The organism is Janthinobacterium sp. HH104, assembly GCF_001758715.1.
Classification (GTDB): Bacteria; Pseudomonadota; Gammaproteobacteria; order Burkholderiales; family Burkholderiaceae_D; genus Janthinobacterium; species Janthinobacterium aestuarii.
The window spans coordinates 169430-226878 of the sequence record NZ_LRIB01000047.1 but is presented as its reverse complement, the minus strand read 5'-3'; the positions used below and the strand labels follow the sequence as shown (position 1 = coordinate 226878).

General features: G+C 63.7%; 51 protein-coding genes and 1 riboswitch (2 of these 52 running past the window's edge). Of the genes, 14 read left to right on the top strand and 37 right to left on the bottom strand.

Annotated features, from left to right (window positions below; translation table 11 throughout):
- The 11 genes from kefC to hppD form a co-directional block, all read right to left on the bottom strand.
- Nucleotides 1-1476, bottom strand: the 5' portion of a protein-coding gene (kefC, locus tag JAB6_RS22305; RefSeq protein WP_070304546.1) for a glutathione-regulated potassium-efflux system protein KefC. 339 nt of this gene lie to the left of the window's left edge; the window shows 1476 of its 1815 coding nt (coding positions 1-1476); its start codon is at nt 1474-1476; the stop codon falls past the left edge of the window.
- An 84-nt stretch (nt 1477-1560) separates the two neighbouring features.
- A complete protein-coding gene (locus JAB6_RS22300; protein ID WP_070304545.1) occupies nt 1561-2145 on the bottom strand; it encodes an SRPBCC family protein in 585 nt (194 codons plus the stop codon).
- On the bottom strand, nt 2142-2717 hold the full coding sequence (locus tag JAB6_RS22295) for a dual specificity protein phosphatase family protein (protein ID WP_070304544.1): 576 nt from the start codon (nt 2715-2717) through the stop codon (nt 2142-2144). The genes JAB6_RS22300 and JAB6_RS22295 overlap by 4 nt, the downstream gene beginning before the upstream one ends.
- Nucleotides 2714-3184 carry a hypothetical protein gene (locus JAB6_RS22290; protein WP_139143478.1) on the bottom strand — a complete coding sequence of 157 codons (471 nt, stop codon included), beginning with the start codon at nt 3182-3184 and terminating at the stop codon, nt 2714-2716. The genes JAB6_RS22295 and JAB6_RS22290 overlap by 4 nt, the downstream gene beginning before the upstream one ends.
- Before the next feature lie 8 nt (nt 3185-3192).
- Nucleotides 3193-4320, bottom strand: a complete 1128-nt coding sequence (locus JAB6_RS22285) for a glycosyltransferase (protein ID WP_070304542.1) — start codon at nt 4318-4320, stop codon at nt 3193-3195.
- Between the two features lie 111 nt (nt 4321-4431).
- A complete protein-coding gene (locus tag JAB6_RS22280) occupies nt 4432-5577 on the bottom strand; it encodes an ankyrin repeat domain-containing protein (RefSeq protein ID WP_070304541.1) in 1146 nt (381 codons plus the stop codon).
- 60 nt (nt 5578-5637) lie between these two features.
- The gene (locus JAB6_RS22275; protein WP_070304540.1) at nt 5638-7458 is read right to left on the bottom strand and encodes a M14 family metallopeptidase; all 1821 of its coding nucleotides are present in this window, start codon (nt 7456-7458) and stop codon (nt 5638-5640) included.
- A 127-nt stretch (nt 7459-7585) separates the two neighbouring features.
- The gene (locus JAB6_RS22270; RefSeq protein WP_070304539.1) at nt 7586-10309 is read right to left on the bottom strand and encodes a TonB-dependent siderophore receptor; all 2724 of its coding nucleotides are present in this window, start codon (nt 10307-10309) and stop codon (nt 7586-7588) included.
- A gap of 162 nt (nt 10310-10471) precedes the next feature.
- Complete coding sequence (locus tag JAB6_RS22265) at nt 10472-11986, bottom strand: S41 family peptidase (protein ID WP_070304538.1); 1515 nt, start codon at nt 11984-11986, stop codon at nt 10472-10474.
- 124 nt (nt 11987-12110) lie between these two features.
- Nucleotides 12111-15707, bottom strand: a complete 3597-nt coding sequence (locus JAB6_RS22260; protein WP_070304537.1) for an indolepyruvate ferredoxin oxidoreductase family protein — start codon at nt 15705-15707, stop codon at nt 12111-12113.
- 300 nt (nt 15708-16007) lie between these two features.
- On the bottom strand, nt 16008-17135 hold the full coding sequence (gene hppD, locus JAB6_RS22255; protein ID WP_070304536.1) for a 4-hydroxyphenylpyruvate dioxygenase: 1128 nt from the start codon (nt 17133-17135) through the stop codon (nt 16008-16010).
- 125 nt (nt 17136-17260) lie between these two features.
- Here hppD and JAB6_RS22250 point away from each other — a divergent pair, with 125 nt between their 5' ends.
- The gene (locus JAB6_RS22250) at nt 17261-17791 is read left to right on the top strand and encodes an Lrp/AsnC family transcriptional regulator (RefSeq protein WP_070304535.1); all 531 of its coding nucleotides are present in this window, start codon (nt 17261-17263) and stop codon (nt 17789-17791) included.
- Here the strand turns inward: JAB6_RS22250 and JAB6_RS22245 are convergent.
- From JAB6_RS22245 to JAB6_RS22230, 4 genes are read right to left on the bottom strand one after another with little or no spacing between them, the layout of a single operon-like run.
- Complete coding sequence (locus tag JAB6_RS22245) at nt 17783-18505, bottom strand: GNAT family N-acetyltransferase (RefSeq protein WP_070304534.1); 723 nt, start codon at nt 18503-18505, stop codon at nt 17783-17785. The genes JAB6_RS22250 and JAB6_RS22245 overlap by 9 nt on opposite strands.
- Nucleotides 18502-19614, bottom strand: a complete 1113-nt coding sequence (locus JAB6_RS22240) for a hypothetical protein (protein ID WP_070304533.1) — start codon at nt 19612-19614, stop codon at nt 18502-18504. The genes JAB6_RS22245 and JAB6_RS22240 overlap by 4 nt, the downstream gene beginning before the upstream one ends.
- A gap of 12 nt (nt 19615-19626) precedes the next feature.
- Entirely contained in the window at nt 19627-20343 is a 717-nt protein-coding gene (locus tag JAB6_RS22235) for a glutathione S-transferase family protein (protein ID WP_070304532.1), read from the bottom strand.
- A gap of 12 nt (nt 20344-20355) precedes the next feature.
- Nucleotides 20356-22311, bottom strand: coding sequence for a lytic transglycosylase domain-containing protein (locus JAB6_RS22230; RefSeq protein WP_254671744.1), 1956 nt, complete (start codon nt 22309-22311; stop codon nt 20356-20358).
- Between the two features lie 137 nt (nt 22312-22448).
- On the opposite strand from JAB6_RS22230, the gene JAB6_RS22225 reads away from it, so the two are divergent.
- Entirely contained in the window at nt 22449-22976 is a 528-nt protein-coding gene (locus JAB6_RS22225) for a 5-formyltetrahydrofolate cyclo-ligase (RefSeq protein WP_070304530.1), read from the top strand.
- 14 nt (nt 22977-22990) lie between these two features.
- Here JAB6_RS22225 and metF read toward each other — a convergent pair whose 3' ends face one another.
- The 4 genes from metF to metK form a co-directional block, all read right to left on the bottom strand.
- Nucleotides 22991-23821 carry a methylenetetrahydrofolate reductase [NAD(P)H] gene (gene metF / locus JAB6_RS22220; RefSeq protein WP_034753084.1) on the bottom strand — a complete coding sequence of 277 codons (831 nt, stop codon included), beginning with the start codon at nt 23819-23821 and terminating at the stop codon, nt 22991-22993.
- Nucleotides 23808-24164: a phage holin family protein gene (locus tag JAB6_RS22215; protein ID WP_034753082.1), complete on the bottom strand. Its 357-nt coding sequence runs from the start codon at nt 24162-24164 to the stop codon at nt 23808-23810. The genes metF and JAB6_RS22215 overlap by 14 nt, the downstream gene beginning before the upstream one ends.
- A gap of 188 nt (nt 24165-24352) precedes the next feature.
- Complete coding sequence (gene ahcY / locus JAB6_RS22210) at nt 24353-25777, bottom strand: adenosylhomocysteinase (protein ID WP_070304529.1); 1425 nt, start codon at nt 25775-25777, stop codon at nt 24353-24355.
- A 24-nt stretch (nt 25778-25801) separates the two neighbouring features.
- Nucleotides 25802-25870: riboswitch (S-adenosyl-L-homocysteine riboswitch) on the bottom strand.
- 123 nt (nt 25871-25993) lie between these two features.
- On the bottom strand, nt 25994-27160 hold the full coding sequence (gene metK / locus JAB6_RS22205; protein WP_034783537.1) for a methionine adenosyltransferase: 1167 nt from the start codon (nt 27158-27160) through the stop codon (nt 25994-25996).
- A gap of 188 nt (nt 27161-27348) precedes the next feature.
- Here metK and JAB6_RS22200 point away from each other — a divergent pair, with 188 nt between their 5' ends.
- From JAB6_RS22200 to dapF, 3 genes are read left to right on the top strand one after another with little or no spacing between them, the layout of a single operon-like run.
- Nucleotides 27349-28218 (top strand): lysophospholipid acyltransferase family protein, encoded by an 870-nt coding sequence (locus JAB6_RS22200; protein ID WP_070304528.1) that lies wholly within the window; start codon nt 27349-27351, stop codon nt 28216-28218.
- Complete coding sequence (locus JAB6_RS22195) at nt 28215-29090, top strand: lipid A biosynthesis acyltransferase (RefSeq protein ID WP_034753075.1); 876 nt, start codon at nt 28215-28217, stop codon at nt 29088-29090. The genes JAB6_RS22200 and JAB6_RS22195 overlap by 4 nt, the downstream gene beginning before the upstream one ends.
- Nucleotides 29091-29101: 11 nt before the next feature.
- The gene (gene dapF, locus JAB6_RS22190) at nt 29102-29965 is read left to right on the top strand and encodes a diaminopimelate epimerase (protein ID WP_070304527.1); all 864 of its coding nucleotides are present in this window, start codon (nt 29102-29104) and stop codon (nt 29963-29965) included.
- A gap of 11 nt (nt 29966-29976) precedes the next feature.
- On the opposite strand, the gene JAB6_RS22185 is transcribed toward dapF, so the two are convergent.
- A complete protein-coding gene (locus JAB6_RS22185; RefSeq protein WP_070304526.1) occupies nt 29977-31479 on the bottom strand; it encodes an SEL1-like repeat protein in 1503 nt (500 codons plus the stop codon).
- 415 nt (nt 31480-31894) lie between these two features.
- Here JAB6_RS22185 and JAB6_RS22180 point away from each other — a divergent pair, with 415 nt between their 5' ends.
- The 8 genes from JAB6_RS22180 (at nt 31895) to JAB6_RS22145 (ending at nt 39321) form a co-directional block, all read left to right on the top strand.
- On the top strand, nt 31895-32965 hold the full coding sequence (locus JAB6_RS22180; RefSeq protein WP_034753069.1) for a porin: 1071 nt from the start codon (nt 31895-31897) through the stop codon (nt 32963-32965).
- Nucleotides 32966-33143: 178 nt separating this feature from the next.
- Complete coding sequence (locus tag JAB6_RS22175; RefSeq protein ID WP_035823876.1) at nt 33144-33821, top strand: DUF484 family protein; 678 nt, start codon at nt 33144-33146, stop codon at nt 33819-33821.
- Between the two features lie 7 nt (nt 33822-33828).
- Complete coding sequence (locus JAB6_RS22170) at nt 33829-34776, top strand: tyrosine recombinase XerC (RefSeq protein ID WP_070304525.1); 948 nt, start codon at nt 33829-33831, stop codon at nt 34774-34776.
- Between the two features lie 138 nt (nt 34777-34914).
- Complete coding sequence (locus JAB6_RS22165) at nt 34915-36021, top strand: GTP-binding protein (RefSeq protein ID WP_070304593.1); 1107 nt, start codon at nt 34915-34917, stop codon at nt 36019-36021.
- Nucleotides 36022-36502: 481 nt separating this feature from the next.
- Nucleotides 36503-36955 carry an RNA polymerase-binding protein DksA gene (dksA, locus tag JAB6_RS22160; protein ID WP_034753066.1) on the top strand — a complete coding sequence of 151 codons (453 nt, stop codon included), beginning with the start codon at nt 36503-36505 and terminating at the stop codon, nt 36953-36955.
- Between the two features lie 223 nt (nt 36956-37178).
- Nucleotides 37179-37715, top strand: a complete 537-nt coding sequence (gene hslV / locus JAB6_RS22155) for an ATP-dependent protease subunit HslV (RefSeq protein WP_034753065.1) — start codon at nt 37179-37181, stop codon at nt 37713-37715.
- 37 nt (nt 37716-37752) lie between these two features.
- On the top strand, nt 37753-39108 hold the full coding sequence (gene hslU, locus JAB6_RS22150) for an ATP-dependent protease ATPase subunit HslU (protein ID WP_070304591.1): 1356 nt from the start codon (nt 37753-37755) through the stop codon (nt 39106-39108).
- A gap of 18 nt (nt 39109-39126) precedes the next feature.
- Nucleotides 39127-39321 carry a hypothetical protein gene (locus tag JAB6_RS22145; protein ID WP_034753063.1) on the top strand — a complete coding sequence of 65 codons (195 nt, stop codon included), beginning with the start codon at nt 39127-39129 and terminating at the stop codon, nt 39319-39321.
- A gap of 69 nt (nt 39322-39390) precedes the next feature.
- Here the strand turns inward: JAB6_RS22145 and JAB6_RS22140 are convergent, their stop codons facing one another.
- On the bottom strand, nt 39391-40005 hold the full coding sequence (locus JAB6_RS22140) for an outer membrane protein (protein ID WP_070304524.1): 615 nt from the start codon (nt 40003-40005) through the stop codon (nt 39391-39393).
- 168 nt (nt 40006-40173) lie between these two features.
- Here JAB6_RS22140 and JAB6_RS22135 point away from each other — a divergent pair, with 168 nt between their 5' ends.
- Nucleotides 40174-40959 (top strand): helix-turn-helix transcriptional regulator, encoded by a 786-nt coding sequence (locus JAB6_RS22135; RefSeq protein ID WP_070304523.1) that lies wholly within the window; start codon nt 40174-40176, stop codon nt 40957-40959.
- Here the strand turns inward: JAB6_RS22135 and JAB6_RS22130 are convergent.
- From JAB6_RS22130 to JAB6_RS22055, 16 genes are all read right to left on the bottom strand, one after another.
- Nucleotides 40932-43190 carry a patatin-like phospholipase family protein gene (locus tag JAB6_RS22130; protein ID WP_070304522.1) on the bottom strand — a complete coding sequence of 753 codons (2259 nt, stop codon included), beginning with the start codon at nt 43188-43190 and terminating at the stop codon, nt 40932-40934. The two genes, JAB6_RS22135 and JAB6_RS22130, sit on opposite strands and share 28 nt — an antisense overlap.
- Nucleotides 43191-43248: 58 nt before the next feature.
- Nucleotides 43249-43815, bottom strand: coding sequence for a type II secretion system protein N (locus JAB6_RS22125; RefSeq protein WP_070304521.1), 567 nt, complete (start codon nt 43813-43815; stop codon nt 43249-43251).
- A gap of 16 nt (nt 43816-43831) precedes the next feature.
- Nucleotides 43832-45052 carry a type II secretion system inner membrane protein GspF gene (gene gspF / locus JAB6_RS22120; protein ID WP_070304520.1) on the bottom strand — a complete coding sequence of 407 codons (1221 nt, stop codon included), beginning with the start codon at nt 45050-45052 and terminating at the stop codon, nt 43832-43834.
- Nucleotides 45053-45062: 10 nt separating this feature from the next.
- The gene (gene gspE, locus JAB6_RS22115; RefSeq protein WP_034753054.1) at nt 45063-46484 is read right to left on the bottom strand and encodes a type II secretion system ATPase GspE; all 1422 of its coding nucleotides are present in this window, start codon (nt 46482-46484) and stop codon (nt 45063-45065) included.
- A 10-nt stretch (nt 46485-46494) separates the two neighbouring features.
- Nucleotides 46495-48741 (bottom strand): type II secretion system secretin GspD, encoded by a 2247-nt coding sequence (gspD, locus tag JAB6_RS22110; protein WP_034753053.1) that lies wholly within the window; start codon nt 48739-48741, stop codon nt 46495-46497.
- Nucleotides 48738-49514 carry a type II secretion system protein N gene (locus JAB6_RS22105; protein WP_034753051.1) on the bottom strand — a complete coding sequence of 259 codons (777 nt, stop codon included), beginning with the start codon at nt 49512-49514 and terminating at the stop codon, nt 48738-48740. Before JAB6_RS22105 ends, gspD begins: the two co-directional genes overlap by 4 nt.
- A complete protein-coding gene (gene gspM / locus JAB6_RS22100) occupies nt 49511-50044 on the bottom strand; it encodes a type II secretion system protein GspM (protein ID WP_070304519.1) in 534 nt (177 codons plus the stop codon). Before gspM ends, JAB6_RS22105 begins: the two co-directional genes overlap by 4 nt.
- Nucleotides 50041-51270, bottom strand: coding sequence for a type II secretion system protein GspL (gene gspL / locus JAB6_RS22095; RefSeq protein WP_070304518.1), 1230 nt, complete (start codon nt 51268-51270; stop codon nt 50041-50043). Before gspL ends, gspM begins: the two co-directional genes overlap by 4 nt.
- Before the next feature lie 19 nt (nt 51271-51289).
- Nucleotides 51290-52267, bottom strand: coding sequence for a type II secretion system minor pseudopilin GspK (gene gspK / locus JAB6_RS22090; protein WP_070304517.1), 978 nt, complete (start codon nt 52265-52267; stop codon nt 51290-51292).
- Nucleotides 52264-52887, bottom strand: a complete 624-nt coding sequence (locus JAB6_RS22085; RefSeq protein WP_070304516.1) for a type II secretion system protein J — start codon at nt 52885-52887, stop codon at nt 52264-52266. Before JAB6_RS22085 ends, gspK begins: the two co-directional genes overlap by 4 nt.
- Nucleotides 52887-53270 carry a type II secretion system minor pseudopilin GspI gene (gene gspI / locus JAB6_RS22080; RefSeq protein WP_070304515.1) on the bottom strand — a complete coding sequence of 128 codons (384 nt, stop codon included), beginning with the start codon at nt 53268-53270 and terminating at the stop codon, nt 52887-52889. The genes JAB6_RS22085 and gspI overlap by 1 nt, the downstream gene beginning before the upstream one ends.
- On the bottom strand, nt 53267-53761 hold the full coding sequence (locus JAB6_RS22075; protein WP_070304514.1) for a GspH/FimT family pseudopilin: 495 nt from the start codon (nt 53759-53761) through the stop codon (nt 53267-53269). The genes gspI and JAB6_RS22075 overlap by 4 nt, the downstream gene beginning before the upstream one ends.
- 12 nt (nt 53762-53773) lie before the next feature.
- Nucleotides 53774-54226 (bottom strand): type II secretion system major pseudopilin GspG, encoded by a 453-nt coding sequence (gspG, locus tag JAB6_RS22070; protein ID WP_058051125.1) that lies wholly within the window; start codon nt 54224-54226, stop codon nt 53774-53776.
- Between the two features lie 93 nt (nt 54227-54319).
- Nucleotides 54320-55081: a molybdopterin-synthase adenylyltransferase MoeB gene (locus tag JAB6_RS22065; protein WP_070304513.1), complete on the bottom strand. Its 762-nt coding sequence runs from the start codon at nt 55079-55081 to the stop codon at nt 54320-54322.
- A gap of 64 nt (nt 55082-55145) precedes the next feature.
- Entirely contained in the window at nt 55146-56639 is a 1494-nt protein-coding gene (locus tag JAB6_RS22060; protein ID WP_070304512.1) for a S41 family peptidase, read from the bottom strand.
- 47 nt (nt 56640-56686) lie between these two features.
- Nucleotides 56687-57449, bottom strand: the 3' portion of a protein-coding gene (locus JAB6_RS22055; RefSeq protein ID WP_034753032.1) for a murein hydrolase activator EnvC. It continues 701 nt past the right edge of the window; only the last 763 of its 1464 coding nucleotides appear in the window; its start codon lies off the right edge, out of view; the stop codon is at nt 56687-56689.

Genomic DNA, 57449 nt, shown 5'->3' with positions numbered 1-57449 from the left:
GGGCAGGCGCAGGCGCACGGCGTCGACCAGGGCCAGACTGTCGTCCACATTGTCGATGGCGATCACCAGCGCCCTGGCCTTCTCGATGCCGGCCGCCACCAATAAATCCACACGCGTTGCGTCGCCATAAAACACCTTGAAGCCGAATTTGCGCAGCAGCTCGATCTGGTCCGGGTCGTGATCGAGCACCGTCACGCCGATCTTGTTCGCCGCCAGCAGACGGCCGATGATCTGGCCGAAGCGGCCGAAGCCGGCGATGACGATGGGATTATCCTGCGCCTCGATATGGTCGTCGGGACGGCGCTTCTTGTCGCCCTGCAGGCGCGGCGCGACGAATTTGTCGTGCGCCAGCAGCAGCAAGGGCGTGGCCACCATCGACAGGGTCACCACCACGACCAGCAGCGCGGCCGTCTCCGGCGCAAACACGTGCGCGGCCTCGGCGGCGGCAAACACGACGAAGGCGAATTCGCCGCCCTGCGACAGCAGCAGCGCAAAGAACAGCTGCTGGCCGCGGGGAATATCGACAAACTTCGACAGCAGGTACAGCAAGGCGATCTTCACCACCAGCAGCCCCGCCACGAGGGCCAGGATCAGCAAGGGCTGGGCGCGCAGCACGCCGAAATCGACGGACATGCCCACGGCGATGAAGAACAGGCCCAGCAGCAGTCCCTTGAACGGTTCCAGGTCGCTGATCAGCTCATGCCGGTATTCGGAATCGGCCAGCAGCACGCCCGCCATGAAGGTGCCCAGTGCCATCGACAGGCCCACCGATTCCATCAGCACGCAGATGGCGATCACCAGCAGCAGGGCGAAGGCCGTGAAGATTTCGCGCAAATCCGTCCGGGCGATGAAGCGCAGGATGGGGTTCACGAGGAAGCGCCCGCCGATCACCAGCGCCGCCAGCACGGCGGCCAGCTTGGCCACGCGCAGCCAGCCCGGTTCGCCGCTATGCGTGACGAGGCCGCCCAGCAGCGGCACCAGCGCGATCATGGGAATGGCGGCGATATCCTGGAACAGCAGAATCGAAAAGCCGGCGGAACCGGCCGGCGTGCTCATTAATTTACGCTCACCCAGGGTGGCCAGCACGATGGCCGTCGACGACAGCGACAGCCCCAGCGCGCCGACCAGCGCCGTGCGCCAGTCCACGCCAAACGCCATGGCCGCGGCGCACAGCCCCGCGCTGACGACGCCCACCTGCGCCCCGCCCCAGCCGAAAATCGGCCGGCGCAGCAGCCACAATCGCTTCGGCTCGAGCTCCAGGCCGATCAGGAACAGCAGCAGCACCACGCCGAATTCGGAAAAGCTGAGGATCACCTCGACATTCTTGATCAGGCCCAGTCCCCACGGTCCGATGACGACGCCAGCCACCAGGTAGCCCAGCACGGCGCCCATGCCCAGGCGCTTGGCCAGCGGCACCATGATGATGGCCGCGACCAGGTAAAACAGTATGTTGATGAGAAAGCTGTGGTGTTCCATGCGGATTCCGGGCTGATGTGTGGATGAAACAACATCATGCCTGAAGTGGCGCGCCAGCGTGAAGTGGCTGCCACGCCACGCCGGCTATTTGCGCGCAGCCACCCGTGCCCGCAGGGCATCGAACATTTTCGGGATGCTGTCACGGCTCATGCTGTCGACGATCCAGCCCAGGCCCATCGGTACCGGGCCGGGGTCCGTGTACACCTGGTACTTGACGGCGGCGCCGCCCGCGTCAAACGGATCCGGCGACAGCTGCCAGTAGCCGCTGGTGTCGGCGATGGTGTCTTCCACCTTCACGCCTTCCATGGGCACCAGCTTCCAGGCCAGGCTGCAGCTGGCGTCGAGCACCTTGGGCGTCATTTTCAGGCGGTACTGCTTGATTTTCCCCATCGGCAGCTTGAGCGTGACGTCGACCAGCGAGGCGCCGCCGTCGGCGGCCGTCACCTTGATCTTGTCCACGTTGGGCATGAACTGCGGATAGGCGGCGAAATCCTGGATGGCCGCGCAGACGGTGGCCACGCTGGCCGGCATGCTGGTCGCGGCGGCAAAGGTCTTGCCGGGCATGCCAGCCTTGCTGACGTCGCGCACCTCGAACGCCGGCGCGGCCGCCAGGGTGGCCAGCGGATAACAGGCGCAGCAGGCGGCCAGGGCGAACAGCAAGGTCTTCATGGTTTTTCCTGCTCGATCTGCGCGCGCAGTGCCGCTACGTCGACGCGTTTGAGGTAGCTTTCGATATTTTTCCACACGGCGTGGTAGCCGTAACCGCCGTTTTTCAGCTCGTCGATCGCCTTCTCGCGCGGCCAGCCCTGGTACAGCATGCGGTACATGGCGGCCATCATGCCCGTGCGGTCGGCGCCGTGCAGGCAATGCAGCAGCACGGGTCCCTGCTGCTCTGCGGCGCGGATACTGCGCATGGTCTCGACCACGTGCTTGTCGCGGATGGCCCAGGTATTGATGGGGATGCGCACGGCGCGGATGCCGCTGCCTTCGAGCACCTGCGTATCGGAGTGGAAGGAGCGCAGGCTGATCACCGTCTTCACGCCCAGCGCCTGCAGCTGGACCACGTCGCTGCTATCGAGCTTGGCGCTGCGGTACAGGACGGGCGTGACCTGGTGCAGGTTCGACACCTGCGGCAGCGGCGTTGCCCACTCGGTATTGCGCTCGGGCGGCAGGGGCGCCTGCGCGCCGGCGGAACCGGCCGCCAGGGCCAGGGACAACAGCAGGAGATACGGCAAGGTCATGACTTCCTCTTGTATGAAAACCACAGCAGTACGCCAGCCAGCAGCAGCGATACCCAGTAGTCGGTCGGTGCCCACCACAGCCAGTGCTTGTGCCAGGCGATATGGGCCGGATTGAAGTGCGCCACGCCATAGGCGGGATTGAGCACGAACCACAGATAATCCTCGATGATCCAGAACAGCATGATGCAGCCGATGGCGCGGCATTCGAGCCGCAGCGACCATTGCGCCAGGAAGATCATGGGGAAATGGAAGAACAAGGCGATGAAGGGAAAGACCCAGGCATGGTAGCCGGTCATCGGCCGCCCGCCCCAGAAGATATCGAGCAGCCAATGGCTTTCGATACGCCAGGTGGGCAAGTTCGCGGCCCAGCCGGCCGCCCCTTCGATCTGGATTTCCACCTGCGCGAAAAATAATCCCAGCAAGGCCACCCAGGCCAGGGTCAGGCCGATCTGCCAGGGTTTTGCCACGGCGCCCGTCAAGCCAGCACCTGCGCCAGTACCTCCAGGGCGGCGCGCGGACGGCCCAGGGCCAGCGCTTTCGCGCGCATGGCTTGCAACTGCTCGGGATGGTCGAGCAACAGGCGCACGCGGTATTCCAGGGTGACGGCGTCGAATGCCTTCAGGGCCACGCCCTGCTCCAGCAGATAGTCGGCATTGCGCTCTTCCTGGCCGGGAATCGGCGAGTTGACGATCATGGGCAAGCCCAGCGCCAGGCATTCGGACGTGGTCAGGCCGCCCGGCTTGGTGATCACCAGGTCGGCGCACGCCATCAGGCGCTCGACTTCACTGGTAAAGCCTTGCGCCAGCAGGCGCCCCGGATACTGGCCGGCCAGCGCCTGCAGCGCCGCCAGCGCGGCGGCGTTTTTCCCCGCCAGTACGATCAGCTGGAAGTCGCCTGGCAGCGCCAGCAGGCGCGCGGCGACCGTTTCCAGGCTGCCCAGGCCCGCTCCGCCGCCCATCAGCAAAATCGTCGTGCGCCTAGGGTCCAGGCCAAACGCCTGCGCGCACTGCACGCGCTCGGGCAGCTGCGCGAACGCGGGCATGATGGGAATGCCCGTCACGTGGATGCGCTCGGCGGGAATGCCTTCGTGGCGCATGCGGAACGCCACTTCGTCGGTGGCGGCGAAATAACCTTCCATCTGCTCGTGCACCCACATGCGGTGCAAGTCGAAATCCGTGACCTGCACCCACACGGGGCAGGACAGCTGGTGCTGGCGCAGGGCGCGCGACAGCAGTTCGGCCGGCAGGAAATGCGTGCAGATGATGGCGTCGGGCTGGAAGGCGGCGATCTGCGTCATCAGCGCGCGCGTGTTGAGGCGCTCGACGGCGCGGCGCAAGCGCTGCATCGAGCTGTCGCGCGGCGCGTCGTGGGTGGCGTGATACAGATAGCCCCACAGTGCGGGCGCCTTGTTGACCAGCTTGATATAGAAATCCGTGTACAGCTTGCGGAAGGCGGGCGTGACGAAATCCATCACGTCCAGATGCAGGGCCAGCGCCGCAGGGCCGCCACCGCCATCGCGCGCCGCATACGCCTCGATGGCTTGCGCCGCGCGCATGTGGCCGGCGCCGGCCGAGACGCTCAGGAGAAGAATTTTTTTTGTCATGGAAAACCGATGCGTGAAACGGGTTGGCGCGGACGCGGAAAATTTATTGGCAGGATAACATTGCTGCAAGCGGTGCGGCTTGATCTGGTCATGCGCGCGTGCAGGCCGGCGCTAGCCAATCACGGGGATGGGCAAGGCCGACACTTTCCAGCTGCCTTTGAGCTTGCGCTCGATCAAGGCCGGCAAGGCGCTAGCGCCGGGCGCGCCTTTTTTGGTGAACGCCACCGGCACCAGCAGATAAATGGTGACCTTGTCATCGTCGGCAATGTCGTCTTCTTCCGGCTCGGGGTTCCAGCGCTTGTCGATGGCCAGCAGCGCATCGACGCCGTCCGGCCAGGCCAGGTCCGCCAGGTACGGATCGTCGCGCCGCAGCAGCTCGCCCGCGGCCAGGCTGGCCTGGTCGAGCGTGCGCCGTCCCAGGCGCGCCAGCAGCGCCACGGGAAAGCGCCATGGGCTGTGCTCGGCGAAGCCGTTGACGGTCAGCGGCCAGCGGGCCGGCAGGCAGATGGCCAGTTCGGTCATCGGCGATTGCCGGAACAGGCCGGTGGTAAACAGCAGCTTGAAATCGCGCTTGCCGCCGATGCAGCTGATGCCCAGCGAAAAGCGCGCGTCGCCGCTGTCCGGGCTGAACACGGCCGGCAGCACCCAGCCGGCGCTGTTGTGCATGAAGGTGCGGATAGCTTCCTGCGGCGACGCGGCCGCCTGCTGCGGCACGTCGAGTATGCTGACGCCGCCGGCGGCGGCCAGCAATTGGGCGATCGCGGGAAAGCCCCAGCCGGTGGCGATATCGACCGGCGCCTGGTTCCAGCGCGTATGCAAACGGTTCGGATTGGCGCCCCGCTGCAGCAGCAATGCGACCACGTCCTCGTGGCCGCCAACGCAGGCGCTGTCCAGCGGCGACAGTATATTGTCGGGCAAGCCATCGACGGCAGCGCCCTGCTCGAGCAGCCAGCGGCAGGTATCGAGGTGGCCATGGCTTGCCGCCGCGTCCAGCGGAGTCAGGTTGCGGTAACCGGGCAGGGGCAGGTCGACGTCCATGCCCAGCGACACGAGCAGCGCGCAGACCTCGCGGCTGCCGCCGGCCGCGGCCAGGTGCAGCAGCGACTCGCCGTCATCCATGTTATAGCGGCGCAAGGTCAACAGCAGCGGCGTGGCCTCGAGCAGGCTGCGCACCTGTTCCACCTGATTCTCGCCGACGGCGTCACAGAGGCGAAAAAACGCCTCGCGGTGCTGGTTAAAGAGTGTCTTGTTGACCATGCATGTTCCCTGCTCGTGGTGGCGGCGCCATCATCGAGCGGAGAATAGCATTTCTTTCGATTAATCTGCGCGATTTGACAACTTCGGTGTGCGCGTCGGCGGCACTGCCAGGCCGGCAGGCGCGGCATCCGTGCGCAGCACCGGATACAGGTTCAGGCGCTCATCCCAGGAAGCATGGCGGCGGGCGAAGAATTCCAGGCGCGCGGCCGGGTTCTTGGCAAACGCGGGATCGCTGGCCAGCTTCTGATGGAACTGCGCCGCCAGCGCCGGGTCGGCCGCCAGTTGCGCGCGCGCCACGTCTTCGGCCACGTATTCTTCCATGTATTCCTTGCGCTCGAAGGCCGTATTGAAACTGCCCCAGGCCAGCAGGGAATCGGGCGCGCGCGGCTCGAGCAGGGCGACGACCAGGCGCGCCTTGGCCTGGCCGACGGGCACGTACAGGTCACCGGCGCCAACCACGCGCTCCTCTTTCTGCCACTCGCCCTGCACGGCCGCAGTCTGGCGTCCCTCGAACGACTGCGCGCCGAATTTCACAGCCGTGGCGCGGAAGGTCTCGACCGGCAGCCTGCCCGGCGCGGTAGCTAATACCTGGTACGACACGCCATGCTGGCGCAGCTTGGCCGCCACCATGGCTGCCTGCGCGGCGGGCACCAGGTAGCCGGCCTTGGGCGCTGCCTGCTGCAGGTCGGGCACGATCTCGTCGCGCAGGGGCACGTTCCAGATCTGCGGCGTGGTTTCGTCGTAGCGCGTCATCAGCGCACCCGACACTTCGGATGGCGTGCGCGTGTAGGCGTAGCCGCGAAACGCGATCATGCGGCTCTTGTCCGTCGTTTTATACGTGAGCGGCAAGGTCGTGCCGGCCAGCTGCGCGGCGCGCGCGTCCGCCTCGAGCGCCGTTTGCCGCCACTGCGCGCCATGCTGCGCCACTTGCGACAGCAGCGAGACGATGGTGTTGCGCGTGATGCGCACGCGGGTCGGATAGTCCTTCCACGAATGGGTTTCCACCAGCATGCCGAAACGGTTGCGCAGCTGGAAATAGCCATGCGAGAAGCGCGGATTCGGCGCCGAATCGACAAAACCCGATTGGGGATTGTCGTTCTCGGCAAACGAAATATAGAACGGTTTCGGATCCGAGCCCTGCTTGGCCAGGTCGGCCAGGACCTGATCGCGCAAGGCCGTGCCGGCCACGCGCAGGGCCGCATCGCCCGCATGCACGGGTTCGACCTGGATCGAGATATCGGGTTCGAACTGGGCGCCGTCGGTGACGTGCAGGTCGACATACGCCAACGGATCCCAGGCGTTCACCAGCGCCAGCATGTGCTGCATCTCGGGCGTATCGGCCTTCATGTATTCGCGGTTCAGATTATAGTTTTGCGCCGTGCTGCGCCAGCCCATTTCCACGGGGCCGCGCTGGTTCGGACGATTCCACTGGCCGAAGCGCTCGTGGCCATCGACGTTAAACACGGGCACGAACAGCAGCACCTGCTTGTCGAGCGCGCCGGGTGCCGCCTTGCCCTCCAATACTTCGCGCAACGCGAGGAAACCCGCATCCTTGCCATCGATTTCGCCCGCATGGATGCCGCCCTGTATCAGCAGCACGGGCAGCTTGCGGCGTGCTGCTTCGGCCGGCGTCAGGGCGCCCGTATTCGAGACGGCCAGCGCCAGCATGGGGCGGTTTTCCGGCGTACGGCCGAACTCCACGCAGCGCACCTGCTTCGGATAGCGCGATTGGAACTGGCGGCACAAGGTTTCCACTTCCGCATAGCGGCCCGTATGCAAAAAGCCCGAGCGTTCGGCCACCGTGGTCAACGGCGAGGCGGCATACGCAGGCAAGGCAAATGTGGACAACAAGGCGGCGGACAGCAGGGCGTGGCGTAGCATGGGTCAAACTCCATCGAGAGAGAACAAGCGGGCAATTATAGGGGTGGTGGCGCGTGTAAAACTGCAGCGGAAAATAAAAAAGCCGGAACAGCGTCAGCTGCTCCGGCCTTGCTCTGGTAAGCGTGGATTATGAGCCAAAGTGGTAGTTGAATTCTACCCAGCCCTGGCGTCCCTGCGGGCTGTAGCTGCCCACCGGGTAGTACGGCCAGCCGCCGCTGTCGTCGCGCTTGATCTTGTCGAACACGTTGTTGACGATCAGCGACAAGGTGGCGCGATCGTTGATGCGGTACACGGTGCTGATATTGGCCAGCGCCGTCGGCGTCAGGTAGCCGGTGCCGGCGGCGTTCGGTATCTTGCTGTAGCGGCTGACCAGCAAAGTGTTCGACCAGTCGCCCGCAGCCCAGTTGACGCTCAGGTTCAGCTTGTCGCGCCAATCCGTATTGTTCAGCGATTTGAGCTCGTCGATTTCTTCGTCGCCGACAAATTGCTGCGATTTATTGCTCAGCACCTTGGCGTAATTGGCCTTGAAGGCAAAGCGGCCATAATCCGCCGTGCGCAGCAAATACTTGACGCTGACGTCGATGCCGCTGCTGCTTTGCTTGGCCGCATTGATCGGATTGACGGTGATGGTCTTGATCTCGCCGGCGCGGTTTAGGGCATTGGCCGCGAAACGCTCGACGCGGCCCAGGGTATCGGCGCAGGTAGGCGAGTTGATGTCGAGCTTGCCCAGGCGGCAATCGGCTTCGTCGCGCAGTATCTTGTCGGCGCTCAAATTCGTCACCAGGTCGTCGATCTTGATGTTCCAGTAATCGACGGAGACGTCGAAATTCGAACTTGGCGACCAGACGGCACCCACGCCGAACGACTTGCCCTTCTCCGACTGCAGATCCTTGCTACCGTTCTGCACATAGTCGGCGCCCGGCGATTTATTCGCGTAGTCGCAGTCCTCGATGGCCTGTCCGGCAGCGCCGCAGCGGTAGTAATCGGTGGTGCTCGAATAGTAACCGGTGCCGCGCGCCTTGTAGATGTAGTTCATGTCCGGTGCGCGGAAGCTGGTGGCGTAATTGGCGCGGAACAGCAGCTCCGGCGCGGGACGCAGTTCCAGGCCGCCGTTGTAGGTGAACTTGCCATCGCTGCGGCCGGCAAAGTTGTAGCGGTCATAGCGGCCAGCCAGGGTACCGGTCAGCTTCTCGTGCAGCGGCAGGTTGATCTCGGCACCCAGCGCATAGCGGGTACGCGTTCCGGCCGTGATATCGGATTTGGTGGCGACGTTGAAGTAACCGTCGTTCAGGCGCGCATCGGGCACATTGCTGAAGCCCTGCTTGCCCAATTCGGCGATGGTGGCGATCTTCGCCACGCCAGCGGGCAGCTGGAACAGGTCGCCATTCGTGGCCAGGCTCAGGGTATTCGTCCAGGCCTTGTCGTCGCTGTCGGAATTGCCCGTGATGCTGTCGAATTCGGCCGCCGTCACGCGGCGCGACAAGCGGGCCGGGTCCGGTGCGTAGATCGGCACGCCGGCGGTGTCGGTACCCAGTTTCGGCCCCAGGAAGAAGCTGTCGATATTGGCCAGCGCGCGCGGCGTATGGCTTTCGCTCTTGTACACCGAGGCGTTGTAGTTCGCTTCATACTGCCAGGAGGATGTGCCGGGAATGCGGCCCTTGGCGCCCAGCGAGATGGCGGTGGCCAGATCGTCCCACTTGCGGTTGTAGCGTTCCACGCCGCCCATTTCCTCGGGCGAGATATAACGCGTCCACGCTTCATAGCGGTTCGTATTCTGGTTGCGGAAATAGCTGCTGCCCGTCGACGACGACGTCCACGTCGGGCCGCGCGTATTGTTCTCGGTCGAGTTCTTGCCGATCAGGAAGTCGGCGAACAGCGTCGTTTCCGGCGACAACTCATAGTTGGCGCTGCCGAACACGTTCTGGCTGCGGTTCTTGGTTTGCGTGGTCCAGTAAGTGGGGCCGACTTTCGGGCTGGCGCAATAGCTGCCGTTCTTCGCCTGGTACTTGACGACGCTGCCGCCGAACAGGTCGCCGAATTGGTTGCAGGTGTCGCCCAGGTCCACGTAGCTGCCCGAGGTGCCCGCCTGTACCACGCGGCGCGAGGCGATATTCGTCGGCGTGCCCGAGCGCGTGGCCATGAAATCGCGCTGCAGGCTCGACAGCGGATCGCGCTGGCTCAGCTCCACGCTGAACAGGGTATGCAGCTTGTCGAAATTGCCGCCGCCCGTCAGCTGCACGCGCTGGTTGCCGGCACCGCCGCGCGAGGTGCCGCCCGCCTTGACGTTGATATCGAAACCTTCCGTCTGCTTTTTCAGGATGACGTTGACCACGCCGGCGATCGCGTCGGAACCATAGATGGCCGAGGCGCCACCGTTGAGGATCTCGATGCGGTCGACTATGCTCGACGGGATATTCGCCAGATTGGTGAAGTTGACCGTGCCTTCGTAGGCGACGGGGAAGTCGGCCAGGCGGCGGCCATTAAGCAGGATCAAGGTGTGGTTCGGGCCCAGGCCGCGCAGGCTGATGGTATTGGCCGACGGCGTGAACGTATTGCCGAAGTCCTCGCCTTGCGTGAAGCCGCTGTTCTGTACCTGGTTGGTCAGCGCATCGAAGACGTTCTTGTACCCTTGCTTGGTGATTTCATCGCCGGTCAGGATGGTGACGGACGATGGTCCTTCCAGGCTGGCGCGGGGAATGCGCGAACCGGTGACCACGACGGCTGGCGGGGTGGCCGCCGGCTGCTGATCCGCTGCGGGCGCTTGCGTTTGCGCGTGCGCCTGCCATGCGGAACCGCCCAGGATGGCCAGTACGGCGACGGTGAGCGGTGGTAACTTGAATTGTATAGGCATCTTTGCGCTTCTCAAGGTTAGGGAGAAGGCGAAAGATATCAAAATGCCAGTAATTGCAGAACGAATGGATTCATCTTTTCATATATCAAAATTGTTATATAGAAAGATTTCTGAGCAGAAAGCCCCCCTTCCTTCACCCAGGAAGGGGGGCACAATGGGACTTTAGCGTTTCAAGACAGCAATTTCCTTGTAGGCCGGGCGCAGCAGCCGCGTGGCCATGTCGGCCGGATTCTCCATCGAACTCAACAGCCTGGTCGCGCCCGTGGCCGGGCTACAGCTGCCGCTGCTGCGGTAACGCAGCGCCGCCGCCAGCATGCCTTCGGCAGGGTCGCCCAGCGGGTTCCGGTAATCGTCGGCCACGTCGCAGGTCGGCGCCATCCCATCGGCGAAGTCGCCAAAGCCCTTGGCGTTGACGCCCTGGAACTGCACGGCGAAATACGTGGTGCCGCAATTGGGCGTGGGATAGAAACCGTAGGGCTTGCCGCACGTCGTGCCGCCGATCAGGTTGACCTGCACGTCCACGCCGCGCAAGCCGTTGATGATGGCTTCGCTGGCCGAGCAGGTATTGCCCGTCGTCAGCAAGGTCACGCGCTTGAGGCCCAGCGAGGGCAGCGGCGTGCCCTTGGGCAGAGGGTTCGGCCCGGCAAAGCCCAGGCTTTGCGCATGGAATGGCACGGGCGCCGCCGGCCGCGTCTTGTCATTGGCCAGCACCTGCTCGAAGGTCTTGCCGGTGGTGACTTGCGGGCCGGCAATCATGTAGGCGAGCTCGCTGGCGACATCGAGGTAGCCGCCGCCGTTGTAGCGCACGTCGAGCACCAGGTCGCTGATGCCGGCCGCCTGGAAGCGGCCCATGGTTTCGGCCAGCTGGCGCTCGGACACGTTGTTGTGGGTGTTGAAGGTCAGGTAGCCCACCTTGCCCGTGGGCGTGTCGATGATGCGCTCGTTTTGCACGGAACTCGTGCTGACATCCACCGCCTGCAGGCTCGCGGAGATGGGCGCGCCATTGCGGCTGAACGCCAGCGTGTGCGTGCCTTGCGCCGAAGGGAACAGGCCCGCGTTGATGATACCCACGCTGGCAGTGTCGGGGGCATTGACGAAATCGACGCCATCGACGGTTTGCAGCGCATCGCCGCGCCGCAAGCCCGCCAGTGCCGCCGGCGAGCCTGGCTCGACGATCGTGACCACGGCCTTGCGCGGCGGAGTGGTGCGCGTCAGCGCCAGCAGCATGCCGTAGCCCAATTCGACGCCATTGAGCGAGGCTTCCCATTCGGCCGTCGTATACGTGAAATGGAACTGGTCCTTCGGCTTGCCGGACGCCGTCGTGGCCGTCGTTTTGAGCACATCGAAATACGCCTTCGCCGTGGCAAAGCTTTGCGGCAGGTAGGTGGTCGGCACTTCGCGGTACCACAGATACGTTTCATCGATCCAGCTGCGCACCCATGTCTGCTCATCGAGCAAAGTGCCCGGCTTGTCGATGCTGCTGCCGCTGCGCGGTGCCTCGCAACGGTTCGCCACCGTGGAGGAAGCGACCAGCGCCGTCGGCCCGGTCGGCCCGGTTGGCGTCACGGGCGGCACGACGGGCGCGCTGTCGCTGCTGCCGCCTCCTCCACCGCCGCCGCAGGCACTCAACACGAATCCGAGGGAAACAACGAGGCAACGCAGGCGCAGGGAATGCATGAGAAACTTTCCAAGAAGAAATTGTCGAAAAATTATAATGCGTTTTGCCAGCAAGCGTTGTTTTCTTTGACACAAAAAAAATGGCGCCCGCAGGCGCCATTGCTACAAGATCATGCGCAAACCGTTACGCCACGGTGGCCGCCACGGGTGCTGCCACGACGGGCGGCAGCGGCGTCGGTGCATTGAAGGCGATCAGCAGACTCGCTTCCTTTTCTTTCGCCGCCTTCAAATGACGCTCCTTCACGTGGCCATAGCCGCGGATGTCTTCCGGTATGCTGGCGATGGCCACGGCTTGCGCCAGCTTGGCCGTCGTCAGTTTCGGCAGCAAGCCGCCCACCGTCGCGCGGTATTCAAGAATCAGCGCGCGCTCCATCTTGCGCTCGGCCGTGTGGCCGAAGATGTCAAACGCCGTGCCGCGCAAGCCCTTGAACTTGGCCAGCACGCCGAACGCCTTCATCATCCACGGGCCGAATTCCTTTTTCACCAGATGGCCCTGGGCATCCGTTTTCGCCATGATCGGCGGCGCCAGGTGGAACTTGAGCTTGATGTCGCCTTCGAACATGGACGCGATCTTTGCCTGGAAGGCGCCGTCCGTGTACAGGCGCGCCACTTCGTACTCGTCCTTGTACGCCATCAGCTTGTAGAAGTAGCGGGCCACGGCTTCCGTCAGGCGCAAGTGCGGGCCATTCAGGGCGCTTTCGGCGGCGCGTACCTGGCCGACGAAATCGATGTACTGCTGCGCATAGGCGCGGTCCTGGTAAGCCGTCAGCAGGGCCACGCGCTTTTCGATCAAGTCGTCGAGCGTGTCGATGCGCTTGAATTCCACCACCTTGGCTGGCGTTGTCATGCGCACCAGGCTGGCCGCGTCATGCGCACCGGCGCGGCCCCAGTTGAAGGCCGCCTTGTTGAACGCCACCGAGACGTTGTTCAAGTCGATGGCCTTCATGATGGCAGCTTCCGACAGCGGCACTTTGCCCTTTTGCCATGCGTAGCCGAGCATGAACATGTTCGTGGCGATCGAGTCGCCCATCAGCGCCGTGGCGATCTGGCCCGCGTCGATGAAGTCCACGTGGTCGCTGCCGCAGGCCTTTTCGATTTCCATGCGCGCGGAAGCGCCGGGGAATTGCCAGTCCGGGTTCTTCACGAAGGCGGCCGTCGACGAGCTGGTCGAGTTGATCATGGCCCAGCTGCGGCCCTCTCCCATGCGCGACAGGGCGTCGCGGCTGGCCGTGACGATCAGGTCGCAGCCGATTACCAGGTCAGCCGCCCCCGTGCCCACGCGCGTCGAGTGGATATCTTCCTGGCGGTCCGCCAGGCGCACGTGCGACATGACGGGGCCGCCCTTTTGCGCCAGGCCGCTCATGTCCAGCACGGAACAGCCCTTGCCTTCCACGTGCGCCGCCATGGCCAGGATCTGGCCGACGGTGACGACACCCGTGCCGCCGATGCCGGTGACGAGGATGCCGAACGGCTCGGCCGTCGAAGGAATCTGCGGTGTCGGCAAGGCCGGCGCGGCTGGCGCATCCTTGTCGGCGGCAGCTGCCTTCTTCGGCTTTTTCAGGCCGCCGCCTTCCACCGTCACGAAACTGGGGCAGAAACCCGTCGTGCACGAGAAATCCTTGTTGCAGGACGACTGGTTGATCTGGCGCTTGCGCCCCAGTTCCGTTTCCAGCGGTTCCACGGACAGGCAGTTCGATTGCACGGAGCAGTCGCCGCAGCCTTCGCAGACGGCTTCGTTGATGACGGCACGCTTGGCCGGGTCCGGGTATTCATTGCGTTTCCGGCGGCGGCGTTTTTCCGAGGCGCAGGTCTGGTCGTAGATCATGGCCGACACGCCGGGCATGTCGCGCAGTTCGCGCTGCACGTCCATCAGTTCCGAACGGTGGCGCACGGTGACGCCTTCCGCCCAGGCGTAATCGTCCGGGTATTTTTCCGGTTCGTCCGTGACGACGATGATGGGGCCGACGCCTTCGGCGGCGATCTGGCGCGAAATGATGGCCGGAGATAATGGACCATCGAATTCCTGGCCGCCCGTCATGGCCACCGCATCGTTGAACAGAATTTTATACGTGATGTTCACCTTGGCCGAGACGGCAGCGCGGATGGCCAGGATGCCCGAGTGGAAATAAGTGCCGTCGCCCAGGTTGGTAAACACGTGCTTTTCATTCGTGAACGGCGCCTGCCCCACCCACGTGACGCCTTCGGCGCCCATGTGGGTAAACGTCGACGTTTCGCGGTCCATCCATAGCACCATGTAGTGGCAGCCGATGCCGGCCAGCGCGCGCGAGCCTTCCGGCACCTTGGTCGAGCTGTTGTGCGGGCAGCCTGAGCAGAAGAACGGCGTGCGGTCTTTCTGCGGATCGGGCTTCACGCTGATCGCTTTCAGCACATTCTCTTTGGCTTCCAGGTAGGCGATGCGTTCCTTCACGCGCTGCTCGACCGGGTGGCCCGCGTAGTAGCGCGAGATGCGGCTGGCAATCGCGCGGGCGATCATGGCCGGGTTCAGCTCATACGTGGCCGGCAGCAGCCAGTCGCCGTGACCGGTGCCCTTCTGGTTGCTCCATTCGCCCGTGTCGTCGAACTTGCCGACCACGCGCGGACGCTCGCCATCCTTCAGGTTGTACAGTTCTTCCTTCAGCGCGTACTCGAGGATTTGCCGCTTTTCTTCCACCACGAGGATTTCATCGAGGCCCTTGGCAAATTCGTGCACACCATCGGCTTCCAGCGGCCAGGTCATGCCGATCTTGTACAGGCGAATGCCGATGTCGGACGCCGTCTGCTCGTCGATGCCGAGGTCGGCCAGCGCCTGGCGCGTGTCCAGGTACGATTTGCCGGCCGTGATGATGCCGATGCGCGCCTTCGGGCTGTCCCAGATGATTTTATTGAGCTTGTTGGCACGCGCATACGCCAGCGCCGCATACCATTTGTAGCTGTTCATGCGCACTTCTTGTTCCAGCACCGTGTCGGGCCAGCGGATGTTCAAGCCACCGGCCGGCATCTCGAAGTCGGTCGGCAAGGTGATCTGCACACGGTCCGGGTCGAAATCGACGGCGGCGCCCGATTCGATGATGTCGGTCACGCATTTCATCGACACCCACAAACCCGTGTAGCGGCTCATGGCCCACGCATGCAAACCATAGTCGATGTATTCCTGCACCGACGACGGATACAGCACGGGGATGCCGCAGGCGTTCAGGATATGGTCGGACTGGTGCGCCGTGGACGAGGATTTGGCCGCATGATCGTCGCCGGCCAGCACCAGCACGCCGCCGTGCTTGGCGGAACCGGCGTTGTTCGCGTGCTTGAACACATCGCCGCAGCGGTCGACGCCGGGGCCCTTGCCGTACCACATGCCGAACACGCCATCGTATTTCGCGTCTTCGAACAGATTCGTTTGCTGCGTGCCCCAGACGGCCGTGGCGGCCAGGTCTTCGTTCAGGCCCGGGTGGAATTTGACGTGGTGTTCATCGAGATATTTCTTGGCCTTGATCGCCGTCATGTCGACGGACGTCACAGGCGAACCGCGGTAACCGGTGATGTAACCGGCCGTATTCAGGCCAGCCTTCAGGTCGCGCTCGCGCTGCAGCATGGGCAGGCGGATCAGCGCTTGCGTGCCCGTCATGAAGGCGCGGCCACGCTCGAGCGTGTATTTGTCGTTCAGGGAAATCTCGGACGCGTGCGCGCCCGGCTCAAGACTCGAGCCCTTGATTGGTGCATTCATTACTTGTCTCCATTATTCTCTGTGCTACGCGTGCAAAGTCGGTTGAACTCACACGTACCGGCCGCGCTTTGTGGGCAATGCCGGTGCGGAAAAATGACTTGTTTGTCGTAGACTACCACAGGAAGGCGCACAGTTCTTTTGCTGCACTGCACTCCTGCGTTCGTACCTTTTGCTGCTTTTTAGTGCTTTTTTTTGCGGCATGTCGGGTTACGCCATTCTGGCTAACCCGACCTACATTACTGGCACCAGTTGTAGGTCGGATTAGCGCAGCGTAATCCGACATCCCGGGTATAAGTCAGCTTACGCCGCGCTCGTATCTTTCAGCACGCCGCGCTTGATCTGGTCCAGCTCGATCGATTCGAACAGGGCGCGGAAATTGCCTTCGCCAAAGCCCTGGTCGCCCTTGCGCTGGATGATCTCGAAGAAGATCGGGCCGATCACCGTCTGCGTGAAGATTTGCAGCAGCAATTCGCGTTCGGTTTCCGTGCTGTGGCCATCGATCAGGATGCGCAGGCGGCGCAGTTCTTCCAGCTGCTCGCCGTGGTTCGGCAGACGGCGGTTGACCAGCTCATAGTAAGTTTCAATCGTGTCCTGGAAATCGATACCAGTATCACGCATGCCTTGCACGGAGCCATAGATATCATCGGTACCCAGCGCGATATGCTGGATGCCTTCGCCGTGGTACTGGTCCAGGTATTCGGCGATCTGCGACTTGTCATCCGACGATTCATTGATCGGGATGCGGATCTTGCCGCATGGCGAAGTCATGGCTTTCGACTTCAGACCCGTATGCTTGCCTTCGATATCGAAGTAGCGCACTTCGCGGAAGTTGAACAGGTTTTCATAGAAACCGGCCCATTCCTTCATGCGGCCACGGTGCACATTGTGCGTCAGGTGGTCAATATAGGTCAGGCCATGGCCGACCGGGTTGGCGACGGCGCCGGGAATGGCGACGAAGTCGACGTCATAGATGCTGATGTCGCCGATGCCGCCTGGCGCCGCGGCATTTTCCTTGTCGGCGCCCTTGCCGCGCCAGCGGTCGACGAAGTACAGCAGCGAATCGCCCACGCCCTTGATGGCGGGGATATTCAGTTCCATCGGACCGGTTTTATTGTCGAAACCCCAGGCGCCCAGTTCCAGCGCGCGGCGGTAGACGAAAGCCGCGTCGTCGACGCGGATGGCGATGGCGCACACGGACGGGCCGTGATGGCGGGCAAAACGCTGCGCGAACGAATCTTGTTCGGCATTGATGATGAAATTGATGTCGCCCTGGCGGTACAGGGTCACATCCTTGTGGCGGTGGCGCGCGATGGCCGTGAAGCCCATGTTCTCGAACAGCTTGCCCAATGCTTTTGGGTCTGGTGCTGCATACTCGACGAACTCGAAACCATCGGTACCCATCGGGTTATCCCAAGGCTGAAATTGCATGATGTCTCCTCCAAGAAGTAGCGCACAGTATAGGCGTGGGTCACGGGCATTAAATGCCAAAGATCTCCCGAACAATCATGATTTGCGCAATAATATTGCGTGAAACACGAACCACCGGAGGAAGCATGAGCAAAATTACGCTGGATAAAACGGACCGCAAGATCCTCGCCGTCCTGCAGGCCGATGGCCGCCTGTCGAACCAGGACGTGGCCGAGCAGGTCAGCCTGTCGCCGTCGCCATGCTTGCGCCGCATCAAACGGCTGGAAGAAGCGGGCGTGATCCGCCAGTACGTGGCCCTGTTGGACCCGGAAAAGATCGGCCTGGGGCTATTGGCCTACGTCAACGTGCGGCTGGAAAAGCACAGCGACGCCTCCGCCCATGCCCACAGCACGGCAAGAGTGCTGGCGCCGAATCTGGTGACGAACACCTCGCCGCGCGCCGACTTCGCCGTAGCCGTCGCGCAATGGCCGGAAGTGGTGGCCTGCTACGCGATGACGGGTGAAATGGATTATCTGTTGCGCGTGCACGTGGAAGACATGGAGCACTTTTCGCGCTTCATGATGGCGACCCTGCTGCGCCACCCGGCCGTGCTGGACGTCAAATCGAGCTTTGCCTTGCAGCGCATCAAGGATACGACGGCCCTGCCCTTATTGTGACGACGGTGACGGCGGTGACGGCGGTCCGGGCTTCTTCTTGCGCCCCGGCAAGCGGTCCCACAATTTGAACGCGGCGCGCGCGTTGGCCTTGAACGTGTAGTCGAACATGGCGAATTGCTCCTGCACGGCTTCCTGCAGCATGCTGCTCGGGTTCGGTGGCAACAGTTTCAGATAGGCATCGGCTTCGCCATAGTCGCGCTGGATTTCCATGCCCGCCTTCTTGGCGATATGCATCATCGTCTTGTTCGACGACAAACAGTGCATGTACAGGGTATCGACATCGTTGTTGCGGCAGTGGATCGCCGCCCGCTCGAACAGTTTTGACCCGACCCCCATGCCGCGCATGGATTTCGATACGGACACGCCAAACTCGGCCACCTGCTCCTTGTCCGTCACGACGCTTTTCGCCGGCGACGTGTCCTTCGGCGCGAACGCCAGATGCCCCACGCCCACCAGCTTGAACAGGCTGTTGTAGACGCCGTAGACCATATCGCGCGAGAAATCCATCTTTTGCACGTACTGGGCGACGAGCTCATCGGGCAAGGCGCTGCCGAAGCGCAGCAACCGGTCGCTTTTCTCCAAATTCAGGAAATGCTTCATCATGCGGCGCCGGTCGCGCTCATGCAATTGCTTGACGAGCACGGTCGGACGCCCGCCGCCGCTGCGGCTGAGCCAGCGGCGAAACGGGTTCTGGAACAATTTGGGCAGGGTCATGGCAGCTCCGTGCCGCTGATCGCGTTCGTGACGGCTTCGACCCGCGCCGCATGGATGAGCTCGGGAATGCGCTTCGGTTCGTATGCGCAGGCTTGTGCCAGCGCGCCCGCATCGACGCCGCGCACGGCCGCCAGCATGGCTTGCAGCCAGGCGGACTGCGGGAACGCCGGATCCTGGGCCTGCACGTCGCAGGCGATGGCGTCCAGCATCTGCACGAAGCGCTGCGGCTTGCGCAGTCCGTCGCAGCGTTCGCACAAGCGCACCAGTTCCTCGGCGCTCAAGGCCAGCGCACCCGCAACGGCAGCCTGCTCGCGCGCCGCCATCACGGCCAGCTCGCGGCAATCGTTGGGCACGCGCAGGCGCTCGCTGAGCGCATTGATCTGCTCAAGCGGCACGGCCAGCATCAGCACGGCAAAGCGCACGCACAGTGCGTGGCCCGCGCCCGCCGCCCTGTCGATCACGCGCAGCAGATGGTCGTTGAGCGCCAATTCCGGCAGGATGCGCGCCAAGGCGCCGCACTCGTGCAACACCGTCAGCATGCGCGACGGCCGCGCTTCCATCAACCCTTTCGCCACTTCCTGCCACACGCGCTCGGCCACCAGGGCGTCGACTTCGCCATCGCCCACCATCCGGCGCATCAGTTCCATGGTGGCGGGCGCCACCGTAAAAGTATCGAAACGGGCGGCAAAGCGGGCCAGGCGCAAGATGCGCACGGGGTCTTCGCCGAACGCATCGGAGACGTGGCGGAACACTTTGTTTTGAATATCGTCAATGCCGCCGAACGGGTCGGTCAGGCTACCGTCCTCGGCCTGCGCGATGGCGTTGATGGTGAGGTCGCGCCGCACCAGGTCGTCTTCCAGGGTGACGTCGGGCGCCGTGTGGAAGACAAAACCCCGGTAGCCGGGGGCAGTCTTGCGCTCCGTGCGGGCCAACGCGTACTCTTCCTGCGTCTTCGGATGCAGGAAGACGGGGAAATCCTTGCCCACGGGCCGGAAGCCCTGGCGCAGCATGTCTTCCGGCGTGGCGCCGACGACGACGTGGTCGTGGTCTTTCACGGGCAAGCCTAGCAGTTGGTCGCGCACCGCGCCACCGACCGTGTAAATCTTCATGATAAACGTCTCTTAATCAGGCAGTTCCGCGTCGTGCTTGGGCGCCGTTTCCGTCTCCGCCAGCGCTTCCGTAATCCAGCGGGCCACGGCCGGGTGCGCCTGCACGCGCTCGCAATACGCGTTCAGGGCCGGCGCCAGGCTGACGCCATATGTGCGGAAACGCATCACGACGGGAGCAAAGTACGCATCGGCGATGGAAAAGTCGCCAAACAGGAACTGGTGGTGGCCAAAGCGAGACAAACACTCTTCCCATATTTCGCTGATGCGGCCGATGTCCGCCTGCGCGGCGGCCGTGCGGCCCCGTCCCGGCAACTTGGCCTTGATATTCATCGACATGTCCGTGCGCAAGCCCGTGAAACCCGAGTGCATTTCCGCGCAGACACAGCGCGCCATGGCGCGCGCGGCCACGTCTTGCGGCCACATGTGTTTGTCAGGGAACTGCTCGGCCAGGTATTCGCAGATGGCCAGGCTGTCCCAGATCGTGATCTCGCCCGCCAGCAGCACGGGAACCCGGCCGCAGGCCGAATACTCGGCGATTTTTGTGGCCGTGTCGCTTTGATCGAGCAAGACGCGCACTTCCTGGAATGGAATGCCGAACGCCGTCATGGCCACCCACGGGCGCATCGACCACGATGAATAATTCTTGTTGCCGATGATGAGGGTCAAACCTGGCTCGCGCGCGGCGGCCAGGGTTTGCGTCAGGCTGGGATCAAGGATGGTCGTTTGCATGGTCGGGCATCTTTAGTTGGATGAGGGCAAGTCGGCCGCAATGGCGCTGTTTTTTGGGCCGACGGTACCCAGGCGCGCTTTCAGCGATTGCGGGCTCTTCTCGAACAGGGCCGCGTAATACGTGGCGTTGGCCATCACGTTTTTCACGTAGCCGCGCGTTTCCGTGTACGGAATGATCTCGGCAAAGATGGCGCCTTCCAGCGGACGCGTCATGGTGGCGCGCCAGATGCGCAAGCGTCCCGGCCCCGCGTTGTAGGCGGCGCTGGCCAGCACTTGCGAACCGTCCAGGCCGCCAAGCACCATGTTCAGGTAATTCGTGCCCAGCAAGACGTTGGTGCGCACATCGCTCAAGGTTTCCGTGACGAAATCGGTGAGGCCGATCTTCTTGGCCACATAACGGGCCGTCGACGGCATCACCTGCATCAGGCCGGACGCGCCCACGTGCGACTGCGCATCCATGATGAAGCGCGATTCCTGGCGGATCAGGCCATATACCCAGGCTTTGTCGAGACCCAGGGTTTGCGTGGCCGGGTGCATGACGTCGTCGTGCGGCGTCGGGTAGCGCTGCGTATAGTCCACTTCCAGGCGCGTGCGGTCCGAGGTGTTGACCATGCGGTCGAGCACATTGTTCTGGCGCGCAAATTCCGCAGCCGCCAGATGCTGGCGGTCCGTCATCGAACGCAATTCCCAGTTCCACTCGCGCGTGCCTTCGAAGCGCAAGCGCATGTTGAAAAATTTCAAGGCGCGCTGCAAACCCGGATTGGCGGCCATGGCGGCGATTTCCGCCGGCGTGATGGGCTGGCCAGGCGGCGGCAGCACCAGGTGGTTGCCCAGCTCTTCATTGGCCAGCAAGCCATAGAAATTCGATTGATCGGCAATCGTGCGGTACAGGGCGTCCGCCTGCGCGTTCTGGCGGCCCGGCGTTTCCGCCTGCTGCGCGCGCGCCAGCCAGTAGACCCAGGTAGGATCGGCGCGCAAGGACGCCGGCATGGCCTGGATGGACGCCTTAACCACGGGCCAGTTGCCTTCACGCAAGGCGATACGCGCCTTCCACTGCATCTGTTCCAGGGTCAATGGCGCGCCATTGGTTTTTTGCCAATACTCGAACGCTTCCGGCGCCAGCGAATACGACGCTTGCAGGGCCAGGCTGGCCCAGCCGATGGCCTGTTCCTGCGGCGTCAGCTGCGCGCTGGCCTTTTGCAAAGCCACGACGCCCAGCTTCAAGGTGCTTTTCGCCATGCGGCCGACAGCCACCAGATACATCTCGTGGTCGGCGCGACTTAGACCCGCGCCCTTGGCCAGCACCAGTGCCGGCAAGTCGATCGCTTGCGCCATCTTCGCGTCGGACGCGCCCAGCAGCAGCGCGATGCGGCGCGCCGGGCCCGTGGCGTTGGTCTGGCCCGCCAGGCGGATCTGCGCCCACAGGTCGTTCGTGTCGAACTGGCCGTTTTGCGCCAATGCCGCGATCAGGCTGCCGCACGCTTCGCCATAGCCGGGCGGCGAGACGAGCAGGTTGCGCGCCTCGGCCGCCACGTTCTGGCCCTTGGCGGCGCGCGACATCAGCGCGTAGCACTTGAGCTGGGTGTCGTCGTCGAGGGCGAATTGCGGATATTGCTCATCGAACACGACCCAGTCCCGCTTGCGGCCCAGCTCCAGCAGCCAGTCGTTGCGGAAACGGTCGGCGATGGCGCTGCCCTTGTAGCGGTTCAGGTAATCGCGGAATTGCGCCTCGGTCAGCAGTTTGATGCGCGGTTTCAGCCGATAATAGTCAACATACGATGGAATCTGGTAATTCGTCAGGCGCCCCGCATAAAAGTCGGCTTTTTCGACGTCATCCTTGCGCGCGGCGTCGCGCAGCAAGAGGAAGGCATCGTCCTCGCTGCGCGTGTCGGGGGCGGCAGGGGATACGGTAGTGGAAACCTGGGCCAGGGCGGCCAGGGGAGACAAGGCCGATGCAACACACAGCATCGTGCCGGCAATCCATTTCAGTGGGGAAATCAATGTACGACTCTCAATCTTAACTTGATGGTGATATGAATAGCGACCCTAGAATAACATGCGATCCGGCTACACGGCCACCCATTGCGCCACAGGAAAAAGCCGGCTTGCGCAAAGCCTTGCTGGCGGCCCGGCGCGCCCTGCCCGACGCCACGCGCGCAGAGTGGGATGCGGCCATCGCGCAGCGCCTGCTGGACTGGTGCGCACAGGAAAACGTCAAGGAACTGGGCGTGTACTGGCCCTTGCACGGCGAGCCGGACTTGCACGGCGCGTACGCGCAGCTGGCCGCGCGCGGCGTGGCGCTCAGTCTGCCCGTGGTGCTGGAAAAACATGCGCCGCTGGCCTTTTCCGCCTGGACGCCGGGCGAACCCATGGTCAAGGATGGCATGGGCGTGGCCGTGCCGGCCCGGCTGCGACTGCGCCCGGCGCCCGCCACCCTGCTCGTGCCCTGCCTGGGTTTTAATGAGCAACGGTACCGGCTCGGCTATGGCGGCGGCTATTACGACCGCACCCTGGCGGCCGTGCCGCGTCCGCGCACGCTCGGTATCGCCTATGCCTGCCTGGCGGCCAGCTTTCCCAACGGCGAATACGACATCGCCCTCGATCACATCGTGACCGAGGGCGATCTGTACTGACAAGTCAGGACGGTTTATTTCACCAGGCGCTGCCACAGTGCGGTCGTGGGCGCCGCCTGGTTCATGCTATAGAAATGCAAGCCTGGCGCGCCGCCTTCCAGCAAACGCTCGCACAAGCCCGTCACCACGTCCAGGCCAAACGCCTTGATGGACGCGCTGTCGTCGCCGAAGCTGGCCAGTTTCAGACGCACCCAGCGTGGAATTTCCGCACCGCACATGTCCGAAAAGCGCATCAGCTGCGTGTAGTTCGTGATCGGCATGATGCCGGCCACGATGGGCACGTTGATGCCCATCTTCTGTGTCTGCTCGACAAACTGGAAATACGCGTCGGCATTGTAGAAGTACTGGGTGATGGCCGCATTCGCGCCAGCCTGCACCTTGCGCGCGAACGCGTTCAGGTCGTCCTGCGGCGAACGGGCTTGCGGGTGCACTTCCGGATAGGCGGCCACTTCGATATGGAAATGGTCGCCCGTCTCGGCGCGGATGAATTCCACCAGTTCGTTGGCGTAGCGAAACTCGCCCGAGGCGCCATAGCCGCTGGGCAAGTCGCCGCGCAAGGCGACGATACGCTTCACGCCTGCCGCCTTGAAGTCGGCCAGCACGGCGCGGATCGATTCGCGCGAGCCACCGACGCACGACAGATGCGGTGCGGCCTGTTCGCCGGCCGCCAGGATCTCGCGCACGGTGTCCAGGGTACCTTGCTGCGTGGTACCGCCTGCGCCAAACGTCACCGAGAAATACTTCGGATGCAATTCAGACAACTTGACACGCGTGGCGCGCAGCTTTTCCGCCCCTTCCGGGGTTTTCGGCGGGAAAAACTCAATACTGAAATTATGCTTTTCCATCGTCATTACTCAAAAGTAAGGTCGACAGGGCCCAGGAAATGACGCTGTACAGCAATGCACCACCCACGGCCGACCAGAAACTGGCGACATGGAAACCATCGATCACCTGCGCCACGAGCCAGAACATGAAGCCGTTGATGATGAAAATGAACAGGCCCAGCGACAAGAACGTCACGGGCAGGGTCAGCAGGATCAGCAAAGGACGGATCAGCGCATTGACCAGCCCCAGCACGGCAGCGGCCAGCAGCGCGGTCCAGCCGCTGCTCATCGTCACCGAGTGCATCAAATAAGGGACGGCAAACAGGGCTGCCGCATTGATAAACCAAATCAGTAGCAAGCGCATTTCTCTAGCCTGTCAAAGAAAGTCAGGCCGGCAACAGCCGGCACAAAAGATATACCGATCAGTCTTGTTGCCTCAGGAACCGTAGCGAGCGGATGCGCGGCGTGGCCGAGAAGCGCAGCTGTGCTTTAGCACAGTGAGCATCGCCGGCCGCGCCCCGCGCCGCGCAGTAGGTTCATGAGGCAACCATCTTAATAACGGTAGTGCTCTGGTTTGTATGGACCTTCCGTGCGCACGCCAATGTAGTCGGCTTGCTCTTGCGTCAGTTCCGTCAGCTGCGCATTCAACTTTTTGAGTTGCAGGCGGGCGACTTTTTCGTCCAAGTGTTTTGGCAGGGTGTATACGCCGACCGGATAGTTGGCCGTGTTCGCGTACAGTTCGATCTGGGCGATCGTCTGGTTGGCGAACGACGAGCTCATCACGTACGACGGGTGGCCCGTGCCGCAACCGAGGTTGACCAGGCGGCCTTCGGCCAGCAGGATGATGCGGCGGCCCGACGGGAAGATGATGTGGTCGACTTGCGGCTTGATGTTTTCCCACTCGTATTGTTTCAGCGAAGCGACGTCGATTTCATTGTCGAAGTGACCAATGTTGCAGACGATGGCCTGGTCTTTCATGCGCGTCAGGTGATCGTGCGTGAGGATGTGATAGTTGCCCGTGCAGGTGACAAAGATGTCGCCGTGTTCGCAGGCGTAATCCATGGTCACGACGCGGTAGCCTTCCATCGCCGCCTGCAGTGCGCAGATCGGATCGACTTCCGTCACCCATACTTGCGCCGACAGGGCGCGCATGGCTTGGGCCGAACCCTTGCCGACATCACCGTAACCGGCGATGACGGCGACTTTACCGGCGATCATCACGTCGGTGGCGCGCTTGATGCCGTCGACCAGGGATTCGCGGCAGCCATACAGGTTGTCGAATTTCGATTTCGTGACGGAATCGTTCACGTTGATCGCAGGGAAAGCCAGCTTGCCTTCCTTGTGCATCTGATACAAACGGTGCACGCCGGTCGTCGTTTCTTCCGTCACGCCGAGGATTTCCGGCAAACGCTTCGAATACCAGGTCGGATCGGCCAGCAAGTGCTTCTTGATCGAGTTGAACAGGCAGATTTCTTCGTCCGAACCGGGGTTGGCCAACACCGACAGGTCGGTTTCCGCGCGCACGCCCAGGTGCAGCAGCAGGGTGGCATCGCCGCCATCGTCGAGGATCATGTTCGAGTAGACCGCCTTGCCGTCCACACTAGGCCATTCGAAGATACGGTGCGTGTATTCCCAGTAGTCGTCGAGCGACTCGCCCTTGACTGCGAACACAGGCGTGCCGGCGGCGGCGATGGCGGCGGCGGCGTGATCTTGCGTCGAGTAAATGTTGCACGATGCCCAACGCACCTGCGCGCCCAGTGCTTCCAGGGTCTGGATCAGCACGGCGGTCTGGATGGTCATGTGGATGGAACCGGTGATGCGCGCGCCTTTCAGAGGCTGCGCTGCCGCGAATTCTTCGCGGATGGCCATCAGGCCAGGCATTTCCGTTTCAGCAATCTTGATTTCTTTGTCGCCCCATGCGGCCAAGGTGATATCGGCGATGGTGTAGTCGTGTTGCGATTTGAGTACGGCGTTCATCACGCCCTCCTTTCAGTTGAAAAAGGTACGTGAGCGCAGTTGCAGGATATTCCGAGCCTGGCGAATTTCTTCGTCGCAACGCTCCTCGGACGGGGGATTTTAACATTGTCAAGGCCGGTACGCCAGCTTGTTCGCCATACATTGCCATGTAACAACACATAAAAAAAGCGCCCGCGGCCAGAAGGCCGGGGCGCTTTTCTTGCAAGTCGAACTAGATTACTTCAGGCCGGCGGCGTCGCGCAGCAGGGCGACCTTGTCCGTACGCTCCCACGTGAATTCCGGCTCTTCGCGGCCGAAATGGCCGTAGGCGGCGCTCTTCTGGTAGATCGGGCGCAGCAGGTCGAGCATTTGCACGATGCCTTTTGGACGCAAATCGAAGTGCGCCAGCACCAGCTTGGCGATTTCCGCGTCGGGAATCACGCCCGTGCCTTCCGTGTAGACGGTGATGTTGATCGGCTTGGCCACGCCGATGGCGTAGCTGACCTGCACCTGGCATTGGCGCGCCAGGCCGGCTGCGACGATGTTTTTCGCCACGTAGCGGGCCGCGTAGGCTGCCGAACGGTCGACTTTGGATGGATCCTTGCCCGAGAACGCGCCGCCGCCGTGCGGGGCTGCGCCGCCGTAGGTGTCGACGATGATCTTGCGGCCGGTCAAGCCGCAATCGCCTTGCGGACCGCCGATGACGAAACGGCCCGTCGGGTTGACGAGGAATTTGGTCTCCGTCAGCCATTCGCGCGGCAGGATCGGCTTGATGATTTCTTCGATGACGGCTTCTTCGATCTGCTTGTGCGAGATTTCCGGCGCATGCTGGGTCGACAGCACGACCGTGTGCACGCCGACGGGGCGGCCATCGACGTAGCGCAGGGTCACTTGCGATTTCGCATCCGGACGCAGCCATGGCAAACGGCCATCCTTGCGCAGCTGCGACTGGCGCTCGACCAGGCGGTGCGCGTAGTGGATGGCGGCAGGCATCAGCTCGGCCGTTTCATCGCAAGCGTAGCCGAACATCAGGCCCTGATCGCCAGCGCCTTGATCCAGGTCAATGCCCGCACCTTCATCGACGCCTTGCGCGATGTCGGGCGACTGCTTGTCATAGGCCACCAGCACGGCGCAACCCTTGTAGTCGATGCCGTATTCCGTGTTGTCGTAGCCGATGCGTTTGATGGTTTCGCGCGCAACTTGAATATAATCAACATTGGCGTGCGTGGTAATCTCGCCAGCCAGCACCACCAGGCCCGTGTTGCACAGGGTTTCGGCAGCCACGCGGGCGGCTGGATCCTGGGTCAGGATGGCGTCAAGGATGGCGTCGGAAATTTGATCGGCAACCTTGTCGGGATGGCCTTCCGAAACGGATTCGGAAGTGAAGAGATAGTCGTTTGACATTGCAAGCTCCTGTTTACTATGTGAATGTTCTGTCGCAGTAAAGAGGATTTTGCCTGCGACGCTTTAGCGATATTTATATTCCGCTTCGCAAGTTGTCTATTAACTCAGCGGTTACTGCATACGTGGTATTTTACGCTTCTTAAAAAATTTTGGCACAGCAACACGCCATTCCTGGAAACCGCTTATACATGTTAGTCCCAATTTTTCGCTTCTTGTCCGTCTTTCCCCTGCCCGTCCTGCATGGCCTGGGCGCTGCGCTCGGCTGGGTGATTTACGCCATTTCGCCGTCCTACCGCCGCCGCATGCGCGAGAACATGCAGGGTGCGGGGTTTTCGCAACACTTGCACACGGCCGTGGCCGAAGCGGGCAAGAGCGTGCTGGAATTACCGTTCATCTGGTGCGCGCCGGCCGAGCGCGTGGCGCGCCATGCGACGGTGGAAAACTGGGAACTGGTGGAAAAAGCGCTGCAGCATGGGCGCGGCATTGTCTTCCTGACACCGCACCTGGGCTGCTTTGAAATCGTCGCCCAGCAAATCGCGCTGCGCACGCCGCTCACCGTGATGTACCGCCCGCCCAAGCGCGCCGCCCTGAAACCGCTGATCGAAGGAGCCCGCGCGCGCGAAAACCTGATGCTGGCGCCGGCCAATATGTCGGGCGTGCGCATCTTTGCCAAATGCCTGAAAAAGGGGCAACCGATCGGCCTGCTGCCCGACCAGGTGCCGCAGGAGGGCGAAGGCGTGTGGGCCGACTTCTTCGGCCGTCCCGCCTACACCATGACCCTGCCGGCCAAGCTGGCGCAGATGGGCGGCGCCGAAGTCATCATCACCTACGCGGAACGCCTGCCGGGCGGGCGCGGTTATGTCGTGCATTTCGTGCCGTTCACCGAATCGCTCGACAGCACCTCGGCCGAGCAGGCGCGCACCATCAATGCGGCCATGGAGCAATTGATCGCGCGCAGCCCGGCGCAATACCTGTGGAGCTACAACCGCTATAAAGTGCCGCGCGGCGCACCGCCGCCCACGCCGGCCACGTCCGATGCCGCCGGGGAGCAGGCATGAGATTGCTGATCGCCTTCATGTGGCTGCTGCACTGGCTGCCTTTACCCATCCTCGGCCGCTTCGGCGTGGCCGTCGGCAGCGTGCTGTTCATCGCCATGCCCACGCGGCGCAAGATCGCCCTGACGAATCTGCGCCTGTGCATGCCGGAATTGACGGAACAACAGCGCGTGGCGCTGGCGCGCCAGCATTTCCAGGCCTATTCGCGTAGCGTGTGGGAACGCAGCATTTTGTGGTGGTCGTCGGAAGCGCGCCTGAACCGTCTGATCAAGAAGGTGCCCGCCTTCCCGGGCCAGCAGATCGCGGCCAAGCCCACCATCCTGCTGTGTCCGCACTTCGTCTGCCTCGACGTGGCCGGCGCCGCCACGGCCATGGAAATTTCCGCCTCATCGATGTACGTGCAGCAAAAGAACGCCGCCTTCGACCAGGCCTTGCGCAACGGCCGCTCGCGCTTCAAGCCGCCCAAGCTGTTTACGCGCCAGGACGGCATCAAGACGATTTTGCGCGCGCTGCGCGACGGCTTGCCGTATTTCATGCTGCCGGACATGGATTTCGGCGAAAAGGATGCGGAATTCGTGCCCTTTTTCGGCGTGCCCGCTGCCACCCTGACGGCCACGGCGCGCCTGGCGCTGGCCGCCAAGGCGCAGGTGATTCCCGTCATCGCCACCTTCCTGCCCAACTACCAGGGCTGGCAAGTGACCTACTATCCGGCGTGGGACGATTATCCGGGCGACGACATCACGGCCGCCACGCGCCGCATGAACGAGTTCATCGAAGAACGCGTGCGCGAAGCGCCGGCCGAGTATTTCTGGACCCATAAACGCTTCAAGACGCGTCCGGAAGGCGAAGCGTCGTTCTATAACCAGCACAAGTGATACGGCAGACCATGAAACTCCACTTTACCAAGATGCATGGCGCCGGCAATGACTTCATCGTCATCGACGCCATCAACCAGGACATAGCCTTCACGCCGGCCCAGTGGCAGCGTTTGGCCGACCGCCGTTTCGGCATCGGCGCCGACCAGATTCTCGTCGTGGAAAAGCCGCGCCTGCCTGGCTGCGACTTCCGCTACCGCATCTATAACAACGATGGCGGCGAAGTCGAGCAATGCGGCAACGGCGCGCGCGCCTTCGTCAAGTTCGTCAGCGAAAAAGGGTTATCCAGCAAGGCCAGCATCCGCGTGGAAACCATGGCCGGCGTCATCGCGCCGCGCCTGGAACTCGACGGCAGCATCACGGTCGACATGGGCGCGCCCGTGCTCGAGCCCGCGCTGGTGCCGTTCGATGCGGCTGGCTTGACGGGCGTGGCCGAAGGCACCGATCTGCTGTGGCCGCTGGACCTGGCCTTGCCGGGCCAAACCTCTCCCGTGCTGGTGTCCGTCGTCTCAATGGGCAATCCGCATGCCGTGCAAGTGGTCGACGATGTCGATGCGCAAAACCTGGAACAATCGGGCCCGCTGATCGAGCACCATCCGCGCTTTCCCCGCAGGGTCAACGCCGGCTACATGCAGGTCGTCAACCGCCAGCACGTGAAACTGCGCGTGTTCGAGCGGGGCGCGGGTGAAACACTGGCGTGCGGCACGGGCGCCTGCGCCGCCGCCGTGGCCGGCATCCGCCGCGGCTTGCTCGACTCCCCCGTGCGCATCAGCGCGCGCGGCGGCGAACTGTCGATCGCCTGGCAAGGTCCCGGCCATCCCGTCCTGATGACGGGCCCGGCCGTAACCGTGTTCGAAGGCACGATCGAGCTGTAATCAACGCTGCATCATGCCGCCAGGAACTGCTGTTCCTGCGTGGCATCGAGCTCGGCCAGGTAGCACTTCAGGCGGTACAGACGCTGCCGGTAATTGCCTTCCGGCCCCGTCACGCTGCAATCGACGCGCTCGAACAGCCGCACCACCTGGTCGAGCAACTGGCGCTCCTGCGCCGTGCGGATCAGCACGAGGCGCCGCTTGCCGCGCCCATGCGTGGCACTGATATCGATCAACAGGCAATGCCCCTGGTCGGCCGCATGGATATCGAGCAGCAGCGCCTCGGCACGCGACAGATGAAAGCAGCGTGCCAGCGCCAGGCGCGCCGCCAGCAGGGGGTGGCTCTGGCCCAGCTGGCGCAAATGTTCATCGGCGTGCATGGCGGCGCACTGGCCCCAGTCGCCGGGCTCGCCTTGCGGCGCGATTTTCGCCAGCGCCGCTTCCGCTTCACTGCTGCCTTGCGCCTGCGCCTGCAGCAGCCAATACGCGGCACGCACATCATTGTTGACACCGTCGCGGCGGTTACGCCACGCATGCATGCCGCATTCGAGCTGCGCCGGGCCATGCCCCAGGTCGGCAGCACGCTCCAGGCAGAAATGGGCTTCGACCACATTGCGCTGGGAAAATTCCGGTTTCGTATAGATGCGCGACAGCACGAACCAGGCTTCGGCCAGTCCCTGCTCGCCCGCCTGCGTCAGCCAGCGCACGGCACGCTTGAAATTGGCCGCGCCATTGCGCGTGGCCAGGCGCCGGCCATGCGCATCCATGCGCGCATAGCCGAGCCCCAGTTCCAACTGCGCCGTGCGGTCGCCGCCATGCGCGGCCAGCTCGCAGCACTGCCAGCCCTCGGCATCGCCGCCAGGCGCCAATGCCTGGGCGCAACGCGACAGCAACAACACCTGCTGCGCGTCGAGGGCGATCGTGCGCGTACCGGCCGCCGCCTGGCGCTGCAGCAGCTCGCGCGCCAGCGGCAAGCCTTGCGACAGGAAGCCCGCATGGTTGCCCTGGCTCCACGCCTGCTCCAGCCAGGCGTGCAGCGGCGCGTCGCCATCGATGGCTTGCTCGCCAGCGGCGCTGGCGTCCTGCCCGGGCGCCGCCGATGATCTTTCTTGCAGGGACAACAACCATTGTGCATCGGGCAAGCCGGCGCGTACGGCGGCGTCCAGCGCCACGCGGGCCTTGGCGCGCAAGGCTTCACTGCTGCTGGCGGCGTTGCCCAGCACCAGTTGCGCCAGCACCAGGCCCGCCTGTACCAGACCCGCATCGAACGCTTGCGCGTAATACGGGATCAGCGCCTTGGCTGCCGGTTGCGCCACTTCGAAAGGCACGTGCGTACCGATCAGCAAGCACGCTTCCTGGCTATCTTCCTGGGCCGCCCGCGCCAGCCAGTGCAAGGCGGTCGGCAAGCTTTGCGGCACCCCCTGCCCAAACAGGTACACCCGTCCCAACGCCAGCTGGCAAGCAACATCGCCAGCACGTGCGCCCTTGATCAATCCTAATGTTTCGCGATTTGCCATCGATTCTCGATATTGAGTCAATGATTCTAATAATAGTGAGCCATCTCCAGACCCATCCTTGCAGGCCATCCCTTAGTGTAACGTCCTTGTGTCGTAAATCCGCCAAAGCGGCCTCAAGAACTTGATTCAACGCAACAATGTCCTGTTCCCAACATGCCAAGATGACACGGCGCCGCGACGGTGGCGATGGGAGAACGCCGGCCATCGGCGCAGGACTGGCAGAAACCGCGCGTTACAAAAATACAACAGGGGTATGCAGTTATGCCGCTTTTCACCAATCTTTTCACGCATATTTGACCAATCCCGCACGTCTTGCGCGCCGACGAATTAAGGTTCATTCATCGAAACGCGACAGTTAGCGCATTTCAATCTGCTCGGATCTCGGACGGAACTCACTTTTAATAGGGAATAAGACATGAAAAAATCACTCGTTGCCCTCGCACTCTTCGGCGCCTTTGCCGCAACCGCACAAGCGCAGTCGTCCGTCCAAATCTACGGCACGATCGATGCAGGCCTGGGCAAAGCGACTGGTTCGACCACCGCCGTCACCAAGCGCGACAACAACAAACTGGGTTTCAAGGGCACGGAAGATCTGGGCAATGGCTTGAAAGCTATTTTCCAACTGGAAATTCGCTATGAATCCGACACCGGCACGCTGGAAAGCAATGGCGCCCGTCCGCTGTTCCAGGGTCAAAGCCGCGTCGGCCTGCAAGGTGACTTCGGTACCGTACGTCTGGGCCGTGGCCTGACCGCGTTCCAGGAAACGAGCACCGGTTTCGAACCATGGTCGGGCATGCCTACGCCAGCCGGTTTCCAGACCGACCTGACCGTCGCCGGCTACACCAGCGATCCGCTGAGCCCAGCTGGCAACTCGCGTAACCGCTTCTCGAATGCCGTGTTCTACAACTCGCCAGTCATCAGCGGCTTCCAGTTCAACGCCACCGTGGCCGCCAAGGAAGCGAACAACAACGCCGCCGTTGCAGCGTCCGTGCGCAACCTGACGACGAATGCCTCCGGTAACTACTTCGTGCCAGGCAATGTGGCGCCGGCATCGAATCCATACTCGGTATCTGTGACGTACTCCTCGCCAGGCTTTGCCGCCATGGCCGCCTACGAGCGCAATGGCCTGCAAGCCAAGCTGTGGTCGGTCGGTGCGTCGGTCAATCCGATTCCTGAGCTGAAAGTCATGCTGTCGATCCAGCACCAGAACGATGAAGAATTCAAGATCGTCAATACCGGCACCAAATCGTGGGTGCTGGGCGCCAACTACGACGTCGGCCCAGGCAAGATCCGCGCTGGCTACGGTCAAAAAACGCCGGATGGCGTAGTCAAAACCAAGCAAGCATCGCTGGGCTATGACTACAATCTGTCGAAACGTACCTACGTGTACGCAGATATTTCGAACAAGAAAGCTGCCAGCACGACCAACTACAACGTTTCGAGCACGACCAACTACATCGGCGTCGGCGTACACCACAACTTCTAATGGCCCGCCTGTCACCCTCCACGGGTGACAGTTGACCAGGAAGACAAGGCGGCATGGGCAACCATGCCGCTTTTTTCATGGGCGTGCGGAAAATGCACGGGCGCCGCGCCCTTTGCGCCTATGCCGCCGCACTCTCGGTTAGAATGAAGCGTTCAACTTTCACTGACAGATATTCTCAATGACCGCCACACTCGATTCCAGCACCGTCGCCCAGTACCTGAGCGAGCACCCGAATTTCTTCGAAGAGCATACCGCCCTGCTCGGTGAGGTCAAGCTGAGCAGCCCGCTGACGGGACGCACCATCTCGCTGCAGGAGCGGCAGATGGAAGTGATGCGCGACAAGTACAAGGCGCTCGAGCTGCGCATGTCCAAGCTGAGCCGCGTGGCCGAGGAAAATGGCGATATCGCCAGCAAGTTCCACGGCTGGAACCAGGCCATGCTGCAAGTGCGCAACGATGCGGACATGCCGCGCGTGCTGGTCGATGCCTTGCAAAGCAATTTCGACGTGCCCTACGTCAGCCTGCGCCTGTGGCAAGTGCTGCCGGAACACGCCGACGGCTGGTTCACGGAAGACGTGACGGCCGACGTGCGCATGTTCGCCAACAGCCTGCAAACGCCGTACTGCGGCAGCAACCGCGATTTCGAAGCCGTGCACTGGTTGCAAGCTGACAAGATCGAATCGACCGTCATGATCGCCCTGCGCGCCCCGAACACCACGGGCACCTTCGGCTTGCTGGTGCTCGGTTCGCCCGACAGCGAACGCTTTACGTCAAGCATGGGCACGGACTTCCTCGTGCATATCGGCGCCACGGCCAGCGCCGCCCTGGCCGCGCTGCGCGCCGGCTCGCCTGCCTGAATACGCCATGAATGAGGCGCGCGGCAAGGCCGAGTGGCTTGACGCCTACCTGGCGCAGCTGGCCACGCAGCGCAAGCTGTCGCCCCATACCTTGGACGCCTACGGGCGCGACTTGCGCGCCTTGCTGGAACTGAGCGGCGATACGCCGTGGACGGCGCTCGCGCACAACGAAGTACGCCGCTACACGGCCAAGCTGCACGCTGGCGGCCTCGATCCGCGCTCAATCGCGCGCAAGCTGTCGTCGTGGCGGGGCTTTTTCAACTGGCTCAGCGGCGAGACCCAGCTCGACGCCAATCCCGTCGACGGCATCCGCGCCCCCAAGCGGGCCAAAACCTTACCCAAAGCCTTGTCGGTGGACGACGCCGTGCGCCTCGTGGCACCCGCGCAACACCAGCAAGGCGCCGCCGAGCCGGAGCAGCTGTGCAACCGCGCCATGTTCGAACTGCTGTATTCGAGCGGCTTGCGCGTGTCCGAACTGACCAGCCTGGACACCCATTACTGCAAGGCCGAGAACGGCCGCGACGCCTCGCTGGGCTGGCTCGACATGGCCAGCTTCGAAGTCATCGTCACGGGCAAGGGCAACAAGATGCGCAAGGTGCCGGTCGGCAAGGCAGCCCTCGTGGCCCTGACCGCCTGGCTGGGCGTGCGTCCGCCGGCGGCCGATGGCAGCGCCGCCCTGTTTCTCAGCACGCGCGCCACGCGCATCTCGCCGCGCGTGCTGCAGTTGCGCCTGAAGGCGCACGCGCTGGCGACGGACATTCCCGCGAATGTGCATCCGCACGTGCTGCGCCACTCGTTCGCTTCGCACGTGCTGCAATCGTCGGGCGACTTGCGCGCCGTGCAGGAAATGCTGGGCCATTCCAGCATCACCTCGACCCAGGTCTACACGGCCCTCGATTTCCAGCACCTGGCGCACGTGTACGACCAGGCGCACCCGCGCGCCAAGGTCAAGTAGGCAGCCGCGCCCGTTGGCCAGGCTGATCCATATCAAGCGGATCGGCGCGCATTTGCAAGCTTTTGCAAAATTCCGGCATAATCGTCCGCATTCTTCCGCTTGCGCGGCGGCACCACCGATTACAGCATAGGCATCTTCATGGCACTGATTCCAACCACCATCCTCACCGGCTTCCTGGGCGCAGGCAAAACCACCTTGCTCAACCGCATACTGCAGGAAGACCATGGCATGCGCATCGCCGTGATCGAAAACGAGTTTGGCCAGGAAAACATCGACAATGAAATCTTGGTGCAGGATAGCAACGAACACATCATCGAGATGAACAACGGCTGCATCTGCTGCACCGTGCGCGGCGACCTGATCGTGGGCTTGACGGAACTGGCGCGCAAGCGCGACGCCGGCCTGCTGGCATTCGACCGCGTCGTCATCGAAACGACGGGCCTGGCCAATCCCGGTCCCGTGGCGCAAACCTTCTTTGTCGACGAGGAAGTGGGCAGCCACTACATGCTCGACGCCATCATCACGGTGGTCGATGCCCGCCATGCAATGAAGCAACTCGATGAATACGAGGAAGCCCAGCGGCAAGTGGGCTTTGCCGACAAGCTGCTGCTGTCGAAAACCGACCTCGTCAGTGAAGACGACGTGGCCGCCCTGACGCGCCGCCTGAAGCGCATCAATCCCCGCGCACCGATCGCCAAGGTCGATTTCGGCCGTGCGCCACTGGCCGAAGTACTCGACATCCGCGGCTTCAACCTGAATGAAAAGCTGGAACTGGACCCGGATTTCCTCGCCACGGAAACGGCGCACGTGCACGATCATGACCATGCGCACGACCACGATCACGCACATGAACATGGCCATGAGCACAAGCATGAGCACGCACATGAGCACACCGAAGCCTGCGCCACCGATTGCGGCCATGCCGACCACCACCACGCGCAGCACAGCGACGATATCGCCGCCTTTGTTTTCAAGAGCACGCAACCGTTCGACAGCGCCAAGCTCGACGAGTTCCTCGGCGGCCTGGTGCAAGTGTATGGCCCGCGCATGCTGCGCTACAAGGGCGTACTGCTGATGCAGGGCGCCGAGCGCAAGGTGGTCTTCCAGGGCGTGCACCAGTTGATGGGCAGCGACCTGGGCGCCAAATGGGGCGACAACGAAGTGCGTGGCAGCAAAATGGTGTTTATTGGCAAAAATCTACCAAAAGACATTTTTATTCGCGGACTCGAACAATGTTTGGTATAAACTAGCCGGGTTTTGCAAAGTATCCGTTGCAAAGCAGAAACAAAAGGGAAAGTTAAGCACGCTTTCCCGCTGTCCGACACCCATCTTGCTGGTATAAACCAACAAGTAGCCGTCTCTGATCGGCTAGTCAACAAATCGGGATGGCAATATAAAGCAAAGCGTGCCAAAATCAGCGACGAAAACGGCCCATGTCGTTAGCCTGTCATGAAATGCTGGCAAACTGCCGCTGGCCGCATGCCAGGCATGCAACCGATCCACCCAACACGCCTGTTGACGCGCGCATAGCGCGACTGGCATAGAGCGGTAAAAAGTTATCAACATGGCACCTTAGCCGGCCGGTAATCCTGGCTTACGCCGGCAAGCCAAGGTCGCACGCAGTACAGCGGGACAGCAATGCCAAGCGGAACCTGTACAGTTGCTCGGTATCGCCGCATCAACTGATCAATTTGAAAACTCTGTCGTATCGAAGGTAAGCGAAGTTATGACCAAAACTAATAAATCGACCCCGGCCGCCAACCAAGACATCCCTCTCATCAGCGAAGATCAAATTCGCGCCATGAGCGAAGATGACTACATGAATCCGGCACAACTGGCATTCTTCAAGGCGCGCCTGCAGCAGCTCGAAAAAGACCTGCTGAAAAACGCCGGCGAAACCACGGAACACTTGCGTGAAACCGTGCTCGTACCGGACCCTGCCGACCGCGCCACGATCGAGGAAGAGCATGCGCTGGAACTGCGCACGCGCGACCGCGAGCGAAAATTGCTGAAGAAAGTACAACAATCGATCGCCAGCATCGACGCCGGCGACTATGGCTGGTGCGAAGAAACGGGCGAGCCTATCGGCATCCCGCGCCTGATCGCCCGTCCGACCGCCACCCTGTCGCTGGAAGCCCAGCAACGGCGCGAACTGAAGCAAAAACTCTACGGCGACTGATCGCCCCTCCCCTTGCGCGGCCGCCCCGGCGGCCCCGTGATGGCGATAAAAAAAGCACACAACCCCGGTTGCGTGCTTTTTTTTCGTCCCGCGCCGACTACACTGAAGCAAGCACGGCAGCGGCAAGTGCCGCTTGCAATTGCCTTTTCCATCCCCACTTTTGAAGCATGGGCGCGCAATCGCATGGCCTTGCACGCATCGGCACGAATCTTTTGAGGTCACTATGGAACAATTTCACGGCACCACCATCCTCTGCGTCCGGCGCGGCAAGCAAGTCGCCCTGGGCGGCGACGGCCAGGTAACGCTCGGCAACATCGTCATGAAGGGCACGGCCCGCAAAGTGCGTAAGTTGTATCAGGGCAAAGTCCTGGTCGGCTTTGCCGGCGGCACCGCCGACGCTTTTACCTTGCTCGACCGCTTTGAAGGCAAGCTGGAAAAACACCAGGGCAATCTGCTGCGCGCCTCCGTCGAACTGGCCAAGGACTGGCGCACCGACCGCGTGCTGCGCCGCCTGGAAGCGATGCTGCTGGTGGCCGACAGCGAGTCGACCCTGGTCATCACGGGCAATGGCGACGTGCTGGAACCGGAAGACGGCATCGGCGCCATCGGCTCGGGCGGCACCTACGCCCAGTCGGCCGCCAAGGCGTTGCAGGAAAACACGGACTTGTCGCCGGCCGACGTGGTCAAGAAATCGCTGACCATCGCCGCCGAGCTGTGCATTTACACGAACATGTCCCACATTATCGAGACGCTCGACTAAGCGTCCCCGAGCACAGAATGGAAAGCCAATTATGATCATGAACATGACCCCGTCGGAAATCGTCACTGAACTCGACAAGCACGTGGTGGGCCAGGCCAAGGCCAAGCGCGCCGTCGCCATCGCCCTGCGCAACCGCTGGCGCCGCCAGCAGGTGGCCGAGCCCCTGCGACATGAAATCACGCCAAAAAATATCCTCATGATCGGCCCCACGGGCGTCGGCAAGACGGAAATCGCGCGCCGCCTGGCCAAGCTGGCCGAGGCGCCGTTCATCAAGATCGAAGCGACCAAGTTTACCGAAGTCGGTTATGTGGGCCGCGATGTCGACACCATCATCCGCGACCTGATCGACATCGGCATCAAGCAGACGCGCGCGCTGGAAATGAAGAAAGTGCGCGCACGCGCCGAAGATGCGGCCGAAGACCGCGTGATCGACATTCTCGTGCCGCCGGCGCGCGACTTCGGCTTCACGCCGAATACGGCCGCGGCCGTGGATGCGGGCGGCAGCGGCGACAGCACGCGCCAGACCTTCCGCAAGCGCTTGCGCCAGGGCGAGCTCGATGACAAGGAAATCGAGATCGAGCTGGCCGAGGCAGGCCCGCAGATGGAAATCATGGCGCCGCCAGGCATGGAAGAAATGACGGAACAGATCAAGTCCATGTTCTCGGGCGTGGGCGCGCAGCGCAAGAAGGCGCGCAAGGTCAAGATCAAGGAAGCCTTGAAACTGCTGGTCGAGGAAGAAGCGGCCAAGCTGCTCAACGAAGATGAGCTGAAACAGAAGGCCATCCAGAACGTCGAGCAGAACGGCATCGTCTTCCTGGACGAGATCGACAAGATCGCCTCGCGTTCGGAGTCGGGCGGCGCCGACGTCTCGCGCGCGGGCGTGCAGCGCGACCTGCTGCCGCTGGTCGAGGGCACGACCGTCAACACCAAGTACGGCATGATACGCACGGACCACATCCTGTTCATCGCCTCGGGCGCGTTCCACCTGTCGAAGCCGTCGGACCTGATCCCGGAACTGCAAGGGCGCTTCCCCATCCGCGTGGAGCTGGAATCGCTGTCGATCTCGGACTTCGAGCGCATCTTGACGAGCACCGACGCCTGCCTGACGATGCAGTACGAAGCCTTGCTTGCGACGGAAAACCTGAAACTGCAGTTCGCGCCGGAAGGCATCACGCGCCTGGCGGAAATCGCCTATTCGGTTAACGAGCGCACGGAAAACATCGGCGCGCGCCGCCTGCACACGGTGATGGAAAAGCTGCTGGAAGAAGTGTCGTTTACGGCCAGCGAAGGCAGCAGCAGTTCGGAAAACCTGCTGGTGATCGATGCCGCGTACGTCAATGAACGCCTGGAAGCGCTGTCGGTCAACGAGGACCTGTCGCGCTACGTGCTGTAAGAAAGAGGGGGGAAACCGATGGCAAACAAGGCATTGGCGACGCGGCAGAAAATGCAGTTCCGCGTCGAGCCCTCGCAAAAACCGCGCAACCCGGTCGCCACTGCAGCCCTGCAGCGCGCCGCCGGAGCGCACGTGAAAACCGTATCAGGCCAGCGCCAGCAGGAAAAACGCCTGCTGGCGAAACTGCTGTTGAAAGTAGAAACGGACAAATAGGCCGCCCGCGGACACCCCTTTTTACAGGGCGTCCGCCATCAGGCCACTCTCTGCCGCGGCATCATCCCCTTAGAAACGGTAGGACGCGCCCAGCGAAAACATGTCGACCTTGGTCGTTTGCTTGCTGTTGTACTTGACGGGCACGCGGTCCCAGTCGAGGTGCAGCGACCAGTTCTTGTTCAGCGCATACGCCGCGCCAAGGCCGTAGGTCAGGCCGATCTTGCTCTTCTTGTCCGAACCGCCGCCCAGATAATCGACCTTGCCCTGCGTGTAGGCCGCACCAGCGCGGCCGCTCAATGTAAACGCGTCAAACTGGTAGCCGAGCACGCCCTGCATGCCGAGGCCCGAGAACTTGCCGCGGCCAGCGCGCTTGCCCGCGTCCGTGTCGAAGCCGGACTTGACCTCGCCACCCATGTACCCCACCAGTTCAATCGAAGGCACGGCCACGCCGCCCTGAAACGGCAGCGCGTCGAAACTGTAACCCACGTAGGCCTTGCCATTGCGCTTGCTGCTTTTGTCGCAATCGCTTTGTCCGGCGATGCAATCGAGGCCGCTACTGGCGCGAAAGCCATAGCTGGCGCCCGCATAGATGGGACCCGGTGCAGCTTCGGCTGCGTTGGCATGCAGGGGAGCGATGGTGGCCAGCGCCAGCAGCGCTGCGGGGAAACGGAAAGATGGGAACATGGATAACCTCTACAAGTGGATGGATTGCCTGGTTGTAGCGCGCTGCGCGAGCCACAAGCGGGAGTGTCATCGCTTTTGCCAAAAAGTACTATCACCTTGTGCAAAGTGCCATTAACGGCTACATTCGGTACCGTCACCCGCTACCAAACTTGTAAAAAAGGATATCCCGTGAGTTCACCTGAACTGGTTTTGCGCGTGCTGCGCACCCAACTGCGCGCCGCCGGCATCACGTACAAGGTATTGGCCGAACGCATCGGCATGAGCGAGTCGAGCGTCAAGCGCATGTTTGGCCAGCACGACATGTCGCTGTCGCGCCTGGCCCTGATCTGCAAGGCCTCGGGCATCGCCATGGAAGACGTGCTGCGCGGCGCGGCCGACATCACGCCGCATGCCGACACGCTCACCCTGGTGCAGGAAAAATCGCTGGTGGCGCATCCGCGCCTGCTGCTGGTGGCGATCTGCTGCCTCGGCCACTGGAGCCTGGAGCAGGTGGTGGAAACGTATGCGCTGACGCAGGCCGAATGCATCGGCTGCCTGGCCGAACTGGATCGACTGGGCTTGATCGAACTCAAGCCGCTGAACCGCTACAGCCTGCGCGTCTCGAACGCCTTCCACTGGCTGGCCGACGGCCCGGTGCAGCAGTACTTCCGCGAACACGTGGTGGCCGATTACTTCAGCGGGCATTTCGACGGCGCCGGCGAGACCCTGATGTGCATTCCGGCGCGCCTGTCGCTGTCGAGTGCGCAGGAGCTGGTGCAGAAGATCCGCCAGCTGGCCGAGGAACTGGCGCGGTTGCACCAGAACGATCGGCGCCTGGCACCCGCCGAGCGCGATGGCTTTACCCTGCTGCTGGGTTTCCGCTCATGGGAATTTGCCGCCTTCACGGCCCTGCGCCGCAGCTCGGCGTCGGCCGCCCCGGCGACTCCCTACCAGACCGGTCCCAGGAACAGATAAAACGTGCTCTCGCCGCCCTTCGATGCGCCCGAGGCCACGTACACGGGACCGAAGCGCGTATCGACGGAAATGAAGGCGCTGCTCGCTTGCGTGAACTTGGTCGATTTCCAGCGCTCGCTCTGATCGAAGCCGCCGCCCATCTCCAGCGAAAAGCCGGCCCGCACGGCGCCGCCCAGGGTGCTGGGCAGGGAACCGATGCGGCGCGCCATCACGAAGCGCGCCAGGGCCACGCTGCGTCCCGTCACCGACTCGAACTGCGTGCCGGACAGGCGCAGGAAGCCGCCCAGGCTGAGCGGCGCCTCGCCGCGCTGCGCGCGCGCCCATTCGCCATACACATGGCCGGCCCAGTTGCCGCGGCTAAAAGCCTGCATGCCGGTGATGGAAGAGCGGCCCAGGGCCGCTTCGCCCGACCCCGTGCTCGAATCGCGCGTCCAGGTGGCGTCCACCAGCATGCCGCGCGTGGGGAAACCCGGTGAATCGAGCGTATCGATGCGGAGCTGCACAAACTGCGTGGTGCCCAGTGCGCGCGATTCCGGCAGCGTAGGATCGGCCGGAATCGCCAGCCTGCCCTTGACCTCCGTGCGCGTGACGCCAAACCGCAGATCGCCCCAGGTACCGAACTGGCGTCCCAGTACCAGCGCCGCCGTCTGGCCGTTATATGTCACGCGGGAGCTGCGCCGGCCCTTGTCGAACAAATCCATCGCCGACGAGCTGTACTGCAGTTCCGGCGCTATATACCACGGGTTGCCGGCCCCCAGCGGCTGCCAGAACTGCACGCCATAACCGCGCTCATTGCCGATCTGCGCCATGCTGCGCAATTCGCCGCCCCAGCTGTTCAGGTTCGAGCGCACGTGCAGCAATTTCAGGGCAAAGGTATTGCTGTCCCTGAAATCGCTGGCCATTTCCAGGCCCACGCGCAGCCGGTTGCTGGCCCATGGCGCTTCGACCGCCTTGATGTTGACCGTGCGCTGGTCGCCCGCGTCGACCACTTCCGTCTCCACGCGCGCCACGTCGCCACGGCCATACAGCCTGGCTGCCGCCTTCAGCACATCTTCCTGACTGACCGGCTGCCCTTCCACCAGGCCCGATTGGGCCTGCAGGATGCGCGGATTGATATCGCCTTCGCTCTCCACCGCCAGGCGCGTGAGCGGCAGGGCCACGTCCAGCAGGGCCGGCGCCGCCAGGCGCAGCTGCTCGCGCGCCGCATACTGCTCCGGCGGCAGGGCCAGCGGCGCCAGGCGGGCGGCCAAGGCCTGCGCCGCCTGTTCGCCGGCGCGCATGGCGCGCGCATAGTTTTCAAAGTCGAGGAAACTGACGCCCGTCAGGTCGGGCGCCACGAGGATATCCTGCGATTGCAGCTCCTTGAGCGAGCGCTGCACGTTCTGCTCCGTGAGGATCTGCAGCATCTGCTGCGCCACGCCGATGGCGCTGCCCAGCTCTTTTTCCGGCGCCAGCGGCGTACCCACGTTGACGGCGATGATGACGTCCGCGCCCATGGCGCGCGCCATGTCGACGGGCAGGTTGCGCACCAGGCCCCCATCGACCACCAGCCGGTTATTCACGCGCACGGGCGCGAACACGCCCGGCACGGCCAGCGAGGCGCGCATCGACAGGAACAAAGGGGTGTCGACCAGTTCCACCAGTTCGCCATTGACCAGGTCCGACGCCACCGAGCGGAAGGGCAAGGGCAGCTGGCTGGCTGGCCGGTCGCGCATGCCGGCCGGCAGCAGCCGGTTCAGGGCCATTTCCAGCGCCGCATTGCTGGCCGCCGCCGGCGGCGTGGAAATGCCGTTGCGGCTGGTGCCAAACTCGATGCGCGACGGCAGCAGCAAATCTTCCTCGCGGCGGCGGAACGCCAGTTCGTCGCGCGGCGGCCGGTCGGCCACCACGCGCGCCCAGTTCGTGTCGCGCGCCATCTTTTCCAGGTCCGCCACGGAAGCGCCGGCCGCATACGCGCCGCCGACCACGCCGCCCATGCTGGTGCCCACCACCATGTCGATCGGCACGTGCAACTCCTGCAGCACTTTCAAGACGCCGATATGCGCGAGGCCGCGCGCGCCGCCGCCCGACAGCACGAGAGCGATGCGCGGGCGGGCCGGCGCGGGGGCAGGAATGGCCACGGTGGAACCAGGGGAAGGCGTGACGGCGGGAACGTCGGCTGCGGCGCCGGCTTGCGGCAAGGCGCACAGCGCCGCCACGCAGCCCGCCAGGACGGCACGGATCGAGAACATGAAGACTCCAGTCGCGATGGCGGCACGGCGCCATCGGCAAAATACGATAAGAACGGCGTTAATTCGACGGCGGCGTGCTGGTGGTGGTCACCTGCGGCGCGGCCGGCATGACGGTAGCGGGACGCTGCTGCTCCATCGGCAGCGGCGGCGGCACCAGATTCGATGCCGGCGCCGGGGCCGGTGCCGGCGTTGGGGTGGCGGACACTGGCCCCGGCAAGGCCAGCGCCTTGTCGTCGGCCACCAGGTCGATGCGCTTGCTCACGCCGCCATCGCGCAGCAGCACGTGGCGCGCATGCACTTCCAGCACCGTCACGCCGGGCACCACCTCGGCGCCTTCCGGCAAGGCCACGGACGGCTTGCCATCGGTCGAGATGATGGCCACGCTGCCGCGGCCATTGCGGGCGGCCACCACACCCTTGAGCTGGTAATTGCTGGCCGTGGCCACGCTGACCTGGCCGCCGAACAGCGAGGCGCCCGCCTCCACGCTGGCATCCTGCACCACCGGTACGGCCGGTGGATTGATGGGGCGCTGCGGCGCCTTGAACAGCTGCATGGCCCAATAGGCCAGCGAGACGGACAGCGCCACGACGGCGAGCAAACTTGTAAATTGAGGCAAACGCTTCATGGCTTCCTTGGGTTTCTTATCTGACGAGCTGATTGATTTCGATAATCGGCATCAGCACGGCCAGCACGATCAGCAGCACCACCACGCCCATGGCCAGGATCAGGGCCGGCTCCAGCAGGCCGGCGATGGTGAGCGTGCGGCGTTCCAGGTCCTGCTCCTGCGCGCTGGCGGCGCGTTCCAGCATGGCCGGCAGCTCGCCCGTGATTTCGCCCGCGCGTATCATGTGGATCAGCATCGGTGGAAAATGCTTTTGCGCCGACAGCGCGCGCGCCAGGCTGACGCCCTCGCGCACGGCGCCGCTGGCCTCCTGCACCAGTTCCTGCATCGCCACGTTGGTCAAGGTGTCGCGGCTCGTGTCGAGCGCACGCAGGATCGGCACGCCGGACCCCGTGGTGATGGCCAGGGTGCTGGCAAAGCGCGCCGTGTTCAGGCTGCGTTCGAACTTGCCGTACAGGGGCGCCGTCAGCAGCCAGGTATGCCAGCGCCGTTTCAGGGCCGGCTGCTGCAGTGCGCGGCGCCAGGCGAACCAGGCACCGATCAGGGCAATGGCCACGACGATGCCATAGTTGCGCACGAAGTCCGACAGCGCCAGCATGATCACGGTGAGCATGGGCAGCTTCTGCTTGGTATTGGCGAAAACAGAGACGATCTGCGGCACCACGTAGGTAAGCAGGAAGATCACGATGGAAAACGCCACCACCGTGACGATGGCCGGATACGTAAAGGCCAGCTTGACCTTCTGCACCAGCGCATTGCGCCGCTCGATATAGTCGGCCAGGCGCGAGAGCACGCGCGACAAATGGCCGATCTGCTCGCCCGACGCCACCAGCGCCCGATAGATCTCGGCGAAATCGCGCGGATGGCGCGCCAGCACGTCGGAAAACGCGGCGCCGCCGATCACTTCCGAACGGATCGAGGCGATCAGGTCGCGCAGATAGGGCCGCTCGGCCTGTTCCAGCAGCGCGGAAAACGCCTGCTCCAGCGGCAGGCCCGCTTCGAGCAAACTGGCCAGCTGGCGCGTAAACAGGGCCAGCTCGGTGCTGGACAAACGCTCGCCGAAGCCGCGCCGCTTGGTCACGCCGGCGGCGTCGACCTGCGCGGCGATCGGCTCGACGGCCAGCGGCACCAGGCCTTGCACGCGCAGCTCGGCGCGCGCGGAACGGGGACTGTCGGCATTGAGCACGCCCTTGCGGGTGGCGCCCTGGGCGTCGACGGCTTCATAGCGGAATGCGGGCATGGTGGCGGGCCTAGTCTTTGGTCACGCGCAGCAATTCTGCCTGCGTGGTGGTGCCGTCGCGCAGCCAGCGTTCTCCGTCGTCGCGCATGCTCAGCATGCCGTCCTGCAGGGCCACCGTGCGCACTTCCGCCTCCGACGCGCGGTTGTGGATCTGCGCGCGGATCTGCTCCGTCGTGCGCAGCAATTCGTACACGCCCACGCGGCCCTGGTAGCCCGTCTGGCCGCAATGCTCGCAGCCGACCGCCTGCCAATACTGGCCGTCGAAGGTCTTGCAGGAGCCGCACAATTTGCGCACCAGGCGCTGCGCCAGCACGCCCAGGAGCGACGACGACAGCAGGAACGGCTCGATGCCCATGTCGAGCAAGCGCGTGACGGCCGCCGAGGCGTCGTTCGTGTGCAAAGTCGCCAGCACCAGATGGCCCGTCAGCGATGCCTGCACGGCGATCTGCGCCGTTTCCAGGTCGCGGATCTCGCCGATCATGATCACGTCCGGATCTTGCCGCAGAATCGCCCGCAGCGCCTTGGCAAACGTCATGTCGATGCGCGGGTTGACCTGCGTCTGGCCGACACCGGCCAGGTCGTACTCGATCGGGTCTTCCACCGTCAGGATATTCGTGGTGGTGGCGTTGAGCATCGACAGCGCTGCATATAAGGTCGTCGTCTTGCCCGAACCGGTGGGGCCCGTGACGAGCACGATGCCGTGCGGCTGCGTGATCAGGCCATCGAACTGCGCCAGCATGGGCGCGCTCATGCCCAGGTGCTGCAGGTCGAGGCGGCCCGCTTCCTTGTCCAGCAAACGCAATACGGCCCGTTCGCCATGCCCCGTGGGCAGGGTCGAGACGCGCACGTCGACGGGTTTGCCGCCCACGCGCAGGGTGATGCGGCCGTCCTGCGGCAAGCGTTTTTCCGCGATGTCGAGCTGCGCCATGATCTTGATGCGCGAAATCAGCGAGCCATGGATGGCTTTACGGGGACGCACGACGTCGCGCAGGCTGCCGTCGATGCGGAAACGCACGACGGACGTCTGCTCGAACGGCTCGATGTGGATGTCGGACGCGCCTTCGCGCAGCGCCTGCGTGAGCAGCGCGTTGATCATACGGATGACGGGCGCGTCGTCGGACGATTCAAGCAAGTCCTCGATGGCCGGCACGTCCTGCAGCAGCTTGGTGAGATCGAGGTCGGCGTCGAATTCATCGGCCATCTGCGACGCGTCGCCGCCGCCGCCCGCGTAGGCGCCGGCAATGGCCGCATCGAGTTCGCCGCGCGGCAAGACCGTCAGCTGGATCTGGCCGAAACGGCGCGACACTTCGGCAATGGCCGCCGGCGCCGTCGATGCGGCCACCAGCACTTCGACGGGGGCGCCGTCGACGGCGCCCGGCCGGGCCAGCAAGCCGAAATCGCGCGCGTAGGCGTAGGGAAGCAGATTGCTCATGACTGCCCCATCACTTCTGCTGTTGCGGCAATTGCTGCTGCTGGTATTGCTGCAGCAGCGGCTGCGGCGGCGTGGCCGCGTTGGCCGGCGCGCCTGGCGGCGGCGTCGGTGCCGGCGGCACGGGACGCGTCACCATGCTGCCGCCCACGGGCTGGCCATCCTGCAAGGCAGGCAGTACCGGCGTGCCCAGGTCTTTCAGCATCAGGTTGCCCGTGGCCGGCACGGCGGCCGTCTCGGCCGAACGCATGTAGTCATAGCGGTCGGCCGCCAGACTGCCGCTCTGCTCCTTGTTACGCACGATGACGGGGCGCAGGAAGATCATCAGATTGGTTTTCTTGCGCTCGCGCGTCTGGTACTTGAACAGGTTGCCGATCAGGGGGATGTCGCCCAGGCCGCGTACTTTTTCCGCGTTGTCGCCCGTGCTGTCCTCGATCAGGCCGCCGAGCACGATGATCTGGCCATCGTCGGCCAGCACATTGTTTTCGATCACGCGGTTGTTGATGGTGATGCCGCTGACGGCGGCCGCCGTGGATTTGTCCACGCTCGACGTCTCGTGATAGATGCCCAGCTTGATCGTGCCGCCCTCGGAAATCTGCGGACGCACCTTCAGGGTCAGGCCCACTTCCTTGCGGTCGATGGTCTGGAACGGATTCGTGTTGGTGCCGGCCGTGCTCGTGTACTGGCCCGTCAGGATAGGCACGTTCTGGCCCACCTTGATGGTCGCCAGTTCATTGTCCAGGGTGATCAGGTTCGGCGTCGACAGGATGTTGGCATTGCCGTCCGATTCCAGCGCATGCGCCACGGCGCCCAGGCCCAGCGCGCCGTTGATCTGCTTGAAGATGCCGACCGTCAGGCCGCCCGTCGGCAAGACCTTGCCGCCGCCCGTGGCGATGGCGGCGATGTTGTTGCTGGTGCCCGAAGCGAACGATTGCAACGCGCCCACGCGGTAGTTGCTGCCGCTGTCGCCGGAAAGCCCCAGCCACTGCACGCCGAATTCCGAGGCCTTGGACGACGTCACTTCGACGATCAGCGCCTCGATGTAGACCTGCGCGCGGCGCACGTCGAGCTGGTCGATCACGGCGCGCAGGTTGCGGTAGACGGCTTCGTTGCAGGTCAGGATCAGGGTATTCGTCGATGCGTCGGCCTGGATGAAGCCAGCCGCGCCGCCCGACGACAGCTGCTGCGGCCCGTTGTTCAGCGATGCGCCGCCCGTGGTGCCGCTTTGCGTATTGCCGCCCAGGCCAGTGCTGTTCATGCCGCTGTTGTTCTGGTTGATCTGGTTATTCGTGGCGGCGTTGCTGGTATTGCCCTGCTGCGCCGACGCGGCCGTGCCGTCCGACGTCACCACCGAGCGCAGGGTCTGCGCCAGCTTCGTGGCGTCCGCGTTTTTCAGGTACACCACGTGCACGTTGCCCAGCTGCGTGGTGGGCTGGTCCAGCTTCGAGATCAGCGACTTGGCCAGGTTGGCGCGCGCCGCCGATGGCGCGCGCAGCACCAGCGAATTGGTGCGCGGGTCGGCCAGCACGGACACCTTGCCCGCGTCGGCCCCTGCGGCGCCGCCCGCATTGCCGCCTTCCATCAACTTGTTCACCATCGAGGCCAGGTCGGACGCGATGGCATAGCGCACGGGGATCACGTCCAGGTCAGTCGACGCGGGCACGTCCAGCGCGGCGATGATCTTCGCCAGGCGCTTGAGGTTATCCGCGTAATCGGTGATCACCAGCGAGTTGTTGCCCGGGTTGGCGTTGATCGTGTTGTTCGGCGAGATCAAGGGGCGCAGCACGGCCAGCAGGTTGGCCGACGATTCGTAGTTCAGGTAAAACACCTGGGTGGCGATCTGGTCGCCCTTCACCTGGCTGGCGCCATTGCCCACCTGGGTCGGCACGGATTGCAGCTTGGCGTCCGCTTCCGGCACCACTTTCGCATAGCCGTCGCCGGAGACCACCGCATAGCCTTGCAGGCGCAGCGCGGAGGCCAGCAGCCCGAACGCCTGCGTCTTGCTGATCGATTTTTCCGACACCAGGGTGATCGTGCCCTTGACGCGCGGGTCGATGACGAAATTGATGTTGGTGTAATGGCCCACCGCCTTGATCACCGATTCGATGTCGGCGCCGACGAAATTGAGCGCCGCTTCATCGCCGGGCGCGGCCCATACGGGTGCCGGCATGCCGGCCACGGAACAGCACAGCAAGGCGGCGGCCGACAGGCGGCGCAGCGAGAAGGAGGAGGTAATGGGGCTCACGGATGGTTTTTTCATTGTCTGAACTCTAAGGCGATGATGTTTTTTTCGCTATTGCTACGGCGCTGTCCCAGCAAATTCAACAAACTCGCCAAGGTCTCTTCATATCCTGCTGCGGCCTGGGCCTGGCCGGAAAACTGCATGCGCCCCTGTTGCAGGCTGCCGCTGCCGTCAAGCAGCAGCGGTCCCTTGATGGAGCGCAGTGTCAATGTCGCCTGCTGCCCCTGCCAATCGAAATCGAGCTCGTAGCTGCCCAGCGGACGCAAGGACGACAGGCGCGACGCCATGTCCGTCATCTGCAAGGTGGTGCGGCCGACGGCGGAAAACTGCCGCTGCTCCAGGGCCAGCTGCAGGGTGCTCCACGACAGGCGCATGCTGCCCGTCGGCGCCACGGTATTCAATGGTGCGCCCAGGCCGCCGAGGCCATCTGCCGGCAGCAGCAGGGCCGCCGGGCTCACTTGCCAGTGCGACCACGAGCCGCGCAGGTTCACCGGCTGCGACAGCGCCTGCGGGTTCTGCAGTTCCACGTCCGCCGATCCCCACAGCACCGAGGGCGAAATGCGCCAGCTGAAACGCCCCGGCAGCAGCGGCGTCACGGCGCCATTCGCGCTGGCCGCCCCGCCGATAAAGGCCGAGCCGCGCCACAGGGTACCTTGCGCGTCGCCCAAGGTCAAACGTCCGCCCGTCTGCTTTTCCACGATGCCAGCGACCCAGCTGGCCGGGAAAAACACCAGCAGGGTGACGCAGACGCTGACGATGATGGCCAGCAGCCAGCCAAGCAGGCGCATCATCGTGCCGCGCCCGGGCTCTGGTGCAGGGTCAGGCTGGCGTCGACCAAGCCCGCCTTGCCCTGCGCCGTGATCTTCGCTTCCTGCACGGCCACGCGGCCTTCGCGGCGCAAGCCATCGAGCCACAGCATGACGCTGACGAACGGCACGCCGGTCAATTGCACGCGCGCGTACTCTCCCGTCAGCGACAGCGATTGCGGCGCCAGGCCGCGCGCTTTCAGCGAAGCGTCGAGGCTTTCACGGGCCATGGGAGCCACCTGCACGGGTGCCTGGCGCGCCAGCTCGCCCGCTTCACGGGCCAGCGCCTGCAATTGGGCCGCGTTCTGGCGCAGCTCGGGCAAGCTCTTTTGCAAGGCGATGCGGCCCGTCCAGGCGGGCTCGAAAAACACCGCGTAGACGAGAGCCAGCCCCGCCACCACGCCGCCGATGGCCAGCAGCTTGCGCTCCTGCTGCGTACGCTCCGTCCAGAACGCCTGCAGGTTCTGTTCCTGGCAAGTCAGCGCGGCGCGGACCTTGTTCAATGCTGCACTCATGCTTTTGCTCCCGTGGCCGGCGTGATCTTCCACACGCCCGGCGCCGTTTCATTCAAGGCCAGCTTGCGCGCGGCCAGGCCATCGCGCACCTGCGCCTGGGCGCTGGCGTCGACCATGTCCGGTTTCAGCGTGACGATCAGGCTGCGCTCGCGGTATTCCAGCGACGCCACCACGCCGCGCCCGGCCAGGCCACCCAGCGCCTCGCCCAGGGCCGCGCTCATGCTCGTGAAATCATCCATGCTGGCTTGCCCGCTTTGCAGGCGGGCGGCGGCGATATTGCGCCGCATCTGTTCCGCTTCCAGCCCATACACGGGCACTTCGTTCGGATACGCGGCCTTGAAGGTTTGCTGCATCGAGGTGCGCACGGTGGCGGCTTCGCGCTTCAAGCGCATCCATTCGATATTCATGCCGGCCAGGTTGACCGCCACCGTCAGCAGCGCCAGGCGGATGGGCCAGCGCCAGCGGCGCCAGTCGGCCGCCGCCCCCGTCGCCGTGCCCAGGGCGCCGGCCAGATCCAGCCCCGCGCCCTTGGCGCCGGCGATCCAGTGCGCCCAGTGATCCAGCTCCACCGTCACGCCATCCATGCTAGCGGCCAGCTGTTGATACTGCGCCAGCTCGGCCTGCGCCACATAGACCGTCAGCGGCACGTCGCCGGCAAACGCGCGCGTCGTCAGCAGTGCCTGCTGCGGCTGGGCCGGCAATACGAGGCCCAGGCCCTCTTGCGGCGCCTGGCGCAAGGCCAGTTCCAGGCCATCGCCGCTGGCCTGCAGGGCGGCCGTCACGCTGCCCGGCTGCAAGGGCAGGCACAGCTGCGATGGCAGCAGCGCCACCTTGCGCGCGCCCTGGGCCAGCAAGGCTTTCACGAGGACCTCGGCCCAGGCGCGCTGCGCCACGGCCACCGTGCGCATGCCGGACGCGTCGGGCGCGCCGGCAGCCAGCAGGCAATCCTGGGCGTCGCCAAGGATGTGTTCTTCCACCAGGCCCGGCAGGGCCGCACGCAAGCGGGCGCCAGCCAGCGGCGGGGTTTTCAGGCGCAGCAGGGTCACGTCGGCCGCCGCCAGCAGCAGCACCACCCGCTGCGCGCCGGCGATCAGCTGGCCCAGGCTGCCCAGCGGCGCGCTGCCCTGCTGCAGCAGGGCGCCGCCGTCGCCAGCCAGCACGAAGGAGCAGGCGGGCGCGCTGTCGGTGGACGCCTTGGCCGGGTGACGGATATACAATATTGTCAAAGTGACTCGCTTTCAGCTGTTAATTTTCCCGCAACCAGACCAGGCTGGTGGTGCGCTGCGGATTCGGCTCGCGCCACACCAGTGCCTGCGCATCGAGCGCGGCGCGGTCCAGGCGCACGCGGATCACGGTGAGGAAGTACTGACTTTTTACATCGATCTCCACGCCGTCGATCGGTTTCTTGCCATTGATATTATTCTGGAAATTTAGCCTATCGACAAACTTTTTACGCGGGTTGCTCAAGGTCAGGGCGCTGGCCTCGGACACGGACATGTCGGTGACGGCCGACAGCACCTCGGCCGGTGCCGTATTCACGTTCACCGCAGTCGGTTTCGGCAGCACGATGATAAAGTCGCGCAGTTTCTCGATCATCTGCGGCGTATAGCCGGGCACGGCCAGCAAATCCTCGACCTGCGTGAACGCCACCGGTTCGCTGCTGCCGCCCGATGCGGGCGTGGCGGAGGGCGTCTTGCCGTCGGCGCCGCTGTCGGCAGTGCGCGGTTTCGGCCGCGCGCGCAGCACGGCATCGGCCGTCGCCTGCGCCAGGGAACTATCGAGCTGCAAGTTGGACAGCAGCCGCTGGTAGGCCTGCACGTTGGGCTGGCTGACAATCCCCGTGGCGGCGGCCAGGTTGGTGATATTGAAACGCGCCTGCGCATCGAGCGCGCGGCCCGAGACGGTGGCGTCGAATTTTTCCGTATCGACCTTTTCGCGGTCCACATAATCGTCAAGCCGCGCTTCCTCGATGGGCGTGGCCCAGACGCCGTCAAGCGCCGTCAGCGTGACATTATCCTGGCGCAGCCAGAAACGGGCAAAGTCGACCATGCCGCGCATGGCCCACTGCGTCTGCAGGCGCAAACGCTGGTTTTCCATCGAGCGCACCTGCACCTGCTGCTGCCAGAACAGGCTGGCAACGACGGTAATCGCCAGCGCCGTCAGCAGCAGGGCCGTGATGACGGCCACGCCGCGCTGGCGCGAGGGACGTGTAAAAGTCCTCATCCCGGCCCCAGTAAAAAGACTTTGGACAGGCCCGCGTCCTGGCCCGGCATCTGCAAGGTCACTTCCAGGCCCGGCACTTGCGTGGAAATGGCGGCGCCCGCCGTCAGCACGTTCCAGGCGCCATTGCTCCAGCCGCGCATGACCATGCTGTCGACGCCGCGCATCAGGGCCACGTCGGCGCTCGAGGTATCGGTATCGTCGCGCGCCGCCTGCCACAGGGTGTCGAGCACGGCCAGATCGCGCGTGCCGTTCGACTCGCGCCGCGTCAGCACGCCGCCGCGCAGGCGGTAAGTGACCACTTGCAACTGCTGCGGCTCCTGTTCCGACGCGGCCAGGCGCACCAGGGTCAGGCGGTCGGTCTCGGCTGTCAAGTTGGTACGGCCATTGAGCAGGCTGGCATTCTGGCCGGCGCCGGCCAGGTGGTCGCAATCGCTCTGCATCTGGGCAAACGCCAGCTGCATGCCGCGCGCCTGCTCGAGCTGGCTGGTCAGCACTTCGCGCGAGCGCATGATGCTGTCCAGGCCGCGCCAGCCCAGCACGGCGACCATGGCCAGGATGCCGATCGCCACGAGCAGCTCGATCAGGGTAAAACCGCCGGCAGGGACAGTGCGGCGCGCCATCAGTCGTTGAACGCCAACAACACCAGGCGCACGATGCGCCGGGCCGGATATTGCACGTCGTACACGTTGACGCGCACTTGCCGGATGCGGGGATTCGGCGTGGCCACCACTTCCTCTTCACAGATCAGTTTCAGATCGCCCTGTGGACAGTCGACCGTGCGCTTGCCCGTCTGCGGGAAGGTCTTCGCCAGGCGCAGGCGCACCAAATGGTTTTCCGCCGACCAGGTAGCCATCATGGCGCTGCGCAAGCCATCGCTGTTCTGCGTCAGGCTGCCGACGGCGCGCAAGGAGGCGCCCAGGGCCGTGCCGACGATGACGAGGGCGACCAGGACTTCCAGCAAAGTGAAACCGCGCTGGCGGCGGCGGAATGGGAACCGCATCATTGCTCGACCGTGAAGTGGCCGATGCCGTCGGCGCGGATGGCCACGCTGCGCTCGCCGCTGGCCAGGGTCAGCACGAAAGGCTTGTCGACCGGTTCGCGGCCGAAGATGATGCGCAGCGGCTGGGCCACGCTGCTCGATGGCTGCACGCTGAGCAGCATGGGCGTGTTGGCAAACGCCCGCTCGCGCAGCAAATCGTCCTGCGTCACCGGTTGCCACAGCTTTTCATTGAGAACCAGGAAACGGTATTGATTTTCGTCCGCCTCGAACGCCACCTGCCGGCTGCGCACGATGGCTTCATCGCGCGCCAGCTGCAGCAGCAGGGCGATGCGCTCGGCTTCCTTTTGCAGCGCCTGCTGGCCATTCGGCATGGCGTTCAGCGAGACCAGGCCCAGGGTGACGCCGATGATGACCATCACCACCAGCAGCTCGATCAGCGTGAAGCCGCTGGCGCGTGGCCGGTGCAGTGCGCGGCCGGTGGTCATGGCAGGCATGCAATGGAAAACTTACAGTTCCCAGGAACCGATATCGGCGTCGTCGCCGCTACCGCCGGGCTGGCCGTCGGCGCCCAGCGAGATCAGATCAACTTCGCCTTTCACGCCTGGCGACAGGAACTGGTACGGGTTGCCCCATGGATCCTTCGGCATCTTTTCCAGGTAGCCGCCCGCTTTCCAGCCATTCGCGGCCGGTCCCGTGGTCGGTTTTTCGATCAGCGCCTGCAAGCCCTGCTCGGTGGTCGGGTAGCGCTGGTTATCCAGGCGATACAGTTTCAACGCTTGCATCACGGTGGCGATGTCGACTTTCGCCGCCGCCACTTTCGACTCGCCCGTGCGGGCGATCAGCTTGGGCACCACCAGCGACGCGAGGATGCCCATGATCACCACCACGACCATGATTTCGATCAAAGTGAAGCCGCGCGCGCGGCGCTGGCGTATCGGATGGTTTGCTGCGTTTTGCATAAGAAAGAGAGAAGAAGGTGAGTAATGAGAGCAGAGTATAAAGCGGAAATATGACAAAGCCTGTCATATAGGGAAAAATTTCTGCGGGGGCTGTCAGGCCGGCAAGACCACTTTGCCGCAAACGGCGCAGCCGGGGTCGCGCGCGACGCGCATGCTGCTCCATTCCATGTGCAAACCGTCGAGCAGCAGCAGCCGTCCGGCCAGCGATTCGCCCGCACCCATGATCAGTTTCAGCGCCTCGGCAGCCTGCATGGCGCCCACCACGCCGACCAGCGGCGCGAACACGCCCATGGTCGAGCACGCCTCGTCCGTGAACTGCTGCTCCTGCGGAAACAGGCAGGAATAGCAAGGCTGGGTGCCCGTGCGCGGGTCGAACACGCTCACTTGCCCGTCGAAACGGATCACGGCGCCCGACACCAGCGGCACCCTGGCCGCCACGCAGGCGCGGTTGACGGCGTGGCGCGTGGCGAAGTTGTCGGTGCAGTCGAGCACCACCGTGGACGACAAGACCAGTTCGGCCAGGCGCGCGCCGTCGAGGCGCTCCTGCAAGGCCACTATTTCAATCTCGGGATTGATGCCGGTCAGGGTTTCGCGCGCCGACAGCACTTTCGGCTGGCCCACGCGGGCCGTCGTGTGGGCGATCTGGCGCTGCAGATTGGTCAGGTCGACCGTGTCGTCATCGACCAGGGTCAGCTTGCCGACACCGCTGGCGGCCAGGTACATGGCCGCCGGCGAGCCGAGCCCGCCCGCGCCGATCACCAGCACATGCGCATCGAGCAAGGCTTGCTGGCCTTCGATGCCGATCTGATCAAGCAGGATGTGGCGCGAGTAGCGCAGCAGTTGATTGTCGTTCACGGAGTCAGACCCGCCGGGACTCGGCGTCCCCGTCTGCCCCCCAGCTTTTGCATTGGGTTAAGCATCAAGGCTTCCGCACAGGAATCTTCTTGTCATCGGCCTTGATGTCGGAAGCGATTTCCGGCTTGGCGCCGATCTTTTCAACCTTGGCGTCCACCTTGGCCAGCTGCACCGGCAAGCCCTGGAAGTGGTTCAAGGCTTGTTGCAGCTGGAAATCGTCCTTGGCGCCGTATTCGAGCGGCTTGCGCTTTTTCGCCGTGGCGATCAGGCGCTGCTCTTCTTCCAATTGATCCTGCATGCCTTCCATCGTCGGCTTGGCCACTTCCGGCTTGCCATCGTTGCTGCTCAAGTGTTTTTCCAGGTCCGCCTCGCGCACGCGCAGGCTGTTCCAGCCGTCGCCCTCGGCCGTTTCATCGACCAGCAAGTCGGGCACGATGCCGCGCGCCTGGATGGCACGGCCTTTCGGCGTGTAGTAGCGGGCCGTCGTCAGCTTGACGGCCGTGTCGGCCGTGATCTGGCGCAAGGTTTGCACGGAGCCCTTGCCGAACGTCTGCGTGCCGATGACGGTGGCGCGCTGGTAATCCTGCAAGGCGCCGGCGACGATTTCCGAGGCGGACGCGGAGCCGGCATTGACCAGCACCACCAGCGGCACGGTTTTCAGCGCGGCCGGCAGCTTGGCCAGCGGATCGGCCTTGGCACCGGGCGGCGCATAGAACTCGCGGCGGCCGTAAAACACCTGTTTCGACTCGGGCAACTGGCCCTTGGTCGAGACAATCACGGAATTGCCGGGCAAAAATGCTGTCGCCACGCCGATGGCGCCCGGCACGACACCGCCGGGATCGTTGCGCAAGTCCAGCACCAGGCCCTTGAGCTTGGGGTCTTGCGCATACAGCGCGTTGATCTTTTTGACCATGTCGTCGACGGTCGGTTCCTGGAACTGGGCGATACGCAGCCAGGCATAGCCGGGCGCGACCATCTTGGCCTTCACGCTTTGCACGCGGATTTCCTCGCGCACGATGGGGAAGACCAGCGGCTTGCTTTCGCCCTTGCGCGACATCGTCAGCACCAGCTTGCTGCCGGGCTGGCCGCGCATCTTCTTGATGACCTCTTCCAGCTGCAAGCCCTTCAGCGGAATGTTGTCGAGACGGGTGATCAGGTCGCCCGCCTGGATGCCGGCCTTGGCGGCCGGGCTGTCCTCGATGGGCGAGACGACTTTCACGTAGCCGTCTTCCATGCTCACTTCGATGCCGATGCCGACGAACTTGCCCTGCACGCTTTCGCGCATTTCCTTGAAGGCATTTTTATCGAGATAGACGGAGTGCGGGTCCAGCGACGAGACCATGCCGGAAATGGCTTCCGTCAAGAGTTTCTTGTCTTCCACCTTCTCGACGTAATCGGACTTGATCAGGCCGAAGACGTCGGACAACTGGCGCAGCTCGTCGAGCGGCAGCGGGGCATTCGTGATCTTCTGCGCCACGGCCGGGAACTGCAGCGACATGCCGATGCCGGCCAGTACGCCCAGACCGATCAGGCCGATACTTTTGACTTTGATACCCATGTATTCTTCGCAATCTACAAATTCGCTGCCGCAGCAATGGTGGGAACTTAAAACTTCACCCAGGTGGCGGGATCGAAGGCGCGGCCCTGATGACGCAATTCAAAGTATAGCCCTGATTCCTCGTTGCCGCCGCTGTTGCCCGCGCTGGCAATGGCATCGCCACCCTTGACGGCGTCGCCCACCCGTTTCAGCAAGGATTGATTATTGCCATAAATACTCATGTACTGGCCGCCATGGTCGACGATGATCAAATTGCCGAAACCGCGCAGCCAGTCGGAAAACACGACCCGGCCACCGGCGATGGCGTGGACTTCGCTTCCTTCGCCCGTACGGATGAACACGCCCTTCCAGCTGGGACCGTCACCACGCTTGCTGCCGAAGCGGGCGGCGATCTTGCCCGCCACAGGCGCGCGCAGCTGCCCTTTCAGGCTGGCAAAGGCGCCGGCCGGCGCGGCCGGGCCCAGGCTCGGGCGTTCCGGCTCCGGTTCCGGCTTCGGTTCCGGTTTTGGTGTCACCTTGGCCACTTGCGGCGGCTCGTCGTCGTCGATCGGCTCCAGTTTCACGGGTGGCGGAGGCGGCGTCTGCGGCTTGATCTTGCCCGATTTGTTTTGTTGCTCTTTCGCAATGCGTTCGCGTTCGGCCTGCGCCTGGGCCGCCTTGGCGCGCGCGGCGAGCAGGCGTTCGCGTTTTTCCGCCGCGATCTTGGCGTCGGCGGCCGCCTTGGCGGCGGCGCGTTGCTCGGCCAGCAATTGCTGGCGTTTCTTTTCAGCCGCGGCGGCCGCGGCCTGCTCTTCGATCAGTTTGGCCAGC

Excerpts from the sequence above, each read along its gene's own strand:
- JAB6_RS22300 (WP_070304545.1), bottom strand. The coding sequence starts at position 2,145 with ATGAAGACCTTGCTGTTCGCCCTGGCCGCCTGCTGCGCCTGTTATCCG.
- JAB6_RS22295 (WP_070304544.1), bottom strand. The coding sequence starts at position 2,717 with ATGACCTTGCCGTATCTCCTGCTGTTGTCCCTGGCCCTGGCGGCCGGT.
- JAB6_RS22285 (WP_070304542.1), bottom strand. The coding sequence starts at position 4,320 with ATGACAAAAAAAATTCTTCTCCTGAGCGTCTCGGCCGGCGCCGGCCAC.
- JAB6_RS22280 (WP_070304541.1), bottom strand. The coding sequence starts at position 5,577 with ATGGTCAACAAGACACTCTTTAACCAGCACCGCGAGGCGTTTTTTCGC.
- JAB6_RS22275 (WP_070304540.1), bottom strand. The coding sequence starts at position 7,458 with ATGCTACGCCACGCCCTGCTGTCCGCCGCCTTGTTGTCCACATTTGCC.
- JAB6_RS22270 (WP_070304539.1), bottom strand. The coding sequence starts at position 10,309 with ATGCCTATACAATTCAAGTTACCACCGCTCACCGTCGCCGTACTGGCC.
- JAB6_RS22265 (WP_070304538.1), bottom strand. The coding sequence starts at position 11,986 with ATGCATTCCCTGCGCCTGCGTTGCCTCGTTGTTTCCCTCGGATTCGTG.
- JAB6_RS22260 (WP_070304537.1), bottom strand. The coding sequence starts at position 15,707 with ATGAATGCACCAATCAAGGGCTCGAGTCTTGAGCCGGGCGCGCACGCG.
- hppD (WP_070304536.1), bottom strand. The coding sequence starts at position 17,135 with ATGCAATTTCAGCCTTGGGATAACCCGATGGGTACCGATGGTTTCGAG.
- JAB6_RS22250 (WP_070304535.1), top strand. The coding sequence starts at position 17,261 with ATGAGCAAAATTACGCTGGATAAAACGGACCGCAAGATCCTCGCCGTC.
- JAB6_RS22245 (WP_070304534.1), bottom strand. The coding sequence starts at position 18,505 with ATGACCCTGCCCAAATTGTTCCAGAACCCGTTTCGCCGCTGGCTCAGC.
- JAB6_RS22240 (WP_070304533.1), bottom strand. The coding sequence starts at position 19,614 with ATGAAGATTTACACGGTCGGTGGCGCGGTGCGCGACCAACTGCTAGGC.
- JAB6_RS22235 (WP_070304532.1), bottom strand. The coding sequence starts at position 20,343 with ATGCAAACGACCATCCTTGATCCCAGCCTGACGCAAACCCTGGCCGCC.
- JAB6_RS22230 (WP_254671744.1), bottom strand. The coding sequence starts at position 22,311 with ATGCTGTGTGTTGCATCGGCCTTGTCTCCCCTGGCCGCCCTGGCCCAG.
- metF (WP_034753084.1), bottom strand. The coding sequence starts at position 23,821 with ATGGAAAAGCATAATTTCAGTATTGAGTTTTTCCCGCCGAAAACCCCG.
- JAB6_RS22215 (WP_034753082.1), bottom strand. The coding sequence starts at position 24,164 with ATGCGCTTGCTACTGATTTGGTTTATCAATGCGGCAGCCCTGTTTGCC.
- ahcY (WP_070304529.1), bottom strand. The coding sequence starts at position 25,777 with ATGAACGCCGTACTCAAATCGCAACACGACTACACCATCGCCGATATC.
- metK (WP_034783537.1), bottom strand. The coding sequence starts at position 27,160 with ATGTCAAACGACTATCTCTTCACTTCCGAATCCGTTTCGGAAGGCCAT.
- JAB6_RS22200 (WP_070304528.1), top strand. The coding sequence starts at position 27,349 with ATGTTAGTCCCAATTTTTCGCTTCTTGTCCGTCTTTCCCCTGCCCGTC.
- JAB6_RS22195 (WP_034753075.1), top strand. The coding sequence starts at position 28,215 with ATGAGATTGCTGATCGCCTTCATGTGGCTGCTGCACTGGCTGCCTTTA.
- dapF (WP_070304527.1), top strand. The coding sequence starts at position 29,102 with ATGAAACTCCACTTTACCAAGATGCATGGCGCCGGCAATGACTTCATC.
- JAB6_RS22185 (WP_070304526.1), bottom strand. The coding sequence starts at position 31,479 with ATGGCAAATCGCGAAACATTAGGATTGATCAAGGGCGCACGTGCTGGC.
- JAB6_RS22180 (WP_034753069.1), top strand. The coding sequence starts at position 31,895 with ATGAAAAAATCACTCGTTGCCCTCGCACTCTTCGGCGCCTTTGCCGCA.
- JAB6_RS22175 (WP_035823876.1), top strand. The coding sequence starts at position 33,144 with ATGACCGCCACACTCGATTCCAGCACCGTCGCCCAGTACCTGAGCGAG.
- JAB6_RS22170 (WP_070304525.1), top strand. The coding sequence starts at position 33,829 with ATGAATGAGGCGCGCGGCAAGGCCGAGTGGCTTGACGCCTACCTGGCG.
- JAB6_RS22165 (WP_070304593.1), top strand. The coding sequence starts at position 34,915 with ATGGCACTGATTCCAACCACCATCCTCACCGGCTTCCTGGGCGCAGGC.
- dksA (WP_034753066.1), top strand. The coding sequence starts at position 36,503 with ATGACCAAAACTAATAAATCGACCCCGGCCGCCAACCAAGACATCCCT.
- hslV (WP_034753065.1), top strand. The coding sequence starts at position 37,179 with ATGGAACAATTTCACGGCACCACCATCCTCTGCGTCCGGCGCGGCAAG.
- hslU (WP_070304591.1), top strand. The coding sequence starts at position 37,753 with ATGAACATGACCCCGTCGGAAATCGTCACTGAACTCGACAAGCACGTG.
- JAB6_RS22145 (WP_034753063.1), top strand. The coding sequence starts at position 39,127 with ATGGCAAACAAGGCATTGGCGACGCGGCAGAAAATGCAGTTCCGCGTC.
- JAB6_RS22140 (WP_070304524.1), bottom strand. The coding sequence starts at position 40,005 with ATGTTCCCATCTTTCCGTTTCCCCGCAGCGCTGCTGGCGCTGGCCACC.
- JAB6_RS22130 (WP_070304522.1), bottom strand. The coding sequence starts at position 43,190 with ATGTTCTCGATCCGTGCCGTCCTGGCGGGCTGCGTGGCGGCGCTGTGC.
- JAB6_RS22125 (WP_070304521.1), bottom strand. The coding sequence starts at position 43,815 with ATGAAGCGTTTGCCTCAATTTACAAGTTTGCTCGCCGTCGTGGCGCTG.
- gspF (WP_070304520.1), bottom strand. The coding sequence starts at position 45,052 with ATGCCCGCATTCCGCTATGAAGCCGTCGACGCCCAGGGCGCCACCCGC.
- gspE (WP_034753054.1), bottom strand. The coding sequence starts at position 46,484 with ATGAGCAATCTGCTTCCCTACGCCTACGCGCGCGATTTCGGCTTGCTG.
- gspD (WP_034753053.1), bottom strand. The coding sequence starts at position 48,741 with ATGAAAAAACCATCCGTGAGCCCCATTACCTCCTCCTTCTCGCTGCGC.
- JAB6_RS22105 (WP_034753051.1), bottom strand. The coding sequence starts at position 49,514 with ATGATGCGCCTGCTTGGCTGGCTGCTGGCCATCATCGTCAGCGTCTGC.
- gspM (WP_070304519.1), bottom strand. The coding sequence starts at position 50,044 with ATGAGTGCAGCATTGAACAAGGTCCGCGCCGCGCTGACTTGCCAGGAA.
- gspK (WP_070304517.1), bottom strand. The coding sequence starts at position 52,267 with ATGAGGACTTTTACACGTCCCTCGCGCCAGCGCGGCGTGGCCGTCATC.
- JAB6_RS22085 (WP_070304516.1), bottom strand. The coding sequence starts at position 52,887 with ATGGCGCGCCGCACTGTCCCTGCCGGCGGTTTTACCCTGATCGAGCTG.
- gspI (WP_070304515.1), bottom strand. The coding sequence starts at position 53,270 with ATGATGCGGTTCCCATTCCGCCGCCGCCAGCGCGGTTTCACTTTGCTG.
- JAB6_RS22075 (WP_070304514.1), bottom strand. The coding sequence starts at position 53,761 with ATGCCTGCCATGACCACCGGCCGCGCACTGCACCGGCCACGCGCCAGC.
- gspG (WP_058051125.1), bottom strand. The coding sequence starts at position 54,226 with ATGCAAAACGCAGCAAACCATCCGATACGCCAGCGCCGCGCGCGCGGC.
- JAB6_RS22060 (WP_070304512.1), bottom strand. The coding sequence starts at position 56,639 with ATGGGTATCAAAGTCAAAAGTATCGGCCTGATCGGTCTGGGCGTACTG.